The sequence below is a fragment of the Streptomyces sp. NPDC003027 genome (genome assembly GCF_053591435.1).
In genome coordinates this window covers 1-57,393 of the sequence record NZ_JBSFTU010000030.1, presented here as the reverse complement: position 1 = coordinate 57,393, position 57,393 = coordinate 1, and the positions used below count along the sequence as shown (strand labels likewise).

At 68.9% G+C, this 57,393-nt stretch carries 46 protein-coding genes and 4 pseudogenes (1 of these 50 only partly in view); 23 read left to right on the top strand and 27 right to left on the bottom strand.

The genetic code is table 11. The annotated features are described in order from the left end of the window. From ACWDX6_RS21385 to ACWDX6_RS21330, 12 genes are all read right to left on the bottom strand, one after another. A protein-coding gene (locus ACWDX6_RS21385) for a hypothetical protein (RefSeq protein ID WP_451486472.1) crosses the window boundary here: on the bottom strand, positions 1–1,112 show its 5' portion. 148 nt of this gene lie to the left of the window's left edge; only the first 1,112 of its 1,260 coding nucleotides appear in the window; its start codon is at positions 1,110–1,112; its stop codon lies off the left edge, out of view. 98 nt (positions 1,113–1,210) lie between these two features. After that, the gene (locus ACWDX6_RS21380; protein ID WP_451486471.1) at positions 1,211–1,663 is read right to left on the bottom strand and encodes a hypothetical protein; all 453 of its coding nucleotides are present in this window, start codon (positions 1,661–1,663) and stop codon (positions 1,211–1,213) included. A gap of 1,206 nt (positions 1,664–2,869) precedes the next feature. Continuing rightward, positions 2,870–3,313, bottom strand: coding sequence for a large conductance mechanosensitive channel protein MscL (gene mscL / locus ACWDX6_RS21375; protein WP_451486470.1), 444 nt, complete (start codon positions 3,311–3,313; stop codon positions 2,870–2,872). Between the two features lie 48 nt (positions 3,314–3,361). After that, the gene (locus tag ACWDX6_RS21370) at positions 3,362–3,862 is read right to left on the bottom strand and encodes a hypothetical protein (RefSeq protein ID WP_451486469.1); all 501 of its coding nucleotides are present in this window, start codon (positions 3,860–3,862) and stop codon (positions 3,362–3,364) included. Positions 3,863–3,984: 122 nt separating this feature from the next. Continuing rightward, positions 3,985–4,314: a hypothetical protein gene (locus ACWDX6_RS21365; RefSeq protein ID WP_451486468.1), complete on the bottom strand. Its 330-nt coding sequence runs from the start codon at positions 4,312–4,314 to the stop codon at positions 3,985–3,987. Between the two features lie 59 nt (positions 4,315–4,373). Then, positions 4,374–4,640 (bottom strand): DUF4235 domain-containing protein, encoded by a 267-nt coding sequence (locus tag ACWDX6_RS21360; protein WP_451486467.1) that lies wholly within the window; start codon positions 4,638–4,640, stop codon positions 4,374–4,376. After that, positions 4,637–5,137: a DUF3618 domain-containing protein gene (locus ACWDX6_RS21355; RefSeq protein ID WP_451486466.1), complete on the bottom strand. Its 501-nt coding sequence runs from the start codon at positions 5,135–5,137 to the stop codon at positions 4,637–4,639. The genes ACWDX6_RS21360 and ACWDX6_RS21355 overlap by 4 nt, the downstream gene beginning before the upstream one ends. Further along, complete coding sequence (locus ACWDX6_RS21350; RefSeq protein WP_451486465.1) at positions 5,134–5,553, bottom strand: phage holin family protein; 420 nt, start codon at positions 5,551–5,553, stop codon at positions 5,134–5,136. The genes ACWDX6_RS21355 and ACWDX6_RS21350 overlap by 4 nt, the downstream gene beginning before the upstream one ends. A gap of 91 nt (positions 5,554–5,644) precedes the next feature. Beyond that, complete coding sequence (locus tag ACWDX6_RS21345) at positions 5,645–5,782, bottom strand: hypothetical protein (protein WP_451486464.1); 138 nt, start codon at positions 5,780–5,782, stop codon at positions 5,645–5,647. Positions 5,783–5,905: 123 nt separating this feature from the next. Next, positions 5,906–6,475 carry a phosphatase PAP2 family protein gene (locus ACWDX6_RS21340; RefSeq protein WP_451486463.1) on the bottom strand — a complete coding sequence of 190 codons (570 nt, stop codon included), beginning with the start codon at positions 6,473–6,475 and terminating at the stop codon, positions 5,906–5,908. A 40-nt stretch (positions 6,476–6,515) separates the two neighbouring features. Further along, the gene (locus tag ACWDX6_RS21335) at positions 6,516–7,556 is read right to left on the bottom strand and encodes a YihY/virulence factor BrkB family protein (RefSeq protein WP_451486493.1); all 1,041 of its coding nucleotides are present in this window, start codon (positions 7,554–7,556) and stop codon (positions 6,516–6,518) included. Positions 7,557–8,515: 959 nt separating this feature from the next. Further along, positions 8,516–9,385, bottom strand: coding sequence for an alpha/beta fold hydrolase (locus ACWDX6_RS21330; protein WP_451486462.1), 870 nt, complete (start codon positions 9,383–9,385; stop codon positions 8,516–8,518). A gap of 334 nt (positions 9,386–9,719) precedes the next feature. Here ACWDX6_RS21330 and ACWDX6_RS21325 point away from each other — a divergent pair, with 334 nt between their 5' ends. From ACWDX6_RS21325 to ACWDX6_RS21315, 3 genes are all read left to right on the top strand, one after another. Continuing rightward, positions 9,720–9,971, top strand: a complete 252-nt coding sequence (locus ACWDX6_RS21325; protein ID WP_451486461.1) for a transposase family protein — start codon at positions 9,720–9,722, stop codon at positions 9,969–9,971. A gap of 91 nt (positions 9,972–10,062) precedes the next feature. Further along, positions 10,063–11,214 carry a hypothetical protein gene (locus ACWDX6_RS21320; RefSeq protein ID WP_451486460.1) on the top strand — a complete coding sequence of 384 codons (1,152 nt, stop codon included), beginning with the start codon at positions 10,063–10,065 and terminating at the stop codon, positions 11,212–11,214. Between the two features lie 933 nt (positions 11,215–12,147). Continuing rightward, positions 12,148–12,270, top strand: a complete 123-nt coding sequence (locus tag ACWDX6_RS21315; protein ID WP_451486459.1) for a hypothetical protein — start codon at positions 12,148–12,150, stop codon at positions 12,268–12,270. Between the two features lie 150 nt (positions 12,271–12,420). Here the strand turns inward: ACWDX6_RS21315 and ACWDX6_RS21310 are convergent, their stop codons facing one another. Further along, positions 12,421–12,669 (bottom strand): hypothetical protein, encoded by a 249-nt coding sequence (locus ACWDX6_RS21310; protein WP_451486458.1) that lies wholly within the window; start codon positions 12,667–12,669, stop codon positions 12,421–12,423. A 197-nt stretch (positions 12,670–12,866) separates the two neighbouring features. Here ACWDX6_RS21310 and ACWDX6_RS21305 point away from each other — a divergent pair, with 197 nt between their 5' ends. Further along, positions 12,867–13,205, top strand: coding sequence for a hypothetical protein (locus ACWDX6_RS21305; RefSeq protein WP_451486457.1), 339 nt, complete (start codon positions 12,867–12,869; stop codon positions 13,203–13,205). 37 nt (positions 13,206–13,242) lie between these two features. Here the strand turns inward: ACWDX6_RS21305 and ACWDX6_RS21300 are convergent. From ACWDX6_RS21300 to ACWDX6_RS21285, 4 genes and pseudogenes are all read right to left on the bottom strand, one after another. Next, positions 13,243–13,999, bottom strand: a pseudogene (locus tag ACWDX6_RS21300) (transposase family protein). A 122-nt stretch (positions 14,000–14,121) separates the two neighbouring features. Then, the gene (locus ACWDX6_RS21295; protein ID WP_451486456.1) at positions 14,122–14,544 is read right to left on the bottom strand and encodes a hypothetical protein; all 423 of its coding nucleotides are present in this window, start codon (positions 14,542–14,544) and stop codon (positions 14,122–14,124) included. A 387-nt stretch (positions 14,545–14,931) separates the two neighbouring features. Next, a pseudogene (locus ACWDX6_RS21290) lies at positions 14,932–15,101 on the bottom strand (IS982 family transposase); the annotation flags it as partial. 279 nt (positions 15,102–15,380) lie between these two features. Then, positions 15,381–15,875, bottom strand: coding sequence for a hypothetical protein (locus tag ACWDX6_RS21285; protein ID WP_451486455.1), 495 nt, complete (start codon positions 15,873–15,875; stop codon positions 15,381–15,383). Between the two features lie 498 nt (positions 15,876–16,373). Here ACWDX6_RS21285 and ACWDX6_RS21280 point away from each other — a divergent pair, with 498 nt between their 5' ends. Next, entirely contained in the window at positions 16,374–16,712 is a 339-nt protein-coding gene (locus ACWDX6_RS21280) for a thioredoxin family protein (protein ID WP_451486454.1), read from the top strand. A 294-nt stretch (positions 16,713–17,006) separates the two neighbouring features. Here the strand turns inward: ACWDX6_RS21280 and ACWDX6_RS21275 are convergent, their stop codons facing one another. After that, complete coding sequence (locus tag ACWDX6_RS21275; protein WP_451486492.1) at positions 17,007–18,734, bottom strand: BCCT family transporter; 1,728 nt, start codon at positions 18,732–18,734, stop codon at positions 17,007–17,009. Positions 18,735–19,411: 677 nt separating this feature from the next. Next, positions 19,412–19,597 (bottom strand): hypothetical protein, encoded by a 186-nt coding sequence (locus tag ACWDX6_RS21270; RefSeq protein ID WP_451486453.1) that lies wholly within the window; start codon positions 19,595–19,597, stop codon positions 19,412–19,414. Between the two features lie 391 nt (positions 19,598–19,988). Between ACWDX6_RS21270 and ACWDX6_RS21265 the strand changes: the two genes are divergently transcribed. Then, positions 19,989–20,810 carry an FAD binding domain-containing protein gene (locus ACWDX6_RS21265; RefSeq protein WP_451486452.1) on the top strand — a complete coding sequence of 274 codons (822 nt, stop codon included), beginning with the start codon at positions 19,989–19,991 and terminating at the stop codon, positions 20,808–20,810. 3 nt (positions 20,811–20,813) lie between these two features. Beyond that, on the top strand, positions 20,814–23,567 hold the full coding sequence (locus tag ACWDX6_RS21260; RefSeq protein WP_451486451.1) for a molybdopterin-dependent oxidoreductase: 2,754 nt from the start codon (positions 20,814–20,816) through the stop codon (positions 23,565–23,567). 218 nt (positions 23,568–23,785) lie between these two features. Here the strand turns inward: ACWDX6_RS21260 and ACWDX6_RS21255 are convergent, their stop codons facing one another. Further along, entirely contained in the window at positions 23,786–25,003 is a 1,218-nt protein-coding gene (locus ACWDX6_RS21255) for a histidine decarboxylase (RefSeq protein WP_451486450.1), read from the bottom strand. A gap of 155 nt (positions 25,004–25,158) precedes the next feature. On the opposite strand from ACWDX6_RS21255, the gene ACWDX6_RS21250 reads away from it, so the two are divergent. Both ACWDX6_RS21250 and ACWDX6_RS21245 read left to right on the top strand, forming a co-directional pair. Further along, positions 25,159–26,526: a glutamine synthetase family protein gene (locus ACWDX6_RS21250; protein WP_451486449.1), complete on the top strand. Its 1,368-nt coding sequence runs from the start codon at positions 25,159–25,161 to the stop codon at positions 26,524–26,526. Between the two features lie 197 nt (positions 26,527–26,723). Then, complete coding sequence (locus tag ACWDX6_RS21245) at positions 26,724–27,041, top strand: DUF6207 family protein (protein ID WP_451486448.1); 318 nt, start codon at positions 26,724–26,726, stop codon at positions 27,039–27,041. Positions 27,042–27,354: 313 nt separating this feature from the next. Here the strand turns inward: ACWDX6_RS21245 and ACWDX6_RS21240 are convergent, their stop codons facing one another. Both ACWDX6_RS21240 and ACWDX6_RS21235 read right to left on the bottom strand, forming a co-directional pair. After that, positions 27,355–27,663: a hypothetical protein gene (locus tag ACWDX6_RS21240; RefSeq protein WP_451486447.1), complete on the bottom strand. Its 309-nt coding sequence runs from the start codon at positions 27,661–27,663 to the stop codon at positions 27,355–27,357. Positions 27,664–27,866: 203 nt separating this feature from the next. After that, a complete protein-coding gene (locus tag ACWDX6_RS21235) occupies positions 27,867–29,033 on the bottom strand; it encodes a PP2C family protein-serine/threonine phosphatase (protein WP_451486491.1) in 1,167 nt (388 codons plus the stop codon). Between the two features lie 100 nt (positions 29,034–29,133). Here ACWDX6_RS21235 and ACWDX6_RS21230 point away from each other — a divergent pair, with 100 nt between their 5' ends. Further along, positions 29,134–29,634: a MarR family transcriptional regulator gene (locus tag ACWDX6_RS21230; RefSeq protein ID WP_451486446.1), complete on the top strand. Its 501-nt coding sequence runs from the start codon at positions 29,134–29,136 to the stop codon at positions 29,632–29,634. A gap of 179 nt (positions 29,635–29,813) precedes the next feature. On the opposite strand, the gene ACWDX6_RS21225 is transcribed toward ACWDX6_RS21230, so the two are convergent. Next, positions 29,814–30,260, bottom strand: a complete 447-nt coding sequence (locus ACWDX6_RS21225; protein ID WP_451486445.1) for a MarR family winged helix-turn-helix transcriptional regulator — start codon at positions 30,258–30,260, stop codon at positions 29,814–29,816. 492 nt (positions 30,261–30,752) lie between these two features. On the opposite strand from ACWDX6_RS21225, the gene ACWDX6_RS21220 reads away from it, so the two are divergent. The 6 genes from ACWDX6_RS21220 (at position 30,753) to ACWDX6_RS21195 (ending at position 39,625) form a co-directional block, all read left to right on the top strand. After that, positions 30,753–31,631: an STAS domain-containing protein gene (locus tag ACWDX6_RS21220; RefSeq protein ID WP_451486444.1), complete on the top strand. Its 879-nt coding sequence runs from the start codon at positions 30,753–30,755 to the stop codon at positions 31,629–31,631. A gap of 44 nt (positions 31,632–31,675) precedes the next feature. Next, entirely contained in the window at positions 31,676–32,038 is a 363-nt protein-coding gene (locus ACWDX6_RS21215; RefSeq protein ID WP_451486443.1) for an STAS domain-containing protein, read from the top strand. Continuing rightward, a complete protein-coding gene (locus ACWDX6_RS21210) occupies positions 32,022–32,510 on the top strand; it encodes an anti-sigma regulatory factor (RefSeq protein ID WP_451486442.1) in 489 nt (162 codons plus the stop codon). The genes ACWDX6_RS21215 and ACWDX6_RS21210 overlap by 17 nt, the downstream gene beginning before the upstream one ends. Then, on the top strand, positions 32,507–33,523 hold the full coding sequence (locus tag ACWDX6_RS21205; RefSeq protein WP_451486441.1) for a SpoIIE family protein phosphatase: 1,017 nt from the start codon (positions 32,507–32,509) through the stop codon (positions 33,521–33,523). Before ACWDX6_RS21210 ends, ACWDX6_RS21205 begins: the two co-directional genes overlap by 4 nt. Continuing rightward, positions 33,513–34,814 carry a PP2C family protein-serine/threonine phosphatase gene (locus ACWDX6_RS21200; RefSeq protein ID WP_451486440.1) on the top strand — a complete coding sequence of 434 codons (1,302 nt, stop codon included), beginning with the start codon at positions 33,513–33,515 and terminating at the stop codon, positions 34,812–34,814. Before ACWDX6_RS21205 ends, ACWDX6_RS21200 begins: the two co-directional genes overlap by 11 nt. Before the next feature lie 1,454 nt (positions 34,815–36,268). Next, entirely contained in the window at positions 36,269–39,625 is a 3,357-nt protein-coding gene (locus ACWDX6_RS21195) for a hypothetical protein (protein WP_451486439.1), read from the top strand. Positions 39,626–39,896: 271 nt separating this feature from the next. Here the strand turns inward: ACWDX6_RS21195 and ACWDX6_RS21190 are convergent, their stop codons facing one another. Beyond that, complete coding sequence (locus ACWDX6_RS21190; protein ID WP_451486438.1) at positions 39,897–40,253, bottom strand: STAS domain-containing protein; 357 nt, start codon at positions 40,251–40,253, stop codon at positions 39,897–39,899. 917 nt (positions 40,254–41,170) lie between these two features. Between ACWDX6_RS21190 and ACWDX6_RS21185 the strand changes: the two genes are divergently transcribed. After that, complete coding sequence (locus tag ACWDX6_RS21185; protein ID WP_451486437.1) at positions 41,171–42,151, top strand: GNAT family N-acetyltransferase; 981 nt, start codon at positions 41,171–41,173, stop codon at positions 42,149–42,151. Positions 42,152–42,283: 132 nt separating this feature from the next. Beyond that, positions 42,284–42,982 (top strand): CPBP family intramembrane glutamic endopeptidase, encoded by a 699-nt coding sequence (locus tag ACWDX6_RS21180; RefSeq protein ID WP_451486436.1) that lies wholly within the window; start codon positions 42,284–42,286, stop codon positions 42,980–42,982. Between the two features lie 78 nt (positions 42,983–43,060). Here the strand turns inward: ACWDX6_RS21180 and ACWDX6_RS21175 are convergent. Then, a pseudogene (locus ACWDX6_RS21175) lies at positions 43,061–43,222 on the bottom strand (FMN-dependent NADH-azoreductase); the annotation flags it as partial. A 274-nt stretch (positions 43,223–43,496) separates the two neighbouring features. On the opposite strand from ACWDX6_RS21175, the gene ACWDX6_RS21170 reads away from it, so the two are divergent. The 5 genes and pseudogenes from ACWDX6_RS21170 (at position 43,497) to ACWDX6_RS21150 (ending at position 48,250) form a co-directional block, all read left to right on the top strand. Then, positions 43,497–43,949, top strand: coding sequence for an SRPBCC family protein (locus ACWDX6_RS21170; RefSeq protein WP_451486435.1), 453 nt, complete (start codon positions 43,497–43,499; stop codon positions 43,947–43,949). Positions 43,950–44,471: 522 nt separating this feature from the next. Beyond that, a complete protein-coding gene (locus ACWDX6_RS21165) occupies positions 44,472–46,202 on the top strand; it encodes a hypothetical protein (protein WP_451486434.1) in 1,731 nt (576 codons plus the stop codon). A 77-nt stretch (positions 46,203–46,279) separates the two neighbouring features. After that, positions 46,280–46,523, top strand: a pseudogene (locus tag ACWDX6_RS21160) (hypothetical protein); the annotation flags it as partial. A 244-nt stretch (positions 46,524–46,767) separates the two neighbouring features. Further along, a complete protein-coding gene (locus ACWDX6_RS21155; protein WP_451486433.1) occupies positions 46,768–47,706 on the top strand; it encodes a MerR family transcriptional regulator in 939 nt (312 codons plus the stop codon). 211 nt (positions 47,707–47,917) lie between these two features. Then, complete coding sequence (locus tag ACWDX6_RS21150; RefSeq protein WP_451486432.1) at positions 47,918–48,250, top strand: GNAT family N-acetyltransferase; 333 nt, start codon at positions 47,918–47,920, stop codon at positions 48,248–48,250. 194 nt (positions 48,251–48,444) lie between these two features. Here ACWDX6_RS21150 and ACWDX6_RS21145 read toward each other — a convergent pair whose 3' ends face one another. Together ACWDX6_RS21145 and ACWDX6_RS21140 are read right to left on the bottom strand one after the other, a co-directional pair. Next, a complete protein-coding gene (locus tag ACWDX6_RS21145; RefSeq protein ID WP_451486431.1) occupies positions 48,445–48,792 on the bottom strand; it encodes a hypothetical protein in 348 nt (115 codons plus the stop codon). Continuing rightward, positions 48,792–56,717 carry a ricin-type beta-trefoil lectin domain protein gene (locus tag ACWDX6_RS21140; protein ID WP_451486430.1) on the bottom strand — a complete coding sequence of 2,642 codons (7,926 nt, stop codon included), beginning with the start codon at positions 56,715–56,717 and terminating at the stop codon, positions 48,792–48,794. Before ACWDX6_RS21140 ends, ACWDX6_RS21145 begins: the two co-directional genes overlap by 1 nt. Positions 56,718–57,393 lie beyond the last annotated feature (676 nt).

Sequence of the window (57,393 nt, the reverse complement as noted above, 5' to 3'; positions counted from 1 at the left end):
CGTACCTGCGTCCCGCCCCTGACGGTGGTGACCACGGAGCTTGCGGTGGTGGTGTTCTGGCGAACGTTGATCACGTCGCCCCATGTGGTGAACGTGGCCCCTGAGCCGGGTTGTGTGCCGGAGCAGGTGGGGACGCCTGGCATCCAGGCGGGGCCCTGGAGGTAGATGTTGGTGATCCACCCCCCGTAGTCCGGGAGGTAGGACCAGGCATCGTTGGTGATGCCGTCCGCGGTGATCCGCTGGCCATGGGCTTGGCAGCTGACCCGTACGCGGGTTCCGCCACGGATGGTGGTGACCGGTGCGCCACTGGTCGAGGGCCCCGGGCGGACGTTGAGAACGTCGCCCCATGTGGTGAAGAACCCGTCGTTGTCGCTTCCGCCGCTGATCTCGACGAGCGGCAGCCGGTAATCGGTGTTCCTGACCATGGAGGCGCTGACGCCGACGGGGAGAGCGGTGTTGGGCTCCTGGTAGAAGACGGTGTTGTCCCCCGGGTCGTCGACGGTCTTGAGGTAGCGATAGGGGGTGTACCAGCCTGTCCAGGTCTCCTTTCGATGCTTGACGGGGTATGCGCCGAAGTCGTAGGCCCAGTAGGTGGTCTTGCCGGCGTCGACCCACCGGTCGAACAGCTGGGTGTGCCGTTCGGCATGAACGTCGCTGAAGTGCATGAGGACATCTCCCGGCTTCAGCTCGCTCTTGCTGATCTTGCGGGAGACGTCGGACCGGGTGAGGCCCTCGCCCGGGGGCAGGGCGGAGAAGCTGTTCGTGGCGTTGAGTGCCATGGAGACGAAGCCCGCACAGTCCATGCGGTAGTAGGAGGGGAAGCAGCCGCCCGTGATGGCGCTCCACCTGACGCCGACGCTGCCGACTCCAGTCAGGTAACAGTCGTTCTGGCTGTAGGGAATGCGCTCTCTCAGCTGGTACCAGGCATGAGCACGGGTGATGACCTCGCTGCGTGATATCGCGCCTCCGACGACCGCACCTGGCTCCTCCGGAGTCGAAAGCGCGGAGGCGGGCATGGACCCGAGGCCCAGCAGCGCGATGACGAGGGCCATGAGCAGCGGGATGAGGGACAGCGGTCTTCGCCTGGTCTTCACGAGCGGTGCGGTGCGCACGAACCATTTCCTGTCGCGTGAGTTCTTCGGGGCATGGGACATGGGGCAGGTCCGCGCCGTGTGCGGACGCGCCCGGCCAGGTGTTACGCGTAGGGCCGTCATCGGCCGCCGATCCCGATGCCGCACATCGGAACGCCGGGTATCGGCTCCCAGTCGCCGCCGTAACTCACCGCGTTGGCGGGGAGCCATCCCCACCCCTTGTTGACGAAGCCGACATCGGCTTGCGTGTACAGCCAGTAGTTGTTGACGCCCGTGCCGTTCTTCGGATTCGTCGCGCCCGGGCGCTGGCAGACGACCCAGTTGTGACCGGCGTACAGGACGCCGGCGCTCGCCGTGCCGCCGTTGGGGTCCTGACGGACGTGCGAGGTGATCCACGTCGGGCAGACCGAAGTGGGAAACCGCCCGCCCAGGAAGTCGGTGACCGTCGGCCCCTGCCAGCAGGAACCGCCGCTCGCCTGTGCGGAGCCGGCCGTGCCCAGGGCGAGCACGGCAGTGGACGCGAACAACGCCACCAGTGCGGCGCCGCGTTGGAATCTGTGACGTCTGACCATGTGAAGTCCTCTTCGTTCCCACCGGCCTACGGATATGGCCGGTGTCCACCGCGCTTGGCCGCGATGGGTGTACGAAGGCTTCAGGAGACGGTTCAGGCGGACAACGCGGTTAGCTCGTCACTTAAAGGGCCTGGTCATGAGCGGCACGACAGAGGCAGTCGGGCCGGCGTCAGGGCCGCCCGCACAGCGCGGTGGTGAGGCTTCAGGAGGAGCCCGTGCCCTGGACTGAGATGGATGCCGCGTCGTCGACGAAGCCCTTATCCATGTGGGAGCTCCACCGCGGGTCCCTCGCGATCGTGTAGAGCTGACGGGTCGTGAGGGGCGGTGAGGGGGCTGGCGGGGCCCAGTGCCCCGCCGGGGCCGTTGCAGGCGACCGCTCGGATCCGCACGCCGTCCGGGCGCAGGATGCTGACCGCATTCTGGCTCTTGTCAGGGTCATTGGGATCGGCGCCGTTGCCGGTGAAGTAGAGGGAAGTGATGTGGGCCCAGCCGCCACCCGGGAGCGGGTGGTCGGCCGGGTGATGACTCGGATCGATGTCATCGGGGAGAGGCCGGCCCAATGCTGCGGCGCTGTACCAGGGCGGGCTGGGGCGACGTTGACGACGACGCTCGCCGGGCCATGGCCGTCATCGAGGGTCAACCGGGCCTGCACGCGGCCGCCCGTGTTGTACCCCTCGTACCGTGACGTCTTCACGGTGTCCGGGACGAGGGCGAGCAGCGGAGCCACCGCCGACTCGGCGGTCGTGGGCACGGGGTTGGACATCCGCAGAGACGGGCAGAGGGCCGGGCGACCATACGGGGACCGTCATCCGGCGCGTACGAAGCTGCTCCCGCCCATCCGGACCGCTCCCCGTCGGCGCCGGTCCAGGCGCGCTGCCCTGCGGCGCCGGAACAGTGCGCGTGGCGAACACGCAGGGGGGTGAGAGAAGCCCACTGGGGAGAGCCGATCGGCGGTCTGACCGGGCACCGCCAACGTGGCCCCCACGCCGATCACTCCTGCTGCCAGCGCGGCGATGCCCACGGAGAGGAGCGAAGCCTTCGGGCTGCGGCTCCCCCGGACGGAACCGGAATCCACCTGCCCCCTCCGCCGCGCCGGGAGGGCGCCGCACCGCACGCTCTCCGCGTGAGCGTAGGTGAACCGATGGTGGACCTTTCAGGTCTTCACCCCTGCGGTCCGCCCCTCGGCGGGCGATCAGTGGAGGCCTGTCACCCGGCGCGCTGGGTGGTCTCCCCCGCCTGGGCGGGTACAGCGGGCAGGGGGACAGTGCAGGAAGCGCAGCGTCGGGCCTGGGCGGGGACGGGGCTGAGGCATTCGGGGCAGTCCCGCTTGGGGGCCTGGACGTCGTGGTGCGGGGCGAGCCGCTCGTGCAATTTGTTGATCGGGAGCACGACCAGGAAGTACAGGGCGGAGGCGAGGAGGAGGAAACTGATCGCCGCGTTGATGAAGGCGCCATACGGGAACTCGGTGGCACCCACGGTGAAGGTCTTGCGGCTCATGTCTCCGGTGACGCCGGTTGCCAGCCCGACCAGCGGGGTCAGGAAAGCGCCGACGAAGCCGTTCACCACCGCGGTGAACGCCGCCCCGATGACGATGCCGACGGCCAAGTCGACCACGTTGCCTCGCAGAATGAAGCTGCGGAAGCCGTTCACCTTCTCACTCCTTGAGGATTTCGACGTCTACGGGCGGCGAGGATCCTGTCAGCGCTGACGAGCGTCGCGTGAGACGGCGGCCGACGCGTGGGGACAGCGCGGGTCATCGGTGACAGTGGGAATGCGCATCCGGCGCAGGAGATCACGTGTGGTGCGCATGTGCAGCGTGCTGCGCCACGCAAGACCCGGGTGGCGGGACCGCAGGTGGGAAAGCGCCCGGGTGCCCAGCCCGGTGCTGTGGAAACGCTCGTCGATAGCGATGCCGGTGATGACACCCTGGGCGCAGTCGGAGCAGATCCGGTACTGGACCTGGCCGACGACCTGGCGGATGTGAATGAGGAGGAGGCATTCCTCGCCTGGCCCGGAGTGGTCCGGAATATGCGTGGATAGGAAGTCGATCGCCCGGTATGCGAGGATCCGGCGGCGCAGGCGGCCGGTGATCCGGCCGCGCCGTGAGTGCTTGGCTCCGGCTTGGCCAGGCGGCGGGTTCTGGGCTGTGGGGGTCGGTCCGAACAGAGTGCTCGTGGGACGCGCATGTTGTCCGTGCATGGGCTTCGTGTGCCCGGAGCAGCGAGCGATACCCGCCCCGGATGTCAGTACGCTGCTCGTGGCCGGTCCGCGACGCGGTCAGGTGTGCCGGCCGGTGCGACCCGGTGACGGGCTGGGGCGCCCTACCTGTGCCCGCACTCGCCGTCGCGGTGCGGGTATAGGGACGTGAGGTTGTTCCAGTACTGCTCGAGGTGGGTGTCGGTTTCCCGCAGGGCTGGATCCAGGAACGAGGCATGCAGCTCGGCGACGCGGTCGGGGGCAGAGTCCTCGCCCGCCGGGGAGGGCGCTGAGTGTCGCCAGGGCGCCTTGGCGGCGCTGGCACCGTGTGCGTCGCGGGCCGCGCGGGTCGCCCACCAGCGGGTGAGCAGCACGGCGGTGGTGAGAGCGGCGGTGGTGAGAGCGGCGACTGCGAGGGTGTGCGGCCCGGGGTGCGCGGCCACGACTTCCTCCATGTTTTCTGGTCTGGCGGCGCCGGTCCTCAGGGCGAGGCCGGCGCCGCCCTTGGATGATTTCAGCCGGGCCACGTTCCGGTGAGGCGACGGATGGTGGCGGCTCCGGACCGGTCGACAGCGGCCTTGACCACCGCGAAGATAGCGCCTTGCAGGGCTGCCGCGACCAGGACTTCCTGCCAGGTGCGGTGCTCGTCGGTGGCGTCGGGGGCGTCGTCGTCGTGGCCGATCATCTTCCAGGCCTGCTTGAACGCCGCGCCGGCGATCATGCCGCTCGCGGCGCCGAGCGCCAGGCCGATCGGCTTGTAGGCGATCTTGGACGCTTTCATCGGCACCTCCGGCTGCTACGCAGGAGCAGGAAGACGACGAACGCGACGGCCGCGGCGATCAGGGGCGTGCGGTTGGCCTTTGCCATGGTCGCGGCCGACTCAGCCTTCTCGCGGACCGGGTCCGGGGTCTTCTCGGCGGCGAGCTGTCCGGCGTGGGTCGCGGTGTCGCGTACCTGGGACGCTGCGTGTGCGGCCTTGTCCAGGACCGGATCGGGGGTCTTGTCCTTGACCAACTGAGCGGCGTGCGCTGCCTTCTCCCGGAGCTGGTCGCCGACCAGGGTGGCCTTCTCGGCCGCCTGCTCCTTGAGCTCGGCTGCCTTCTCGGCGGCCTGCTCCTTGAACTCGGCCGCCTTCTCCTTGGCCTGCTCCTTGACGTCGGCCTTGGCCGCCAGCGCCTCCACGGTCATGCCGAGCTCCTCGCGGGTGTGCTCGACCTGCTCGCGCAGCTCCTCGGGTGTGGGTGCGGCGTCCTTGTCGCCCTGGGAAGGGGTACTCATCGGTGTGCTGCCTCCTTGATCTCGGCCACGTCGGCCTTGACGCCGGCGATGGCTTGCTCGGGTGCGGGGGTGCCGGCCCTGGTGATCTGCTTCTTCCCTGCCGCGGCCATCCCGGCTGCGACGGCCGCCAGCAGGGCGGCGATGATCAGAGCCGAGGCCCAGACCGGGAGGAGCAGGGCGAGGGCTGCGATCACACCGGCGACCAGCGCCTGCGCGGCCAGGAAACCGACCAGGCCGGCCCCACCGAACAGGCCGCCGCCCATACCGAAGCGTTTGCCCTTCTGGGTCATCTCCGCCACGGCCAACCGCATCTCTTCGCGAACCAGCTCCGAAATCTGCTGCGACGCCCGTGAAAAGAGGTCGCTCACCGATTCCTCTGAGCTGCTCTGGCCAGGGTGCCGCCCAATGGCACTCATCTACTCTCACCTTCTCCGCATGCTCGGTGCTTTTACGGCGCGATGGCTGCACGAAGGCCGCCATTCGTGTCGCCTGTGCGTTCCGGGCCGGTCAGCGGCCCGAGTTGGTACCGGTGGTGTCCTGGATGGGGGCCTCGGTATTGCGCTTGACGGAGTCGATGCCGTCCAGGCAGGCGCGATGGCGCTCGGAGCGCTCGCTGGTCGCGTTGGCCTGCCTGTTCGTTGCCATCAAAACGCGGTGACAGCCCTTGGCCGGCTGGTGCCGGACTTGGAAGCGAGCCACCATGACCGTCCCTCCCTGATTGAAATGTGCACGCTGCTGTCACGGCGCGCTTACCCCGCAAAGAACCGGTCACCCGCCTGCGCTTCGTGGCCATCCCCCAGGGCGGATCAGGATGCGGGGCGTTGTCCGGACGAGGGCGGCCGCCGTCAGACCGATGGCGGCGCCGGCTGCGACGTCGGAGGGGTAGTGCGCGCCGCTGTGGACCCGCTCGATCGCCACCAGAGCCGTCGGGACGGCGCAGACGGCAGCAGCCCACGGCCATGACGGCGCGACGGCCGCCGTGAACGCGACGGCAGCGGCGGTGTGTCCGGAGGGGAAGGAGGAGCTGTCGGGCCGGTCCTCGACGTCGTCGTGCGGAATCCACTCCTTCGGCGGCCGACGCCGCTCCACCAACTGCTTCGCGACCCCGTTGGAGAGCAGTTCCGCTGCTGCCATGCTCATGATTCCGGCGGCCGCGGCTTTGCGGCCCTTCCACCCGCCGCCGGCCGCCATGGCCACGGCGGCAGCCCACCACAGCTTCGTGTGCTCGGCTGCTTCCCCGACCGGAGGCAGGACCCGGCGGGCCCAGTCCGAGTCCCAGGCAGCCATCCGCCGGGTCAGCCGATGATCGCCGTCGCGCACCGCCATCAGGATTCCCATGCCGTGACCCTTGCCCGCCCGCGGCGCCTCCACACAGTGATCACCCCAGGCGGCGCCGATCTTCATCACTCCACTTACGGGTGTCGCGGGGCTCGACGTAGGGCTCCTCGTTCTCCGGGTGGCCGCCGGCGACCGCACGCTGGCGGGCCATCTCGGCGTCGAACTCCAGGCCGAGGAGGATGGCCAGATTCGTGATCCACAACCACACCAGGAAGATGATCACTCCGGCGAGGGTGCCGTACGTCTTGTTGTACGAGCCGAAGTTCGCGACGTAGAACGCGAAGCCGGCCGAGGCCAGCATCCAGATCACCAGCGCCAGGAAACTCCCCGGCGTCACCCACTTGAACCCGCGGCCCTTGGCGTTCGGGGCGGCCCAGTACAGGATCGCGATCATGATCGTCACGAGCAGGACGAGGACCGGCCACTTCGCGATCGACCACACCGTCAGCGCCGTATCGCCGACGCCGAGTGCAGCGCCCGCCTGCCGAGCCAGCCCGCCGGTGAAGACGACGATCAGCGCGCTGACCACAGCCAGGATCATCAACGTGACCGTCAGTGCCAGCCTCAGCGGCAGCACCTTCCACACCGGACGTCCCTCCGGCATGTCGTAGACGGCATTCGAGGTCCGGATGAACGCCGCGACGTATCCGGAGGCCGACCAGATCGCGACGGCGAGGCCCACGATCGCCAGGAGCGAGCCGATGCCCGCGTTGCCCTGGAGTTGCTGGACCGCGTCGCTGATCACGTCGCGGGCCGCGCCGGGTGTCATTTTCCGCAGGTTGTCCAGCACCTGTTTCGTCGCCGACTCGCCCGCGATGCCGAGCAGCGACACCAGGACCAGCAGGGCGGGGAAGAGGGCCAGCACGCCGTAGTAGGTGAGAGCCGCGGCCCGGTCGGTGAGCTCGTCGTCCTTGAACTCCTTCAGCGTTCCGCGCAGCACCGCCATCCACGACCGTTTCGGCATCTCCGAGAGCTGATCCGGAGCCCGCTCCTCGACTTGCTCATCGGGACCCACGCTCCCGGACCCACCTGCAGGGGGCTCGCGATCGTCAGCGTGCTCGGGTTTCGGTGTACGTGTCATATCCGGCGGCTTTCCCATCACGCCCGCCCCATGCACCGCCACAGTCAGCGGAATGGGCCGGTTGCGTGCGACTCACAGGCAAAAAGAGGCCAAAGGGAAGATATCTGCTCAACGGGAGTGAGCATGATCACCCCAGGTCCAGATTCCCTCTGTACTCGACCACCCGGTCTACGACTCCGACGGGAACAAGCTCGGCGAGGCCCAAGCATGTCTTCCTCGACGACGCCGACGTCCTCCAGGGCTCCTGCGCAACACAGCGACCTGCAACTACGACGTGAGCCGGCGAACCCTGATGTTCGGGGTCACCGCCGTCGGCACCTGAACAAGCAACGCCCGCCTCCGGCAGCGCGGGCTTTGGGGCTCAGGCCGGTGGTGGGCATGCGCAGGCTTACCGCTTCGCCCCGGAAGACCTCGACAGACTCGACAGACTCGACAGAACTGATCGGCCGCCTTTCGGCGGCCTGGGCCGCGCTGCCCGGGGGCCGTGGCCGCTGAGGATGGGAACGAAACCCTGACAGCGCTTCGCCCCGCCGTACAGCAACGGGGTGAAGCAACCAGGCCCGGATTGACCAACTGCGTCGCTCGGGGAGATCGCCTTCGTATGCCCTGGGGAAATACTGACGCGGCCCCGACGCCAGAGCGCGGAATCGGGGCCGCGGACTGCACCGGCTCGACGTGGAGCCAAAGACCGGTGCACTCGTCGCCCCACCCATGGAGACGATGATCGGAAGGACACGGCCAGCCTCTCTGAACCAGCCTTCAGAGGTCGTGATCAATCTTCTGATGCCACGGTTCGTTTGATCCCCGACGCACACCGGCCCCGGCCTCACGGCACAGGCGGTGCGGCGTACGGTGGCGACGTAGCACATGGCGTGCTCGGGGCATCTTGTCGGGAAGATCGCGAGCTCGATCCAGTCCGCGGATCCCGTTCGTCCGACGCGTGGCAGCCCAGAAACTCCCTACTCATGGCGCCCGGCGAAGAAGCCCGCAAGGGAAGACGCGAGCGCTTCTGGAGCCTCTTCGGCCACGTGATGCCCGGCATCGATGCCGTGGCCGCGTACGTTCGGGGCCCACTGACGCCAGATCTTCACCGGGTCCCCGTACAGCTCCTCGAGGTCGTCTCGGAGTGACCAGAGGATCAGCGCCGGGCACTGGATCCGTGTCCCGGCGGCGCGGTCGTCCTCCTCGTGTCGCCGGTCGACGGTGAGGCCCGCCCGGTAGTCCTCCAACATCGCCCGCACCACCTCCGGATTTCTCATGGCCGAACGCCACTCGTCGTAGTTCTCCTGCCCCATGCTCTGGGGATCGCCGCGGTACCAGCTGTCCGGATCGGCGTTGATAACCCGCTCGGGGATGTCCGGCTGGGCGAAGAAGAACCAGTGCCACCACTGCGTGGCGAATTCGGTCGTGATGCGGGACAGGTGCTCGCTGAGGGGCAGACAGTCGATCAGCGCCACCCGCAAGACCGCGTGGGGATGATCGAGCGCGAGACGCAGCGCGACACTGCCTCCTCGGTCGTGCCCGGCGAGCGCGAACCGGGCATGACCGAGGGAGCGCATCACCTCGACCACGTCAGCAGCGACGGCCCGCTTGGAGTATCCCGCGTGGTCTGCGGTAGGCGCGGGGCCGGTGGACCGGCCGTAACCCCGGAGATCGGGACAAACCACGGTGAAACCGCTCCTGACCAGGAGCGGGGCGACACGATGCCAGGTCGCAGATGTCCGGGGGTGGCCGTGCAGCAGCACCACCGGCGGCCCTTCCCCGCCGTAGCGAACGAAAATCGATGCTTCATCGACCTGAACCCGCCTGGTCTCAAAGCCCTCGAACAAGGCTCGATCCTCCCGCCCTCGTGGTACACCGTCCACGGCACCTACCGGTCCAGGACAACCCTCACTCGCCACGAGGACCCGCCGGGTCAGCACGCTGCGCAAGCAGTCCCGTCGTTAGCGAGTGCCCACCGATACAGCCTTCCTCTTCCCCCGTGGGTGCCATGAACACAACTACCTGATCGCCAGCAGTGGGCCGGCTGCGTAGGTGACAGCGGACTCTGATCCACTTCACTGTGGTCGCGCACGCAGTGTGACTGTTGATCTCCGATTGATGGCGCGCGATGTCGCCCGCAAATCGCCTGTGGTGGATCAGGGTTGATCGACGGTGCTTCGCGTGGACGAAGTAGTGATCCAGCTCGAAGAGGTGCTGCTCGAAGAGGTGCTGCTCGCAGCGGTTGAGGGCATCGACCTGGTGGCGGTCGGCGTGACTGAGGAAGGCATCCGGCTGGATGCCCAATCCACGACGGGCGGGGCGTCCTGCCCGGGCTGCGGGCAGTGGTCAACACGAGTGCACGGCTCGTACCTGCGGTTTCCTCACGACCTGCCGACTGCGGGCCAACGTATGGTGCTGCCCTTCCGGAGGTGAGCGTGCGCACATAGCTGTCCAGTGCCGCGATTTGCGCCGCTCGACCACGGACCATACTGGTCGGGCCCTGATCACCCCACTGGACGGTTCCATGGCCAAGAGCAGCTCTTCATCGACCACTGTCCCCGACACCGTGTGGCTCGGGCGTGGGCGTCACCTCGGTCCCGAGGCCGAGCAGGACGTCCGGCGCAACTTGATCGCCCTCGAGGCGGCCGGGGTGATCGACGACTCCCTGGAGCTCGACCCGATCGAGGCGGCCCGCTCGACCGATCTGTTCCCTCGGGATGAGTCCGCCGACGCCGGCCCGTCTGCCCGCCGACTCTTCGAGGCACGCTGGCGCGTGGCCGACGGTGTCACAGTGCGCGCTCAACTGACCACGTACGGGCCGGAGTCCCGCCGGGTCGAGAGCGAGGGCGTCACATGGGTGCTCGCCGCCGAGGCGGAGCGGGCATGGGAAGCGAGCTGGCCCTCACCTGCCACCGTGTTCTGGCCCGACAGCGACCAGGTCGCCTGGGATCACGAGGGGGTGCCGGGCGTGCGTCTGCGGACGGCGAACCACCTGCCGAAGGACGACGGCGAGCTGCGGCGCCTGCTGCGGAGCTGCACCCGGCAGAGCTGGTTCATCCATGTCGTGGTGCACGAGGCGATGACACCGGACGCGCGGGGGCGGCGACCGATCACGGCGTTCCTGCCACCGAGCCTGCGGCACCGGGTGGTCGAGCACCGGGCTACGCCGGAGCAGGCGCTGATCGCCGACTTCGCGATGAAGCGTGAGCTGGGCGTGGGGCTACCGCGCGGCGGGGCCGTCGTCCTGCCCCCGACGCCGCAGGTCCCCGGCTACGAAGTGGAGCGCTTCACCGTACGCGATGTCTTCCTGGACGCCACGGAACCGACCGAACTCCTCCAGAAGATCGCGGAGTTCGCCTCACTGCCCCGACCGCTGCCGGCCGACGCCGAACAGGTCCTGGCACGACTGCGCCAAAGCTGGCACCTGCTCACCCCGGACGAGGAGCTTGTCCACGCACGGGCCATGGTCACCAAGTACGCCAAGGCGCTCGAGGCCATGACGGCATCCTGTGACCTGTACCGCGAGGCGGCCGAGTCGGCGCTCGCCGCGCTCGCCGAGGCGACCACCGGTGACGGCGCGTCCCGGGCGCCCTCTCCGGCTGCGGACGAGCAGGGCAGCTCACCGCTGAGGACTTTCACGAAGACGCTCGCCCTCTTCCGCAACCCGAACCGATAGGGGGCCGGATGCGAGATCCAGTGCCGTCCGCACCGGTGCGCGCGAGTCCTGCCCTGACGCGGCCCGGCCCCCGCTGCCGAGAAGGACCACGCACATGACCAGCCCCGCCCCCGTCCCCCGCGACTTTCCGCCGTAGACGCGCCCGCCGGAGTTCCTCGGGAAGTGCGCCATCTGCCGGAGCGACCTGCCACAGATTCGGCCCGGGGAAATGCTCCCTGTCCGGCCTGCGCTGCCCCTGCCCCGGCGCTCCAGAAGAACCCCACCGCTGCGGCACCCGGCCCCCGCCTCGCTCGCCCCTCGTGAGCGGGCCATGCTCGACCTGGCGGGCGGCCTTGGACGGCTGCGGATCCTGGAGCGGCTGGCAGAGTGCCGGGGCCGTCCGTTGTCTCCTCGCGGCGTGCCAGGCCCCGTGTCAGGTAGGGCTCGGACAGGTCCCGCACGGTCGTGGGCACCGGGAAGCCGGCGGCTGTGAGCATGAGGCCCGGTCTGGTGCCGCCGGCGGCCATCCTGTCCTGCGTGATGGCGGGCTGGACGTGGTGGGAGCCGTGGCGGCACAGACTCGTTCCCGCTGCGGGAGCGGCGGATCGTCGTGTCGCTCGTGTTCGTCGCCGCCTTCGCGGCGTTCTGCGCGATGGCCTCGGTCGACGACCCGTCGTTCTCGGTGGGCCTGCTGAGCGCCGCCGTGGCCGGCCCCGGCATGATCGGGTTGTTCTTACCAGCCCCGCGGGTGCACCCATCTGTCCTACCCGCGAGCGACAACGCCCTCGGAGGCATCGACTCGAGGCCGGCCGCCCTCCAGGCCCTTATCACCCAGCGCGATGACGCTCCGGCCACGAGCATCCCGACAAGCGCCCCGATGGTGTTGAAGAGGACATCGTCGACGTCAACGACCCGACCAGCGTTCATGATGAGCGCAACGCCGAGCCCCGGCTCGTGGTCCTCGACATCGCCGCTGCGGACGAGGACACCATCCGCGCGGTGATGGAGGTCCTTCAGAAGCAGTGGCGCCCTCCGGCATCACGCCGGTGTGGCGTACGCCGGGTGAGCCCGGCGTGAGGGCGCGGGTGTACGCCGAGGTACGTCGTTCCGGCACCGCGCGTCGGCGGGCCAGCTCCGCCCGTACAACCCCGACCTGCGGGGTTCCCGCGCCAGGAGGCGGGGGTGACCGCCCAGTTGAGGCGCCCGGCCCTCCCACGGCCGGGTGCCTCAGCCACCGAGCTTGCCGACCGCATCGTTCAGCGAGGCCGCCACGAGGGTCACCTCCTGCGGGGCGGGGTCCGTGGTGCCCAACCGATCCACGAGTTCCGCCCGTGTCAGCACCACCGCCGCGCCACGGAGGTCGTCGCTGTCGAGGGCGTCCCGTCCGGCCACCCGGGCACGGCCCTCCAGTAGGACCAGGGCGGAGTCGTCGTCTGCCGCGTCCAGCAGCTCGCGGATCAGAGCCTCGTCGATCATCACGTGTTCCCTTCCCTCTTCTCGGTTCTTTGCCTTCATGTGGACGGCCCGGCCTGCGGGGCCGGGCCCCCGTTACTACACGGTTCAGCCATCCTGCACCTGACCCCGAGTGATCCGCTCGACATGTACGCGCATTTCGGTCGTGCCGATACCGCCACCGGCAGCTGGACGGCTTCTTCGCCGACTACGCCGAACCCGTGACCACGTGCCAGGAGGCGGCCGCAGGAGGGATCACCGGGCTGATGCCCGTCCGAGTCCTCAATCACGCGCTGAAGCATGCCATCAGGGCCAGTGAACAGGAGACCCGAGCATGGCCGGCAGCGCGTGGCTACGGCGACGACCTCTACGAGTACGCCAACGACCTCTACTGCCGAAACCGGCTGCACGAGGCGTGGCTCCTGCTGGACGAACACGTCGTCCAGCTCTGGATCCCGCAGATCAAAGCCTTGGACGCGCGGATACAAGGCCGCGACCATCGACGACGGCCAAGCACTCAGCACTCTAACCCGGTGGGCTCGAATCGAATTCAGCCCTGACCACCGAGGCGTTCATCCCACTGAGTCTTTTCCAACCTCACATTGATGCGTGATGAAGGACGAGGACGGCCTTCACGAAGTCGGTGTTGCGGTTCGTGCTGCAGCGGAGCTTCCGGAGGAGCCGCCAGCTCTTCAGCGTGGCCATGGCTCTGTTCGCCGAGGCAACGGACTTGGCATGGGTGCTGTTGTGGCGGCGCTTCCATCGCTTGAGGCGGCGGCCCCCGAAAGGGCACCCGGACCGGCCCGTCGGCTCCTTGATACGCCTTGTCCCCCAGCATGAGGTCCGCGTCGGTGGGTCCTGCGATGATCCCGTGCTGACGCGCCGCGGTGAGGTCGTCAGTCGATCCGGGCAGGGCTGGTGAAGGCCCAGAGCAGCCGGCCGGCCGGATCGGTGAGGACCTGGACGTTCATGCCGTGACGTATGCGCTTGGCGGAGTAGTACGGGTGTCGGCAGCGATGCGGTCGATCGGCAGCAGGGGTGCCGTCGAGGACGACGAACGCCTTCTCCTTGATCGTCATCACCGTCTCGGCCAGGGACGGAGCGAGAGCGGCCAGGATGCCGACGGCTTCGCGTATGGAGCGGAAACGCGGTCGCTATCCCGATGCTGAACCCGGCCGCGAGCTGGGCATAGGTGTCACCGCACCGCAGGTGAGCCAGTGCGAGGAGAGCTGGCGACCCGCTGACAGGCGCCCCGCCACGGCCTCCCGATCTCCGCCTGCCGGACCGACAGTTGTCCGGCCGGGAACCGCAAGGTTCGGCTCGACAGATCGATCGAGGACGGGTGGACAAGCATGCGAAGCTCCTGGCGGACATGGGTGATCTTGGTCGTGAACCCGTCCACCAGGAGTTTCATCGTTGCGCAGGTGTGTCCAACTAGCGATCAATACCGCCAGGCCGGAAGAGGCTCATTGGACATTACGACCAAGCGCTTGTCCAATCATAGGTAACAGCAACCAATTCTCCAGCATCATAAAGCGCGGCCCGAAACTGTATATGGTGCCCCTCGGGGAAGTTCTTGTTGCAACTTCCGTCCGATCCCGCACCCAACTTGTTTACACAGGTACCCGTTCTACCCGAGGCGCCGTCGTACCATTGGACAGCCGCCGCCCTTCCATCGCTCTTGGTGTCAGCCACCCTGAAATAGTCGCCGTTCGGCGCGAAGCTGGCCTTAACACCTGCGAGAGCCAATGCCGGTTCCCAGCCCTTGTCTTCCGGAACGTAGTTGACCGTATAGTCCGTTTCGTCTCCGTAGTAGGCTGCGGACGCGACGGAGGGATTCAGCATCGGAAAGAATGCCGCGATCCCCACAGCGATCAGCGCCTTCTGAGAAATGCGCATAGTTCGACCTCCTGGTGGTCCCCCGTGGCGCTCATGCGCCACGCTCCGACCCTAAGACCAACGATCCTCGCCTTCCGAAGCGGGGGCCCAGGGGTGCTGTCGGGCCGGAGGTGCCCAATGAAGCACGAACAACTGATGGAGCGTCAAAGCACGTGCGCGAACGCGCCATCGCCACGTTGAAGACCAGGCGGCTCCCGTGGAAGCTGCGGTGCAGCACCGAGCGCATCACCGCCGTGGTGCAAGCCGTGATGACGCTGCAACACGCCAGCATGGACGTAGCAATGTGGAGTGATCGTCAGACAGTGGCCTCAGCCCATCCCGGAAGCGCTGCGCCTCAGCAAGCCGGTGCAGCCGTCCCCCGCGCGACCGTGCCGATGACGAAACCGCGTCCGTCGCGAGGAACCGTATCGCCTGCTTGATCAGCGGGAGCGCGGCCCGCAGCCGCTTGTTCCAGCCGGCTACTTCGGTACGTACGGAAGCATCACGCCCAGGCGGGAGCGGACGAACCGCAGCCATCGGCACTCCGAAGCGAAGCGCAGCAGTTCCTGGGCAACGGCACGGGGTCGGCCACGACGGTGGCGGGGGTGTGGCGCACCAGGGTCTCGCACAGAGCGCGCAGGTACTCGGCCGCTGTGGCTGACGAGACCGGCGCGCCTGGCCGGGGGTGACACCAGCAACTTGGGAGGATCGCCGGCCTCACCCCTGTCGATGAACGCCGCAGAGCGTTCCGGCTGGTCGACCACTACCGCGACTCGTGGAGCTCTTCGCCGAGCGGACGGTGGCGCGCTCGCCCGGCTCGGCGAAGCCCCGGGGATGCCCCCGGGGCCGTCGGACCGTCAGAAGCGGGAGGCTCGTGAGACCTCGCACTTGGTGTACTCGGAGCCGTCGCCGGTCCCGGGATACGGGGTGGTCAGCTCGGCCTTGACGGACGCACCCGGCGCCACGGCGATGGCGGTCTTGATGGCGGTCGCCGGGACGACACTGCCGCCAGCGGCGCCGGTGAACTTCATGGTGACGTTGTAGTCGTAGTCCGTCGCGCTGTCGTTCTTGACGGTAACCCGGGCGACGAGGTTCTTGTTCGCCGGGTCGTACTTGCACTCGTTGATGGTCACGTCGCGGGCTGCCTTGTCGGCGCTGCTGGAGCCGCCGGGCAGGGAGCCGCCGGACGTGCCGCCGGAGGTGCTGTCGTTGTCGCTGCCGTGGTTGTTGCTGCTGGAGCTGCCGCTGCTGCTGTTGTTGTCGCAGCCGCCGCCACCCGAGCCGCGCGCACCGGTCAGGGCGATGACAGCGATGCCGAAGACAGCGATCGCGCGGACGTGACGCAGGTTCATGTTTCAATCCCCGTTGTAAGTGGTAGTACAAGTGGCTCCTTGACGAGCGCACGACACCCTAGCAGCGGTCGAAGGGCCGCCGGTTCTGGCGGACGAGCCTCCTTACCGTCCCTCCGGTTAGTCGTAGACGGTCGTCGGAATGCCGCCTGGCCGGCGATGCGCTGCGCGGCACTTCAGGTGTCGGAGAACCCTTCGCGATGCAGTCGCCGGACCAGTGCGCTCATGGTCGCGATGGGGGGCGCCTGGGTGCTGGAGCGCTGCGCCGCGAAAGAGTCGATGGCTGACCGGACTGCACGATCGGTGCAGCCACGCAGCGTCTCGAAGCCCAGGTGGTAGCGGAACCACTCCTCCTCGTTCTGGCCCTCGCCGCCCAGGGTGACGCAGGACCACCGTCGAAGCGCGCCGACTGCTCGCCGCACCCGTAGGGAGGGAGGCCGGTGTCACCGGGCGCGGGGGATGATGAGGATGGAATGACGGAACGCAAGGTCAGGAGCTTCGATGGCGAAGCGGATTCATCAACCCCGTGAGGACGCGGAGTTCGATTTCATCCTCGGGATGAGCGGAGTCCCGGTTCTCGCATACTTCACCGGGACATGGCCCAAGGCGATCGAGCCCTGCCGGGCGATGGACCTCATCGTGGGCGGCATCGCCGACGAGTACACGGGCCGCCTTACGGTCGTCCGCACCGACATCACGCGCTGTCCGGCCACAACCGAGCGATACGGGGTCACCGCAGCCCCGTCCTACGTCCTGCTGAAGGAGGGAGAGGCGGTGGCCCACGGTACGGGGCCCATGACCACCGCCGAGGTACGGGAGTTCCTGGACGGCTGCCTCTGAGCGCCGCCGCGACGCCCGTCACGCACCCCGTGGAGGTGGAGCGGCCGGGATCTCTCTGCCGGGCCGTCAAGGGATGCACATGCCCATGTTCTTTCTGGTCAGCATGATGGTGGCGCTGACTTTTGGTCTGGCCGGGGCGCCGGCCCTCGTCGCTGGTCGCGTCCCAGTCCCCCGGCCGCGCAACAGCGTGACTCGCCCGTGTGCGGGGTGCTGGCACGATCGCCCCGGAGGTACGTGTCGACGAAGCCGCCCGCGCCGCCGTTGCCGCCGGTGAAGGCGAGGGAGACCTCTCCGTCAGGAGGCCGGAGGCGGGGGTCCCGGGTCTTTGTGGTCGCGGCCGTCCTGCGTTCCCCCTGGAGGGGCCTCGTCCTGCGCCGGGCCGATGCGGATCTCGAAGTCGCCCGCGTACTTCTCGTGGCCCGCGATCACGGCTTCCTCCACTGCCTCTTCGGCGAGTTCGTGGCGGACGATCAGCGGGTCCTGGCGGAGGTCCCGCAAGAGGGCCCAGCACATGCCGATCATCACCAGGACGAACGGGGCCGCGACGAGGATCGTCAAGTGTTGCAGGCCCGCGAGGGCGTCGCCCTTGCCCTCGCCGACGAGCAGCATCACGGCCGCCACGCCACCGGTCACCACGCCCCAGAAGACGACGATGAACCGGGCGGGTTCGAAAGTGCCCTTCTGGGAGAGCGTGCCCATCACGATCGACGCCGCGTCGGCGCCGGAGACGAAGAAGATGCCGACCAGAATCATCACGAGCAGGCTCATCACGCCGGCGATCGGGAATTCCTGGAGCACGCCGAAGAGCTGCGCCTCGGGCGTGGTCGCCCCGCCGAGACTTCCCTGTTCCTTCAGGCGCATGGCCGTACCGCCGAAGACGGCGAACCAGACCAGGCTTACGGTGCTGGGCACCAGGATGACGCCGCCGACGAACTGGCGGATCGTGCGCCCCCGGCTGATGCGGGCGATGAACATGCCGACGAACGGCGTCCAGGAGATCCACCAGGCCCAGTAGAAGACCGTCCAGCTGCTCAGCCAGTCGGCCACGTCACCGCCGCCGGTGGACGCCTCGGTGCGGCCGATCAGCTGCGGCAGCTCGTCGAAGTACGCGGCGAGGGAGGTGGGGATCAGGTCGAGGACCAGAATGGTGGGGCCGACGATGAACACGAAGGCGGCGAGGATCACGGCCAGCACCATGTTGGTGTTGGAGAGCCACTGGATGCCCTTCTCCACGCCGGAGACGGCGGAGAAGACGAAGCAGACCGTCAGCACGCCGATGACGGCGACGAGCAGCCCCGTCCCGGCCTTGCTCAGCCAGCCCACCTCATTCATGCCGCTGCCGATCTGGAGCGCGCCGAGCCCCAGGGACGTCGCGGAGCCGAACAGCGTGGCGAAGATCGCCAGGATGTCGATCACCCGGCCGGGTGCCCCCTCGGCGCGCTTCCTCCCGATCAGCGGGACGAAGACGGCGCTGATCGTCTGTCGCCTGCGGCGCCGGAACGTGCTGTACGCGATGGCCAGGCCGACCACCGCGTAGATGGCCCACGGGTGCAGCGTCCAGTGGAAGAGCGTGGTGGCGAGCGCCGTCTGCATGGCCTCCGCCGAGTCGGCGGGGTCGGTGCCCGGCGGCGGAGTGGTGTAGTGCGCGAGGGGTTCGCTGACGCCGTAGAACATCAGGCCGATGCCCATGCCGGCGCTGAACATCATGGCGACCCAGGAGACGGTGCTGAACTCCGGCTTCTCGTGCTCCTGGCCCAGCTCGATCCGTCCGTACCGGCTGATGGCGAGCCAGAGCGCGAAGACGACGAATGCGGAGGCGGCCAGGACGAACGCCCAGCCGCCGTTGTGCATCAGGGCGTTCAGCAGGGTGTCGGAGACGCGCTCCAGGGCGCCGGTGGCCGTGGCACCCCAGATCACGAAACCCAAGGTCAGCACGGCCGTCACCCCGAAGACCACCCGGTCTGTGACAGGTGGCTGGTCCTCGTGCGGATGGCGGCCGGGCAGGGCCGCCTTCACCGGCAGCCGCAACCTTTGGCCCCGTTTGCGTTGCTCCTGAGACACAGGCGGCACCCTTCGCGATCATGGCCCGAATTGGCTCCTGCTATCCCGTACCACGGTGCGCACACCTGTCCCGGCATCAACAGGCGGCGTGCGCACCGTTTTATGAGGTGATGGGCCACACGGGTGGCGAGGAGGAGCGGCACGAGAGCCCGCCACGACTACCGCCGCCGTAGGAAGGCCCCGTCACGGCCGGCCCGGAAGCTCAGGCGTGGAACCTCTCGCCGCGGACACCGACACGATCAGGTCCCGCTCGCCGGCGTCGCTACCCCCGCCTTGATGCTCGCCGGCACGGGCCATCAGCCGCCGGCGGGCTCGGCGCCCACGCCGAAGGGCGGTACGTCCGTGACGCGACGTCCAGCCGGAGCCGGGCGAAGCGCACCGGGTGCCGCCATGATCCGAGCTCCAGCGCCGTGTGCACCATGATCTCGGCGACCAGCTCCGGTTCGACCAGCACGACGTCGAGCGGCGTCCGCGACCGTCCCCGCGGAGACCGTCCTCCCATGGGTGCCGGGGCCCTGCCGCCGTCAGCCGCCCGGCCAGGTCGCGCGCCGTGTCCGGCCGCAGCGGCGTACGACGCCCGACCGGACGGAGCACTTCGTCCTCATCGAGGCGGCCCGACACGAGCGTCTGCGCGGCGCTCACCCGCGGCCGGTGAACATCTGCTCCAGCTTGCGCGCGCCGCTCGCCGGGCGGGACGCGCAGCGCTCCTGGCCGTCGAGCTGGGGGAAGTCGAAGGCGATGAGGTGCGCCGGCATCTCCTGGGCGAGCCGCACGGCGGTCCGGCCGTCGGAGACGGCTCGTCGCTGGAGCGCCTCGAACGACATCTGGCCCATCGTCGAGTGGTGAGCGCGGCCACAAGTCACGCGTGGCGGCGCGGTGTATGAGACGACCTGCGACACCACCGGCAACGACATCAAGTGCAACAAGCCCTGGATCCAGCTCAGGCCACCGGCCTGAGGCAGCGGCCGGGAGGGTGGAAGGCGCGAATGAAATGGACCTGCTCGCCTGCGTGACCGCTGGGATCAGCGTCAAGGGGGCTGCGGGTGATCCTCTTGCAGAGCAATGGCCCCGGCGTGACGCGGGATGCTACGCCGTTCGCCCGACTTCGGCGCCCGTATCGAGCGAGGGTGGCATCACCCCGCGCGTCATCGGTGAAGGCCTCCGGTGTTGCCTGACAGCATTGGCCAGGTCGGGACCATGGCGAGGGAGGGTCCTGTGGATCTGACGTCGGTGCGCGAGGTGGTTGATGCCCGGTGTGCTGTTCCGTGGCAGCCGGGGGATGCCTGGCTGGCCGGAGGCACCGCCCTGTTCGCCGAGCCGCGGCCGGAGGTGACGCGGCTGCGGGATCTGGCGGCGATGGGCTGGCCGCCGTGGGAGATCACGGACGACGGCCTGGTGATCGCGGCGACCTGCACGGTGGCAGAGCTGCTGGCCTTCGCGCAGGCTTCGGAAGGGCGGTGGCCGCAGGCCCGCGCGTTGATTGCCGCCTGCTGCCGAGCGTTCTCCTCGTCGTTCAAGGTGTGGAACACCGCCACGGTCGGGGGCAATCTGTGTCTGGCGCTCCCGGCCGGCCCGATGATCTCCATGGCCGTGGCGCTGGAGGGCGTATGCCGGGTGCTGGCAGAAGACGGGCGAGAACGCCTGCTGCCGGCGGCCGAGTTCGTGACCGGAGTGGGGCGCACGGTGCTGCTGCCGGGCGAGGTGTTGCGCTCCATCACCCTGCCGGCCGACGCGCTGACGAAGCGCACGGCCCTACGCCGGCTGTGCCTGCGCCCACGAGGCCGCAGCGCCGCCCTGGTGACGGGTACCTACGACTCCCACAGGGGCCGCCTGGACCTCGGGGTGACGGCAGCCACCACCCGCCCGCTGACCGTGCGCTTCGCGCAGCCGCCATCGGCGACCCTTCTGCGTGCGAGGCTCCGCGAACTGCTGGATCCCGCCCTTATGGTCGATGACGTGCACGGTCACCCGGTGTGGCGCCGCCATGTGACCCAGCGTCTGTCCGAAGCGGTACACCACGACCTGATGCGGGAATAGCCGATGCCCTTCAAAACTCGTATCAACGGCCGGGACAGTGACGAGCCGCCGCTGCCCGGGCAGTGCTTGCGTACGTACCTGCGTGCGCGGGGCTGGACGGGAGTGAAGAAGGGGTGTGACACGGGAGACTGCGGTGCCTGCACCGTGCACGTCGACGGTCTGCCGGTGCACAGCTGCCTGTATCCGGCCCACCGCGCCGACGGACGTACCGTGACCACCGTGGAGGGGCTGGCCGCCGACGGCCGACTGCACCCCGCTCAGGAGGCCTTCCTGCGTGCCCGGGCCTTTCAGTGCGGATACTGCACCCCGGGATTCGTGATGACCACCGCGGCCCTGGACGAGGAGTCTCTGGCCGACCTGCCGGAGGCACTGAAAGGGAACCTCTGCCGGTGCACCGGCTACCGCAGCATCGGCGAAGCGATCCAGGACACGCATCGCGGCCAGGGCCACCTCTCTGCTGACCACCTGTCCGATCCGCCCTCGTCGGGAGCCGACCCCCGCGAAGCCGCCCCGGCCACCGGGGATGAATTCGCTCGTGAGGTGGTCACCGGTACCGTCGGATTCACCTTGGACGAGCAGCCGCCCCCGGGGATGCTGCACATCGCCCTCCTGCGCTCGCCCCACCGTCACGCCCGCATCCTGGACATCGACACGGCCGCCGCCCGGGCAGTGCCCGGAGTGCACGCCGTCCTGACCCACCACGACGCCCCGCTGACGCGGTTCTCCACCGCTCTGAGCGAACCCGCACAGCAGTCCCCGGCCGACGCGCGCGTCTTGGACGACGTGGTACGCCATGTCGGCCAGCGCGTCGCTGCCGTCGTCGCCGACAGCCCTGCCATCGCCGAGCGGGCCCGCCGGATGATCCAAGTCAGCTATGAAGTCCTGCCGGCTGTCACCGACCCGGAACAGGCACTGCGCGAAGAAGCCGTGCGTGTGCATCCCGACGGCAACCTGGTGGAGGAGGTCCACCTGCGTACCGGTGACCTCGACCAAGGCCTGGCCGAGGCGGACACCGTCTACGAGGCCACCTTCCACACCCACCGAGTGCACCACACCGCTCTCGAATGCCACGCCAGCCGCGCCTGGACCACCGACGACGGGCGCCTGCACGTACACACCGCCACCCAGGCCCCCCACCTGGCGCGCCGCCACCTGTGTGCCGTCTTCGGCCTGCCTGCCGAACGTGTACAGGTGACCGCCGCTCGTCTGGGTGGCGCCTTCGGCGGCAAGCAGGAACTGCTGACCGAAGACATCACCGTCCTGGCAGCGCTGCGCACCGGCCGCCCGGTGCAACTGGAGTACACCCGCGCCGAGGAGCTCACCGCAACCACCACCCGCCACCCCTTCCGGGTGCGTGTCACCCTGGGCGCCCGGCGCGACGGCACCCTGACCGCCATCCGGCTCAACCTCCTCGCGGACACCGGCGCCTACGGCAATCACGGCCCCGGCGTTTTGAAAGAAGCCTGCACAGCGGGGGCCGGCCTCTACCGCTGCCCGAACATCACCGTCGACGGCTACAGTGTCCGCACCAACAACGTGCCCGCCGGAGCCTTCCGCGGCTACGGCGCCGGCCAGGCCGCGTTCGCCATGGAATCCGCCCTGGACGAACTCGCCCGCGCCCTCGGCATCGAGCCGCCGGCCCTGCGCCGCACGGCCTGTCTGCGCCCGGGCGAGCCCACGGTGTTCCCCGGTGTCGGCGGACAGCACCCCGTCATGGACACCGGCCTCGACCAGTGCCTGGACGCGCTGCGCACGGCGCGTGCCCACCGCCTGCGTCGCCGCCCCTCACCGGCGGAGCCCGGCCACCTGATCGGAGAGGGCCTGGCCGTCACCGCGCTGCACACCGAACCCATGGACGGACACATCGCCCACGCGCGCGTCACGCTGCGGGCGGACGGCCACTACGACCTCGCGGTGGGCGCCCCCGAGTTCGGCAGCGGCGCCGGCGCCGTCCTGCGCCGCATGGCCGCGGACGCACTGGGCACCGACGCCGACCGCATCCACCTGCGGCAGGGCGACACCGACCTGCTCGACCACGACAGCGGCGGATTCGCCTCCACAGGTGTCCGTATCACCGGGCGGGCCGTCAGCCGGGCCTGCCAGGCACTGCTCGGGCAGATGAGGGAACTGGCCGCCGCCCACGGCGACACCGCACCGCCAGCAGTCCGCCCGGGAACCGACCCGCCGCACGCCGAGTCCACCGGCCCGGACGCTGCCCTCTCGGTCTCGCGCGCATACGCCCGGGCGGGCGGACAGCACCTGACGGCCACCGGACGCGCCCGCTCCGGAGAAGAACCGCCTTCCCTTGCCATCAGCGCCCAGTGGTTCCGTCTCAGCGTCGACCCCGAGACGGGACTGGTGCGCATCCTGGACAGCGTGCACGCCGCCGATGCCGGCGTCGTCCTCGACGAAACCCAGTGCCGCGGCCAGATCGAGGGCGCCGTCACCCAGGGAGTCGGCACCGCCCTGTGGGAGGCGCTGCTCATGGATTCCGACGGCCGCATCACCACGGCGGACCTGAGGACCTACTGCGTCCCCCACTACGGAGACCTGCCCGCCACCGAGGTCCACTTCGCCCACCCGAACGGGAACCCGGCCCCGAAACCCATGAGCGAACTCCCCTTCACCCCCGTAGCCGCCGCACTGGCCAACGCCCTACGCGACGCCACCGGCATCCGCTACACCGCCCTGCCCCTGCGCCCCGACACCGTATGGGCTGCGCTCGACACGTCCCGCAGCACCACCTCTCCCCCATGACCACGGCCGCGGCCGCTTCCTGCCGCGGCCCAAAGTAGGCCCGCGGCCGGCATGCCAGGACCGGTCGTCGGAGGGGGTTCCCGCTGGCGCTGTGGACCGCTCCACGCTGCGGCCGGCGGGCGGTCAGAGCTGGTCGCCCAGTCTTGTGCTCCCGCCCGCGGCGCCCGGCACGGATACGGTGATCAGCGCGGTCTCGCACCTCATGATCGCCTGGCATGTCAGACATTCCATGATGCGGGAAATGGGTGGCTCGGCAGCGGTCCGCGGTGGTGCGCCAGTTCGGCGCACATGGTGTCGATGGTTTCGGGCGTCACGTGGGGCATGGCGAGCAGGTGGGCGCGGTGGTCCTGGGTGGCGAGGTGCCAGCGACTGCACACTTCGATCGGGGGCCGGTCGAAGGTGACGGTGATCGAGTGCGGCACGTGCCGGGGGTTGGCGCCGACGCGCGCCAAGGCGTCGACGGCGTGTGCGGCGGTGTCGCGACATCGGTGGGCCTGACTCCGGAGGCCTGCGGTGCCCAGTTCGTGCAGGCGTTTCCACAGCAGCACGGCGGCCAGACCGCTGCGTGAGCAGTCGAGCGTGTGGTCGCTGGAGCCCAAGTACTCGTCCGCGCTGAGAGGGGGCAGGAGGTGCCGGGGGGTGATCACGACGCCGCAGGGCACGGGGCAGCCGATGAATTTGTGACCGCTGACGGAGACGGAGTCGGCGCCGTGCCGCAGATTCCAGGGAAGCTCGACTGGGGCGAACGCGGCGAGGAGGCCGCCCAAGGCGGCGTCGGAGTGCACGTGGGTGTCGCCCGCAGCGCGGGCCGCGCGACGTAGTGCGGCTACGTCGTCGAAGGCTCCGGTCATGGTGGTGCCCACGGTGGCCACGACCACTGCTCCGCTCGGGGGACGGCCGGCTCGTGCGTCGTGTGCCCTTCGTTCCTCGCAGGCCACGCGCAGGGAGTCGGGGTCCATGGCGCCGTCGGCGTCGCTGGGTACCACGACGAGTTCCATCCGCAGCAGCCCGGCGGCTTTGCGGACGCTGTAGTGGGCCTGGTCCGAGGCGTAGACGGGGGCGCTGGGGAGTCGATGGCGTCCTAGGCGCAGGCCGAAGAGCAGCCCTTCGCTGCCTCCGCTGGTCACGTACCCGTACGTGTTGGCGGGGTCGCCTTCCGCCAATTGGGTGAACCAGGCGATGACCGCGTTCTCGAACGACTTGGCGTGAAGGCCTGCCGGGTCCCCGCCGCGCGGGTCGCCCGCGTTGTTGATGAGGACCGACAGCAGGGGGCCGCAGGCGGTGTGATCGAAATCCAGGTTGGCGGGATACCCGAGGAAGCGGGTCGAGGTTCGGCGAAGCTGTTCTGTGAGGGAGAGGAGGACGTTCTCGGCGTGACCGCCGGGCGAGGGTTGCTCGCCGATGGTCAGCGCGTGGGTACCGCTCAGCTCTGGCATGCCTTTCGCCCTCTCCCACTCTCTTTACGCCTCGCCAGAAAACGCCGTTATGGGTTTATTGGGATATAACGGCGTTATTGCAGGATGGCACAGGCGGGTGCCGCTGTCGGTTCGGGGCAAGGCACGGGCGTGGCTGCGGCGGAGCGGAGTTCGGCTTGACGCAAGCAAAGCCACCAGGTCGGGCGGACGTACGCGCCCACATCGACCGGCTCACTGCCCAGGGCATCGACACCGTTCGCGTTTCCTACCCCGATCTGCGGTCCACCGATCGCGGTCGGGACATTCTCGTAGGTCACCTCGAAGCGGCCTGCGCGCGGGGGCTGACCTTCAGCCGCGCCATCTACCGGGCCACCTCCGAGGGTGCGGTCGTGGATGTTCCCGGTGACTCGTTGGCCGGCTGGCCCGACATGCACGTCCATCCCGATCTGGACACTCTGGTCCCTCTGCCGTGGGAGCCCGGGGTCGCGTGGTGCCTGGGCGATCCCCGCGAGCCCGTAGAGGGCGGCGCCCCGCTGCCGGAATCGCCGCGCGAGGTCCTTCGCCGAGTGATCGCGCCGGACGCCCGGGCCGGGGTGCGGACCGTGGTCGGCCCAGAGTTCGAATACTTCCTGCTCGATCCCGCTCCCGAAACGCCAGGGGGATGGCGGCGCTACGGCGGCGCGAGAGGAAACGTCTACAGCAGCGGGCGCAGAGGAGACCCGGACTGCCACCTTCTGACCACCATGCGCCACCTGCACCACATGGGCCTCGGTGTCACGGCCGGCAATCAGGAGGCCGACGAAGGACAGTTCGAGATCAATCTGCACCACGACGAGGCCCTTCGATCGGCGGACCGCGCCTATCTGTTCAAGGTGGCGGTACGAGAACTGGCCCGCAAGGAAGGCCGGCTCGCCACCTTCATGGCCAAGCCCTTCAACGACGGTGGAACCTCCGGCTTCCATCTGCACGTCTCCTGCACCGACGCGGCCGGCCGCAATCTCTTCGACGACCCCCAGGGCCCCTACGGACTGTCGGCCGGAGCCCGCTACGCGGTGACAGGACTCCTGCGGCACGCGCCCGCCCTCACGGCCCTGCTGAACCCCACGGTCAACTCCTACCGACGCCTGGGGCAGGACCCGACCGCACCCCGCGCCGCCGACTGGGGGCTGGACCGACGCGACGCCATGATCCGCGTTCCCCCGAGCCGCGGAGACGCCAGCCGCCTGGAACTGCGACTGGGAGACGCCTCGGCCAACCCCTACCTGGCCATAGCCGGCCTGGTCGCCGCCCTGCGCCTGGGCATCGAGGCCGAAGAGGAACCGCCGCCACCCGGACAAGCCTCGGATCCTGACGCCAACACGTTCCTGCCGCTGCCCAGGGACCTCGCAGCGGCGCTCGACGCGCTGGAGGCCGACAGCGAACTCACGGATCTCCTCGGTAAGAAGTTCACCGGCATCTACATCGCCAGCAAGCGTCACGAGTACCAGAAATTCCAGGAACACGTCACAGACTGGGAGTTCGCCGAGTACAGCGAGCGCGCGTGACGTCTCGAGCAGCCGGGGCTACCCACCCCGGGGCAGGCGGGCGCCGGTCGGCCGCACCGGCACTACCCCCTGCGCGACGTGGGCGCCGTCTTCGGCCTCTGGCTCACGACCGGTCCTACGCCGCTGCCTCAAGGAGCCACCCTCCCTCCGCGAGTTCGGCCCCGGCGCTGGCTCCTGTCCGGGGCGTCGCCCCAGGCATGCGCATCGATGAGCGGCACATCGCCGAATCGGGGGTGGTGGTGCTGGACGTCACCGCAGCCGACCAGGACACGATCCGGACGGTGTGGGAGGGCGTGCAGCAGCTGTGGGCCACTTCCGGCATCACCTCGGTCTTGCGTACGCCGGGCGAGGCCGGGGTGCGGGCGCGGGTGTACGCGGGCATCCGACGCCCCGGCACCACTGACGAGCCAGGGTGGGCACCGCCATGCGCCTCTGCGGCCGCGAACGAGCCGGAGTGGTCGGCGGCCAGGCGTGCCGGACCCACACGAAGCGCGTACCAGCCGCCGTCGCCCTAGACCAACTCGCTCGCGAAGTGCGACGGAAATGGGCTGCACCGACCACCTCGACGGCGCGGCACGATTCGACGTCCGGCAGGCTGGACCCGAGTCCGAGCCTCTCGACGGAACCTCGCCGCTGCCGTCCGCCGGCTCGAGTCGAGCAGCTCGTGGCGACCGAGGAGGTCCGACAGACCTGGCCCGCTCCGTTCTCCGCACCGCGCATCGTCAAGCGATGGGCCCCACCGGAAATAGCCTCAGCCGCGGCGCGGCTCTTCGTGTCCACCATGTCGTCGCACACCAAGTACAGGCCTCAGGGGGCTCGCGGTACCCGCTAGGAAATCGTGGGGGGCTCGCCGCCCCACCGCGCCCTCAGAACCTCGGCCCAGTCGCCGGCCTCCGGACCCGGATCCTCCAGCTGTGGCACCGGGCCGGGAGCCGTCTCGATCACGTGCACGAGCGTCCAGGCGACGCCGTAGCAGTCGTCCGGGCCGAAGCAGGTGGCCAGGGCAGCGGCCTCTTCGCGGGTGACCGGGCGGGAGATCGCCATCAGCCGGCGTTCACGCCGGTCGATCTCCTCCTCGTTCGCGTCCCAGTCGGGAAGCGGTCCGTCGGCGACGAACGTCCGCACTTCGGGTCTCATGACCGAATGATCGTCTCCCCTGACGCCCTGAACAAGCCGCCCCATCCCCTTCACGCGGTAGCTGTCCTCTCCTGGCTGGAGCTCTGCGGGGAAGGCGATCTCTCCATCGAATGGAATGCGCGCCAGGAGGCAGTGGTGGAGCCGGCCGAGCATCTGGTTGGACAGGTGCCGCAGAGCCCGCATGTGCAGGCCGAAAGCGATCGTCAGGAGCGGCCGTGCCAGTCGAGGCAGACCACCATGGCGTCGTCGTCCGCGTCGATGGGTCCGCGATGGCCGGAAAGCTCCTGCAGCACCGCGCGGGGTACCTGGGACGGCGGGAGGAGACGGGTGTTGGCCATGGCACGGATCAAAGCCCGTTCGCTGTACCGCTCTCCTGCCGGGGAGGCCACGTTGTAGACGCCGTCGCTCACGAAGAGCAGTCGGTCTCCCGGCTCCGTCCGGAAGCGCTGCACCGTGTAGATGCTGTCCTCGAACATGCCCAGCGGAAGTTGAGCTTCGAGTTCGATCGGCTCTGCCTTGCCCTGCCTCAGACGCCACATCTTGGGAGATCCGGCGTCGATGATTTCCGTTTCTCCGGTTTCCAGGTCGAAGCGCAGGTGGAGTACGGACAGGTGCGCAGCCCCGTGATAGTGACCGTAGACCGCCTGATCGGCCAGGCACACCTGGTCTGCGAGGGACAGGCCGGCGCGGCGGGCGTTGCGCAGAGCGTTGATGGCGAGGTTCGTGAGCAGGGCGGCCTCGATGCCTTCGCCCATGCCGTTGGTCACGGTGAGGGTCAGGTGGTCGGCAGAGGTCGACCAGTCGAAATTGTCACCGTAGATCGCGTAGGCCGGTTCGAGCTGCGCCCCGAGTTCGTATTCGGGGCGAGAGCAGGAGCGACCGGGAAGAAGTTGCCACTGCATCTCGGCGGCGAGGGTGAGTCGGTCCGCGCGGCGGGCTTGGAGGTAGAGGTCGGTGTCCCGCTCGGCGACGACGATCCCGTAGCCGAGTACTTCCGCGACGTCCTCCAGTTCCTGGGCGGTTTCCGGGTCGTAGGAGTCGGCCGGAAGCCGGACGCTGAGGATGCCGATGCGGTCGCCTCGGACGCTGACGGGCAGGTACGCGGTGACCCGGTCGGTGCCTTTGACGGCCTCCACGTATGGTTCCTGGGCACCGAAGGCTCGTCCGGGCGCGCTGGTGTGGACGGGGATCGGCTCGGCGGTGTAGGGGAGGGCGCTGACGGGTTGCAGTATGGTCATCGCGTAGTCGGCCATGAGCAGGTCGACGGATTCGGCGGCGTAGTGCGCAGTGAGCGCGTCCTGTACCGCTTCGAGGAGGGCGTGAGGCGCGGCTCTGCGGAGGGAGCGTTCCACGGCTGCGTATCTGTCCACCGTTCGGTTACCACCTGTTCGGAATTGCGGGAAAAGGAGCGGATGGTCTTTCATGCTTCAGCGACTGACAGGGCCATTTCGAAGTGTCACAGTTGGGGGCATGCATTCCACACCTTCCCCGGGCGGCGATCGGGATGCTGCCGCGCAGGCGACTCGCGAGGTCATCGAGCTGCTGGAAGTGCTCTGGAGCCAAGGCCGGGACATGACGCCGACGGCCCCGGTGTCGCCTTCGCAGCTCCGGGTGCTGTACACGTTGGACCGTCATCATGGGATCAATCTGCGCACGCTGGGAGAGGCACTCAGCTCGACGCCTTCGTCGGTGAGCCGGATGTGTGATCGCTTGCATGCCCTGGGGTTCATCAAGCGGTCCCTGAGCTCTGCCAGTCGCCGCGAGCTCGAGCTGCGCTTGTCGAGCCGGGGCGAAAGGTACCTCAGGGACCTGAGGGCTCGCCGGGAACGCGCGCTTCTTGAGATCATCACCGACATGACGGCTGAGGAACGGGCCGCTCTCGCGAGGGGGCTGGCCGGCTTCAGCCGGGCCGCTGGGGGTACCCAGCCGACGAGCGAAGAGCCTGGGGACAGTGCTGTGGAATCGGCCTGAGCCCCTGTGCGGCCTGACGCGTCGAGCGGATCACCGTACTCCTGCCCTCTCACTCTTCGCGCCCGTCCGCGCGGTGTACGTCCTGCTCATAGGCGGATTGCCCCGGAGCTCCACACTTTCTGACGGAAAATATTGCCGTGGGGCAAGGTTACTGGATCTCTACGCCGCCCGGATCCCGGTCAACGAGTCTCAAGGCCTCGTGGCGGAGGGTGCCCAGCGCCGCGGGTCGCCGTAGCGCGGCGCAGGTGATCGCGCACAGTCTCCAAGGCGTGCCGGAAATCTTCGCTTCCCCAGGGAAGGGGCAGCGCTGCCGCAAGGGCTTGCGTATGCCGGTCCCGCAGACATCGGGCGGCCCTGTCTCCGGCGAGGGTCAGAGCCAGGAGAGTCCTGCGATGATCTGCGACGTCGCAAGCGCGGGCGAGTAGGCCCGCCTGCTCAAGGCGGCCGCACACGTGACTCATCGAAGCCGGCGTGATGCCCAGGACCCGCGAGAGTTCGCCGACCGAAAGTGGCGCCCTCGTGGCCAGTGCGGTCAGTGCGCGCGCGGCGCGAGGCGCCGACGATGCCGGCGTATGCACAGCGGCGTCCTCCCCCAGCGCCACCAGGGCCGCCGCTGCGGCGGACATGGCTCGGCTCGAAGCCGCGGGGTCGAGTCCACCGGCTCGAGTGGGGGCCGCGCTGTCATTCATGACCGTTCGGGAGGGGCTGCCAGCATCTCTGCTCTCGTGCCCGTTCGGCGGGGGAGCATGCCCGCGCGGCCTCCCTCTTCCACCGGCCGCGGGAATGATCTTTGTCATGCGCGAACCCCGCGCCGCCCCGGCCGTGTTCGCCCGCGGCGTCGGGCGGATGCTCCACGCAGATCAGGGCAGAAGCTTGCGAGGTGAGCGAGGACTCAGCCGCCGGCAGGGCTGCGCCTGCCGCTCACTTCCTCGCACAGAGCCCGCCCTTGGGGCCGACGGGCGGCGTGACCCAGGCGCTCTGTCGCCAGTGGCGGTGAGGACGGACCACTCCGTCCACGCCGGGGCCGACGGCAGGCCCCGACGCCCGGCGGCCTTTCCGCGAACACCACCGCTCGGCTAACATTTGTCGCGCAACAACAATTGCGAAGGCGGGTAGCGATGAACACCCCAGAACTTGAGGGCCGGCTCCGAGTAGGTGAGGCTCTGCGCAAGCGGAGCGAAGAGGTGGCCGACCGGTGGGTGCAACTGCAGCTGGAACAGGCAGTCCTGGGAACCGGCATCACCGAGGCCGAACTGCGTGAAGAAGCGGACCTGCTCGTCGAAGCGCTGCATGCCGCGCTGGAGAGCGACCAGCCTGCGGAGCGCGTCGTCAGCACGCACGCGGGGCTGCGTCAAGCGATCACCGACCTCTCCCTGCGCCGTGCTCGCGGCGGAGCGAACCCCACATCCACCTCGCTGGCCGTCCTCACCCTGAAAGAGGCGCTGCTCGAAGCGGTGCAACGGGAAACCCGCGATGGCACCACCTTGTTCGAGGTGGCGCTGTTGGTCAACAAGCTGCTCGACGCAGCGGGAGCCCTGTCCTTCTCCACATACGTCGAGGGCCGCGAGGAGATCATCCGGCGTCAGAGCCGACAGCTCCTGGAGATCTCCACTCCGGTGGTCCGCCTCTGGGACAGGGTGTTGGCCGTTCCCCTGATCGGAACACTCGACACCGCGCGCACCCAGGTCGTCATGGAGAACCTGCTGGAGGCCATCCAACGGGACGAAGCACAGGTGGCCATCATCGACATCACCGGAGTGCCCACCGTGGACACCGCTGTCGCGCATCACCTGATGCAGACGGTCAACGCCGTCCGGCTCATGGGCGCGGACTGCGTGATCAGCGGCATCCGGCCACCGATCGCCCAGATCATCGCCCAGCTCGGCATCGACCTGTCCGCCATCCTGACCCGCGCGACGCTTGCCGACGCCCTGGCCGCGGCCATCCCCATGACCAACCGGCCGACCCCACAGTCCACCTACGCGGCCGCCCTGTGACGGGCTCACCCAGCGGAGGTGTACCGATCCTGCGCCTGGGCGATGTGCTGGTCACCGGCCTTCTCGACGAACTCGACGACAAGAGTGCCATCGCCTTCACCGAAGAACTCACCGAGCGCATCGTCGCCGACCGAGCGCGAGGGGTGCTCATCGACGTCTCACGCCTCCAACTCGTCGACTCTTTCGTGGCACGTACCCTGATGGAACTGGCCACGACAGCCCGGCTCCTGGGCGCGCGGGTCGTGGTGGCCGGCATGCGCCCGGCGGTGGCCATCACCCTGGTGGAACTCGGTCTGCGCCTCCCCGGTGTCGAGACCACCCTGAACGCAGAGCAAGGGCTCATCGCACTCGGATGGCGGCAAGCCCCGTATCCCCCAAAGGGGGCGCCCGATGTCGCTCTACGGTGAGTCCCGCACGACACACCTCGTCTCCCCCCGCGCATCCACCGCCTGGGACACGGGCGACGCGGGCGACGACGGGAGGGTGACGCACGAGATCCGTGCTGAGGAGGACTTGCTCACCGCTCGCCATGCCGTACGCGAGGCCACCTTGCGCGTCGGCTTCGGACTGGTGGACCAGACACGTATCGTGACGGCCGCCAGTGAGCTGGCCCGCAACGCCTACGTCCACGGAGGCGGCGGCACGCTCACCGTCGAAATCGTCCACCAGCCGGGGCGTCAAGGGCTGAAGCTGTCCATCACGGACCAGGGACCCGGCATCGCCGACGTCGAAACCGCGTTCGTCGACGGCTACACCACCGGTGCCGGCCTGGGCCACGGCCTCGGCGGGGCCCGCCGCCTCATGGACGAATTCCACATCAACACCGTCCCGGGCCAGGGCACGACGGTGACCGCGCTGCGCTGGACCGACCGCCCATGAGCGACAGCACCCGTCCAGGGACGCTCCACGTCCGCATCGACCACCACAGCGCCGTCCAGGCAGCCGCCGACCAGGCCCGCGCCCTCGCCCGGCACATCCGCATGCCGGGAGCGCAACCCGACCAGGCAGCCGTCCTCGCAAGCGAACTCGCCAGCAACATCAGCAAGCACGCGTACAACGGAGCGATCTTCCTCCAGCCGGCACCACTGGGGGCCGGCCTGGACGTCATCGCGGTGGACCACGGCCCCGGCATCGACGACATCAGCCTCAGCCTCACCGACGGCTACAGCACGACCAAGACACTAGGAGCCGGTCTGGGGGCAGTACGCCGCATCGCCAGCGGCTTCGCCATCCGCTCACACCCCCGCCACGGCACCCTCGCGCACGCCCGACTCGGATTTCCCCACAGCACGCAGCCGGCACTCGACATCGGCGCCCTGTGTCTGCCCGCCGAGGGCCAGTCCATCTGCGGCGACGGGTACGCACTCGCCCGCCACGGTGAGGAGTGGACAGCACTTGTCGTCGACGGACTGGGTCACGGACCGGACGCGGCAGCGGCCACCCAGCGCGCCCTGCGGACGTTCACGTCGTACTCCGACGCCCCTCTTCCAGTCATCATCAGCGCCCTCCACAAAGCGCTGCGGCACACCAGAGGCGCCGCAGCGGCAGCCGTCAGGACGGGAGCAGGACGCTCCGAGTACTGCTGCGTCGGCAACATCCGCGCTGCGGTCCTCTCACCCCAGGGCGTCCACCAGCAGCTCGCCGGACAGGCCGGCATCGTCGGATATCACCATCCCCCGCCGCAGAACCGGCCCCTCGAGCTGACCCCCCACACCTCCGTGGCCCTGTACACCGACGGCATCGACCACCGGTGGACACACACTCCCTCCCCCGCCCAGCTGAGCCTGCCCCCCACCTTGCTCGCAGCCTCACTGGCCCACACACGCCGCCGAAGCCGGGACGACGCCACGATCCTTGTCCTCGGCGCACCCTGGGGATCACATGACCAGTGACACCTTCCGCACCCTGGCCGCCCTGCGGCGCACCGTCCGAAGCATCGCGCTCACCCACGGGCTGCCCGCCGACGACAGAGCCCGCCTCGTCCTCTCGGTGAGCGAAGCGGCCACCCCCCAGCTGAGCGCCGGATACTTCGTCACCCTGATGCACACCCACGAGGCAGCAGCGGACGAGGGCTACGGCCGGCTCACCCTCACCCTTCGCCTGCCCTACCAGGGTCGGGCCCCTGCCGAGTCGATGAACCACCTTCCGCTGCCGGCCGAGACCACGTCCGACGGCAACATGCTCTGGCGTGTGCCGACCCCTGCCCTTGCGGTTTCTCCCGGCCGGCCTCCCTCCCGGGGCGACCATCTGCCAAGGCCGTCGCCGGCACCCACCGGGTGCCTGACGAACGGCGACACCGACACCGTCCTCATCGAAGAGGAACTGCGCGCGGCACTCGCCAAAGCCGATCGCCTCGCCGTCGAACACCGCATGCTCAAACACGAACTGGCCGAGACGAACAGCGGGGTCCTGGCCCTCTATGTACAACTCGAAGAACGGGACGAAGAGCTACGCCAAGCACACGGTCGCACCCTGCGCGCCCTGGAAGACGCCCTGCGCCCCCGCCCTCTCCACGTGGACGGGCTCGAACTGGCCGTGCACTACGCTCCCGCCGGTCAGCACGACCCGACCGGCGGAGACCTCTACGACTGGTTCACGCTCCCCGACGGCACCATCCACGTCACCATCGTCGACGCCCTCGGGCACGGGATCACCAGCACCCGCACCGCCCTCGCCGTCACACACGCGGTACGCACCCTTGCTCTCGAAGGCCACCCCCTTGACAGCATCGTGGCCCGCACCGACCGCATCCTCGCGCCCCTGGACCACAGCGTCATGGCCACGCTCCTGCTGACCCGGGTGAACCCCTCGACCGGCGAAGTCAGCCTCGCCAACGGAAGCCACCCACCGGCGCTCCTCGTACGCGCTGACGGCACCGCCACCTACCTCGAGGCTCGCGGCCGCGGCATCGGCTACCCCCTGCCCGGCAGCGAACGCATCATCACCGCCACGCTTGATCCCGAAGACCTGCTCATCCTCTACACCGACGGCCTCACGGAAAGCCGCAGAGACTCCTACGAGGGCGAGCAGCGCCTCCTCCAAGCCACTCGCCTTCACCGAGGGCGGCCCACTGATGAAATTCCCGCCGCCATCGCCCGCGACATGCTCACCGACGTCCTCCACAAGGACGACACCCTCGCCATCGCCGTTCGCTTCCCCGCTCACCCCTCTCCGGAACGCTGAGCCGGACAGGGCCCCTGACCGGCAAGCATGCCGCCGAGCCTCAGACACATAGGCCGGACCCAGGCCAGGCGTGCTTGGTCCGCACCCCAGGGGCAGGTCTCCGCATCCCGAGCAGGGCTGTGGACAGAGTCGGCCACTTGGCCGCGGCGCGGGCAGGAGGCGACTGAAGGCCACTTCCGGCGGAGCGGCGTCTTCCACTGTCGATGAGTACCCCGCCCGCACCGGCCTGCGGTCATTCAGCCGAAGCTTCGCCTGCGGTCCCCGGTCGACTGTGGTGGGACGCGGTGCAGCCGACGGGAGGGACGCCTGGTCGGGCCGGTCCTGCGCGCGCCTTCATCACCGGACCGGACTGCGGGTCGGTCGGATTCCGCGGAGCCCGTCACGGCCGGTGCGAGCGCGATCGCAGCGATGACCGCTACCACCATGACGAGGATGATTCCGATACTCACGGACATGAGTCCCGCCTTTCGCCTTGACCCTTTCATCTGACGACTACTCAGCGTTTCCCATATAGCGCACAGTAAACACGGGGAGTGCTCGTGGCGGCAGGGGCACATGGGCCGCCCTGGCCCGTCCCGCAGGACACGGTCACCTGGTGGGCAGCGATCGGCGCCCTCGTCACGACTCCCGGCGTGCTGCCGGCAGGGCTGTCGGCGAGTCGGCTTCCCGGCCGGGGGTGGCGGACCGGTCGAAACAGCGCGGGAGGGCCGGACGCGGGTCGTAGATCGCCCCCGCCGGCTCCGCCCTGAAGGCGCCGCCGGTGTCAATTCCGTGGCCCCAGGTCACACAGGCAGCCTGACTGGCCGCTGAGCTCGTACGCCTGTCCCGCGTGCCCGTCCTCGGTCACGGCGGTGACGGCGACGGTGGCGATGTCCTCGGCGTCGAATGAACGCCTCCTCGCCCTCTCCGGCCGGGCAGCCGCACGTCACCGGGGCGGACCCCCACACGGAGCTGGACCGTGCCGTACGCCGCCGCCCGCGCTGCGGGCCGAGATCCGCGAGCCGGCGTCACCGCAGCTGAAGGTTTCCTCGAACTCGCCTTCCGCCACGCCGTCCTCAGCGAGCGAGACAAGGTCCGCACCGTCATCGATCGGCTACGCGAGCTCGCAACGGACCGGCGACTACGCCGACATCACCCACCGCGAGCAGATTCGCTCCGAGGTGCCGGACGCCGCGTACGTCATGCGGCTGGGCCGGGGCTGAGTCCCGCAGAAAAATGCCCGGCTGTTCGTGGAACCGAACGAGCCCGGCCCGGCGTCCTCGCTGAGGACTTCCCTAGGACGGCGCACGCGCCCGCCGGTCGAGGAGAACTCCAGGAGCGGTACAAATTGAACAGGTTCGAAAACGCCTGTTACGATCACCGCTCCGGGCGGAGGGCCCGGCAGGGGGCGGCCTCTCAAGGCCGCGCCGGTCACCCTCGACACGCCCGCTCTCGACCTTTGGGAGGGGAACCCCATGCAACGCCACGCACGCGTACACGCCCGCAACGCGGTCGCCGCCACGACCGCCCTTGGCATCGCGATCGGCCTCTGCGCCGCCATCACCAACCCGGCCGCCGCCGTACCGGCCGGGGCCACCGCCGACGACGAGGTCGTCGTCCCGAACCCCGGCCGCTTCCAGCCACGGGGCGAGGAGCTCTTCCAGGCGGGCGCCACGGGCTACGCCCACAAGCAGGAGGGCACGACCGGCTACCTCTGGACGGACGCGGCCACCGGCGCGACCAAGCCGATCACCGAGGAGCAGGCCAAGGGTCACTCCGGCCTGCACGCTTTCTCCGACGCCGACCCCGTCGTGGCGGACCTGGACCGCGTCTCGGTCACCGACCTCGCCACCGGGCAGCCGAGCCTCCAGGTGACGCTGCCGCAGGGACGGTCGTGGACCGGCGCCTACAACGCCGACACGGTCGTCTCATCGACCCGGCGCGCCGACGGCCTCTATCTCGACGCGATCCAGCTGTACGGGGTCGTGGACGGCAAGCCGGTCGAGCGGGCGGCGGTGAAGATGCCCGAGATGTTCGCCGAGGTGATCGTCCTCGCCCAGGACAGCAAGGGTGCCCACCTGCGCTTCAACCGCGAACCGGGGCAGTCGAACAGCGACTACCTGCTCGACTTCCGGACCGGCTCGTTCAAGCACGTGTCGGGTGGCGAGGGCATCGGACTCACCATGGGCTCGGAGCAGGTCCTCGTCTCCAGCCACTGGGACAAGACGCTGTCCATGGCGCCGCGCACCGACCCCATGGCGGATGTCGACCTGCCCGCGCCGAAGTACGAGGAAGGCACCGCGTACACGGTCGTCGGCGACTGGGTCGTCTTCACCAAGCGCACCGTTGACGGTTTCGGCGGCAAGCTCCAGGCCGTGCGCAAGGGCACCACGGCGGTCAAGGACCTCCTCCCCCACGCCACGGCGCACTTCGCCGCCGCCCCCGACGGCAGCCTCCTCGTCACCGGCGGCAGCGATGCGAAGGACTGGTCCGTCCAGCGCGTCGCCGTCGGCCCCGACGGCGACCTCCAGGTCAGCAAGGTGCGCGCGGTCCCGCAGGTCCCCGCCGCCTTCACGGGCCTCGCGCTCGGCGGCGGACGGCTCAGCTTCCGCGGCGCCTCGCTTCCCGCCAACACCTCGGGCCTCTACGACGTCGACACCAGCGTGTCGGGCACGCCCACGGCGAGTGAGGCGACCCTGCGCCACGACACGGGCACGGCGCCCGCCGGCCTCGCGTCGCTCGGCGACGGCGAGTCGGTGTACTCGACCGGGAGCCGGCTGCGGACGACGACCGGCACGGGCACGTACCGCTCGGCCGACGTTCCCGCGAGCGCCTCCGGCCACCGCATCCTGGACACCTCGGGCGGCTCCGCCCTGGTGGCCGCCGGCGACACCACGTACGCCGTCGACCTGGAGGGCACCGCCCAGGACCAGCCGGGTGTGAGGCTCACGCTGCGGAACTCCGCCGCCGCCCTCTGGAAGGACCGGGTCTGGAAGCCCGCCGACACCACCGGCAAGGTGAACTCGGTCAGCATCCGGGGGACGGAACCGTCCCCCGCCGTCGACCTCGGCTCCGGCTGCGAGCCCACCGAACTCCAGGCCGTCGGCAACTGGCTGTACTGGGCCTGCGGCGCCGACAAGGCCGGCGTCTACGACCACTCGCTGAAGAAGAGCGTCCCCGTTCCCACCGGTGAGGCTCTGCTCGGCGACGGTTTCGTCGTCCGGCACGAGGGCGACAAGCTGCGGCTGACCGACGCGGCCAGCGGCCGGACCACCGACTTCGCCGACCTGCCCGCCTCGGCCTCCGGTTCGGGCCGCCGCTCGACCTGGACCGTGGACCGCTTCGGTGGCGGTGTGGCGTACGTCGACGCCAAGCACGACATCCGCGTCAAGCAGGTCGGCATCGCCCGCCAGCCGTTCCAGGCGCTGGGTGAGTCCGTCCCGCCGGTGACCTTCGAGGGCTCCGCCATGGAGCCGACGGCCACCTGGTCCCCGTCGTGGCGGTTCTCCAAGCCTGTGGGCTCCTGGAAGCTGTCCCTGCTGAAGTCCGACGGCGAGGCCGTGCGCGTCTTCGAGGGAACCCAGGGCACCGGCGCCGCCGTTCGCGTGAACTGGGACGGCAAGGACGCACGGGGCCGCACTCTCGAATCCGGCAGTTACCGCTGGGAGCTGATCGCCCGCCCGCAGGACGGGGCGGGCTCCACGCAGACGCCCTACGGAAACTTCTGGATCAAGGGCAGCACGCTGACCACGGTCCCCGGCACCTACACGCCGGTGACCCCGGCGCGTCTCATGGACACGCGTGAGGGCCTCGGCGTCCCTAAGGCGAAGGTCACTCCGGGCAGCACGGTGAAGCTGAAGGTCGGCGGCGTCGCCGGCGTCCCCGCCGAGAACCTCACCGCCGTCGTCCTCAACGTGACCGCGACCAACCCCACCGCGACGAGCTTCGTCTCCGTCTACCCCTACGGGACGCAGCGCACCTCCGCCTCGAACCTCAACTTCAAGGCCGGGCAGACCGTCCCGAACCTCGTCACCGTCCCCGTGGTCAACGGCTGGGTCGAGTTCTACAACCGCAGCGGCACGGTCGACCTGCTCGCCGACGTCGCCGGGTACTACACCGAGGGCACCTCCGGCGCCGAGTACCAGCCCGTCACGCCGAGCCGTCTCATGGACACCCGCACCGGCACCGGCGTGCCGAAGGCCAAGGTCGGTGCCGGCAAGACGGTGACGCTGACCATCAGGGAGCCGGGCGTCACCGCCGTCGCCATGAACGTGACCGCGACAAACGCGACCTCGTCGAGCTTCGTGTCCGTCTACCCGTACGGGACGACCCGTACGGCCGCGTCCAACCTCAACTTCACCGCCGGCCAGACCGTGCCGAACGTGGTCATCGTCCCCGTCAAGGACGGCAAGATCACCTTCTACAACAAGAACGGCTCCGTCGACCTCATCGCCGACGTCGCCGGGTACTTCAAGGACAGCACCGGCTCGGTCTTCACCGGCATGCAGCCCAAGCGCCTCATGGACACTCGTGACGGCACCGGCGTGCCGAAGGCCAAGGTCGGCGAGGGCAGGACGGTGTCCCTCACCGTCGGCACGAAGTACAAGGCCCTCGTCCTGAACGTGACGGCCACCAACGCCACCGAGTCGAGCTTCGTGTCCGTCTACCCGTACGGAACGACCCGTACGGCCGCGTCCAACCTCAACTTCACCGCCGGCCAGACCGTGCCGAACCTGGTCGTCGTCCCCGTCAACGACGGCAAGATCACCTTCTACAACAAGAACGGCTCCGTCGACCTCATCGCCGACGTCGCCGGGTACTACACCGACTGACCGGCAAGGGAACACCGCAGCATCCCGCAGGGCCTCATGACGGGCGACATGACCGATGTCGAGTCGCGCTTCATCGAGGCCCGCGGGTTCTGTTCCCAACGTCGACCGGGCCGCTGCGGCGGGCGGCGGCGCCGTCCAGCACCTCCTCCAGCGGCGGCCCGCTCGCGGGGCAGCCCTGCCTTGTTCATCACCGTTGACACTGCCGCTGATGCCCCGAAACCCCTGGGGCTCCCCCCTGTCGGTGGGGACGGTTCGGTTCGGTGACAGGCCCTTACCTGCGGGCCGGTGTCTGCCGCGTCGAGTGGCTCGTCGTACTGACGTCACGGCTGGTGAGCAGTTCATAGGTCTCGGTCAGGTGGAGCAGGCTGGCCGGTTGGTTCTGGAGGTCGGTGACGACGAGTCGGCCGCCTTCGGCGAGGAGACGCCGACGCAGCCACAGCAGGTGGCTCAGGCCGCTTGAGTCCATGAAGGACACGCCGGACAGCTCCAGGTGCAGCGTTTTTCCGCCGAGCGGGATCACGAAGGTCGCTTCTTCGAGAGTGGGAAGCGTGTGCAGGTCGAGTTCCCCGGCCACGCTGACCACGGTGCGCTGGGGTTGTTGTTCGACGGTTACGGTGAAGGCGTTCATGGTGCTCCCCTCATCCAGGGGTCGAGCCCATCACGCCCCGGCAGAGCCGGGGTCGTCAAGCGCGCGGCATGGGGCCACGCACAGCCGAGCGAGACCAACCCGTACCGCGCCCCGGCCACCGTGATGACCTTCCAAGGGCGGCGCGGGGTCTCCCACCAGACCAGGCCGGCTGTCCTGGCAGCGTTGCATACACCGGCCGCTTCCCACCAGCCTGATCCCGCTGTTCCTGGTCGTTCAATGGTCGTTCACCTCTGTAGGCGAGCTGCCGCACACGCGTACGTTCCTCTGGCGAATCGATCACGGGGGCGGGACTTTCAAACGACCCGTTCTTCGTCTGCACCGACCACTACTGGCGGTGGAAGACGACGCGAGTCCTACAGCCGACGACGCGCGCGCTCATCCCCACCGGGCAACTGAGGCTCAGCGGTCATTCACCGGGTTGCCGCCCACCGCCCCCTCCGCCTCGACGAGCATCACTTCCGGGTGCCACCCGCAGGCGACCGGTTGTCGCCACAACGACCGCGCGGTGATTCCAGTGGTGATGCCGGGGACGCCTTGGGCGCGACGATTTCGGCGCTGGTCCTTGCCTCGACTCCTCACCCCTGGACTCGCCTCCGGGCCGTGGCCGACGGCGCCGGGAGGAAGTCCCGAAACCCGGAGGGTCCCGTAGCCAGAATCCGACTCCTGGAGGTCCGGCCGTCGCGCGACCTTCAGCAGTCGGCGCGAGGACGCCGGCCTAGGGCCTCTCGTTCGGATCATGCCGGGCTCGCGTGCCCTGGCACCGGCAGCTCCAGTGCCCGGCGGGCACACAGCGCAGACCGGCCGGGTCCTCCGTCCCTGTGTATCGGTGGACCTCTCGCCTCGCCTGCGGCGCAGGCACGTGGTGCGATGAAAAGGGGGTCGGGAAGGAGAGAGCGATGATCCCACCGGCAGGGGAGCGCAGGAGTGGCACGGGTCCGGTGTCGGTCCGCCCGCTGAGTGAGGCGGACCTGGATCGGGCCGACGAGATCTTCAGGATCGCCTTCGGGACGTTCCTCGGCGCTCCCGAGCCGAAGACGTTCTTCGGGACCGCCGACTACGTCCGCACTCGCTGGGCGACCGATCCACACGCGGCCTTCGCAGCGACGGTCGACGGCGAAGTCGTTGCATCGAACTTCGCCGTCAACTGGGGCAGCGTCGGGTACTTCGGTCCGCTGACCGTGCGTCCGGACCTGTGGGACCAGGGCGTCGGCAGGCGTCTCATGGAGCCGGTCATGGACTGTTTCGACACCTGGGAGAACCGCCACCTGGGCCTGTTCACCTTCTCGCACAGTCCCAAGCACCTTGAGCTCTACCGGCGTTACGGCTTCTGGCCCCGATTCCTCACAGCCATCATGAAGAAGCAGGTGGCAGGCAGTGCCGCAGCCCCCGGCCGAGTGCTGTACGGCCAACTGCCCTCCGCCGAGCAGCCCCATGCCCTGAGCCTTTGTCGCGCCCTGACCGGGGCCGTGTACGAGGGCCTGAGCCTGGAACGCGAGATCGTGGCCACGCATGCGCAGGGGCTCGGTGACACCATTCTGCTCCAGGGTGCCGGCTCCGAGCTCGATGGCTTGGCCGTCTGCCATTGCGGAGCCGGGTCGGAGGCCGGCGAGGACGTGTGCTTCGTCAAGTTCGGAGCCGTACGCCCTGGCCAGGAGGCCGCCAACCGGTTCGAACGACTGCTTGACGCCTGTGAGCAGCTGGCCGCCGAGCGCGGACTGGGGCAACTGGACGCCGGGATGAACCTGGGTCGTCCGGATGCCTACCGTCGAATGATCGACCGCGGTTTCCGCACCTGGTTGCAAGGCGTGGCCATGCACAGACCCAACGAACCGGGCTACAGCCACCCCGACGCCTACGTGATCGACGACTGGCGCTGAGACCCCGCCACGCTCGGCGTGGGCTGGGCATACAGGTGGCGTCTCCACCTGAAACAACAGGCCCGGAAGACCCCGCGGGGCAGGGCGCGTTGCGGGGCCTGTGCCGGGACCCTTCGGCGATTCTGGGGAACCATGCGGACGCTGCTCTCGGTCGTCTTGGTACTCGCCGCCGTAAACGCGGTCAACAACCGGTTGGCGCCCGGCCTCTACGTGCCGGTCTCCGTCACCACGGCGGCCCTGCTCGCGCTGGCCGCGCGGCTCTCCGGACTGACGGCGGACGATCTGGGGCTCGGCAGGGACTCGGTCCGCCGTGGACTGCGATGGGGGCTGATCCTGGCCTCGGCCGTGGTCACGGTGTATCTGGCGGGGTTCGCCGTGCCGTTCACCCGCGATGTCTTCCAGGACCAGCGTGCCGCAGGTCTGGCAGTCGGCGAGCTGGTGTACCGCGTCCTGATCCGCGTGCCGCTCGGCACGGTGCTGCTGGAGGAGATCGCCTTCCGTGGTGTGCTGTGGGCCATGCTGGAACGACGGTGGGGTCACCTCTGGGCCACGGCCCTCTCCTCCTTCCTCTTCGGCCTCTGGCACGTCCTGCCGTCACGCGGGTTGACTCACGCCAACGCGGCGGCCGAGGCCGTCTTCGGCGCCGGCCCCGCCGGCGTGGCCCTGTCGGTGGTGACGGCTGTCGGCGGCACGGCCCTTGCCGGGGTTCTGCTCTGCGAACTCCGCCGCCGATCGGGGAGCCTGATTCCGCCCATGGCACTGCATTGCGCGCTGAACAGCACGGGGTACGTGCTGGCCTGGGCGGCCGGACGCGGGTGGGATTCCCCGTAGCCCCCTCACGGCCCGAGCCCACGGCACCGGACGCCGCGGCTGCCGCTACGGCTGGAGGGTGCGCGGGACGCCGTGCGGCTATGCGGCCAGACACATCACCAGTTCCTTGGCGTGGGACTCGGCGGCCGCCAGGGCTTCCGCGCGGGACGCCTCGACGAGCGGGACCAGGTCGGCCATGGCGGGAACGGTCGGGGCCATGGTCAGCTCGGGAACGATGAAGGTGACTTCCAAGAGGAGTCCCTGCGCCACGGGGTCCGCGAGGGAGTCCAGCTCGGACTGACCGCGACCGGCGGGGTCATCGAACAAGGTAAGGGGCCTTCGCGGGCGGCAGGGGATCACCTCTACCGCTCTGAGATGGCCGGGCGCGGGCCGATGCGGAATTCTCCTCAACACGGCGGGTCGACGGGCGCTGGCGCAGAAGTACGGCATGTCGCAGGTCTTGAAGAGGTGTGAGTTCGCGCGTGCGGGTTACGCGGATCCCAGTAACCCGTCCCCAACCAGAAGGAAATTCCCCATGTCGAAGGTCGAGGAGTCCGTCGAGGTCGAGGTCCCGGTCCGCGCCGCGTATGACCAGTGGACCCAGTTCGAGACGTTCCCGCGTTTCATGGACGGCGTGGAGCGGATCGAACAGCGTACGGACACGCTCACTCACTGGGTCACCGAGATCGGTGGAGTGCGCCGCGAGTTCGACGCCGTCATCACCGAACAGATCCCGGACGAGCGCGTCGCCTGGACGACCGTCGAGGGCGAGGCGCGCCAGGCCGGTGTCGTCACCTTCCACCGTCTTGACGACACCCGGACGAAGGTCATGCTCCAGATGGACTTCGCCCCCGAGGGGTTGACGGAACAGGTCGGCGACAAGCTCGGATTCGTCAAGCGGAAGGTCACGGGCGATCTCAAGCGGTTCAAGTCGTTCATCGAAGAGCGCGGCGGCCAGGAGACAGGCGCTTGGCGCGGCTCGGTGTGAGGATCCGTCGAGCGGCGCGGCTCCGCGCCCCGGCGTGATCAGGAGCGCCCCTAGGCGCGACGGCATGGTCCGGACGATGGCTCGTCCGGACCATGCCGTCGCGCCTCGTCAGAAGGGTGGGCGGATTCGCAGTCGAGGCGCGGGCCGCGTAGGGGGGCGGGTCGAAGACATCGTCCGGGGGCGGTGGCCCGGTCGCTACGCAGAGAGCAGGAAGAGCGGGGCCGGACGAGGGCCTGGACGATTCCGACGCGCGCGTGCCGAGCGACACGGCGGGCGGTGGCCTGGCCGCGGCCAATGAGCGGTCCAAGCGTGGCGTTGGCCGCTCGACTCGACCGCCTGGTGAGGTGGGCGGCCGTGGCTCTGCTCCGGACTCGATGATGCCCACCCAGGCGTGCCTGGCGCCTTGCACCATGAACGGCCGAACAAGCCCCGTCCACTCTCTCTGTGCGATCGCTCACCTCAGGGGGACGCTGAGTCCGCCCTCCCGGACAGTCAGCTCCCGGCGGCATCCATAATGCGCGGGTGAGCGACTCTCCCTCTCCGGGCCCCCTCCCCCTGGCTGCCGACGCGATACCGCCGGGCACCGCAGCATGGCACTCGGGGGACGCCGAACGCTGGCGCGAGGCCGCGCCGCGGCCCTGGGCCGACCCGCTGTGGGCGTTCCTCGCCCTGCTGGCCACGGCGGTCTGGGCGCTCGTGGACGCGCCCTACCCGGTGTGTTCCACGGCCACGCCCTGTGCCTCGGACTGGCCGGGGCTGGCGGGTGCGGTGGTCCAGGTCCTCACTCTGGTCTGGCTCTGGCGGCGGCCCGGTCTCGCGCTGCTCACCCTGACCGGGTCGATGGTGTCCCTGCTCGTGCACGGCACCCTCATGGAACCCTCCGTGCCGAACACGGCTCTGCTGCTCGCCGTCTTCTATGCCACGGCCACCCTGATCCACCGCGTGGGCGCCGTGCGGCGACAGCGCTCGCTGGCCCTGAAGGCGGCGGGGCCGGCCGGCGTGGCGAGCACGCCGCTGACCGCGGCTTCCAGGCACCCGTTCTCCTCCGTCCTGGCGGCCGCGCTGCTGCTCGCAGTGTCGGCCTTGGCCGTGTGGCAGGGCCTGCGGGTCGCCATCAACCACGACGAGCGGGCCGCGCCGGCGGAGCCGGCCAGCGCTGTAGTCGTGGAGGCCGACGAAGACGAACTCACCCTCAAGGTGCGCTTCGAGGACGACGGTACCCACACCTTCGACGTGCTGTTCCCCGAGCAGTACGAGACCGGCTCACGTGTGGACGTGCTGATGGACGACGACTGGGTGCGGCTGGCGGCCGAGCCGTACGACACGTTCGGTTGGGAGCTCCTCGCCCTGGTCACCACGGTGCCCGGCCTGGCCCTTCTCGCCAACGGCGCGGCGGTCCTGCGCTCCGGGCCGCTGCCGGTTCTGAGGGTTCTGGTCCGCGGGGACCGGGACGACCACCGGACCTGGGTGTACGCGGCGGACGACCGGGCGGGCGCAAGGCCGGTGCTGTACGTCGACGCGCTGCACGAGGACGAAGAGGAGCGGGACGAGGAGCGGGACGAGTACCCGGATCGCCCGCTGAGCGAGGCTCTGCTGTTCGGCACCCCGCACACAGGCGGCTCGAAACTCACCCTCGTCACCGCACGAGCGGAGGGCGAAACCCTCACGAAGTGCATCGTCGCGGCGATCCATCCCACGCCGGCCTGTGGTCCACTGACGGCCACCAAGGGGTCGCCACTGGTCCAGTCGGCCGACCAGACGTCACGTGTGGTGGCGATCGCCCTCCTCGCACTCGAGGCCGCCGCCATATGGGGCATGTTCTCAGAGGGCTTCTCCTGGCAGTGGGTGATCGCGGTCGGCCTTCTCGTCGGACTCATCAGTTCGGCCGCCACCGCTCTGAGCTGGCGCATCACCGCCGACAGCCGAGGCTTGTGGCTGCGGAGTGCCTGGCGCGTCCGGGGTCTTCCCTGGGAGGAGATCACCGCCGTCGACGCCCACCACGACCGCATCCAGATCCGTACCACGGGCGCCCACGACGCGAGCCTGTCGCCCGTCGGCTGGTCCTGGCTGGAACGCCGCCTCGGCCGCCGCCCCACCGCCGCCCGCACCGTGGCCACGCTCCGCCCCCTCCTCCACCACCCGGACCTGCGCCCCACCGCTACGTCCACCGCCGCCCAGCACGGGATGCCCCTGGGGCCCCTGCTCGCCGGTGCCTTCCTGCTCTGGGCGGCAGCGGTCCACTTCACACTCTGAGTGGGCGGTTCGTGAGACTTTGAGTGGCTCTGCTGTCGCCTGATGGTGTGGCGGCGGGGCGGAATCCACCGGTCCGCACCGGCCTCGCCGACCGGCCGCCCACTGCGGTGCCGGACCTACCCGAGCACCCGGACTACCCGCGCATCCTCGCCGCCTTCAACCATGCGCCCGGACCACTACGAGCCAGGGACGTCTGCCAAGCCCTGGGGTCACGAACTGCTGCCGAAGAACGTCGAAGGCACCCGCGCCAAGCTGAAACGCCTGGTCAAGCTCGACATTCTCACCGAGGTCGACACCGGCAACTTCACGAGAAAGTCATAGCCGGACACCTAGGGTCTTTCGTTTGGATCAGGCCGGATCAGGGAGCGGGGTCTGGTGCATGGGGTCTCCCCAGGCCCGCCAGGGCGTCGTCGTCCACCACCGCTGGACGCCCCGCCGGGCGGGGGGACCACCTTCGAGGGCCTTCGCCTGCCAGTCGCCGCACAGCATGGGGTGAGGCGAGTGGTTGCCTGGGGCAGGCGAAGCGACTTGAGTCTCCCGTAGGGGGAGACACAAAGGTGGGGGCATGGACGGTGACACGCTTTACTCGATCGGCGAGCTCGCTCGACGGACCGGTCTCACGGTCAAGACCATCCGGTTCTACTCCGATCGCAAAATCGTGGCGCCGACGGACCGCAGCCCGGCCGGCTACCGCCTGTACGACATCGACGCCGTCGCACGCCTTGGCCTCGTGCGGACCCTGCGCGAGCTGGGTCTGGGCCTCCCGACGATTCGCAAGGTCGTGGACCGCGAGCTCTCGCTTCCCGAGGTCGCCGCGGCGCACGCCGAAGCACTGGCGGTGCAGATCAGCGTCCTGCGCCGGCGGCGCGCGGTGCTGACGGCGGTGGCCGAGCGCGGGTCCACACCTGAGGAGACGGAACTCATGCACCGGCTGGCCCAGCTTTCCGAGGACGAACGCCGACGTCTGATCGGCGATTTCCTCGACGCCGTCTTCGGCGGACTTGACGCCGTCCCCGCATTCGCGGGGGTCATGCGCTCGATGACGCCCGAGTTGCCCGACAATCCGGAGGCGGAGCAGGTTCAGGCGTGGGTTGAGCTGGCCGAAATGTCCCTGGATCCGGGCTTCCGCGCCATGGTGCGGCGGATGGCCGAGGACCAAGCGGCCGAGCAGGCCCGAAGCGACACGATGGGCCCGCGACGCGACATTGCCGCCGCCGTCCGTGACCAGGCCAGCCCGGCCCTGACCGCCGGCATCGACCCGGCCTCGTCCCAGGCCGATCCGATCGTCGCGGCGTTCACGGCGCACTACGCGTACCTTCTCGGCCGCCCCGACGGCGTCGAGCTTCGCCGCCGGCTGGCGACCCGGCTGGAGAGCGTGAACGACCCCCGCAGGGAGCGGTACCTTCAGCTGCTCGCCGTGGTCAACGGCTGGCCGGTCATGGAGAGTCTGGCTCCCGTATTGGACTGGTCCGTCGAGGCTCTGCGCGTCCGGACACAGCAATGACGCCGACGCGAGGCGGCATGGACCGGACGCGGCTGGCGCCGGGTGAAAACGCCGCGACACATGATCGGTCGATGAGTGCCCCCGTTGTACTTCAGGTGGCCTCTACGCCGGTCTCTCCCGCTCTCGTTCTTCGCCCCTGGCGCATGGAGGACGCTGTCGCACTGGTCGAGGTGAGCCGAAATCACGCATTCGGCAGTGGGCGAGCTCTGTCGTGGTCAACGATGCCGAGGCGGCACGGTGGGTGCAGGCCCAGCAGCGGGGCTGGGCAGCGGGGAACCGGTTCGGCTTCGCCGCCCTTGAGGCACAACCCGACTCAGCTCCCGAACAGTTGGTGGGCAACGTGGTCCTCAAGGAAGTCGCCCCCGGCAGACCGGCGGCCGAGGTGGGCTACTGGACCGCGGCGCACGCTCGCGGGCGGGGAGTGGCCCCCCCGAGCTCTGGAAGCACGCACCAGCTGGGCCTTCGACCGGCGCCGCCCTCCCGCCCCCGCGATGGCCACATGCACATACGTAGGCGAACGAGCGCCCCCGCCGGCCCCGCCTGAGATCCCCGCGGGTGGACTGCGGATCGACTGAGGTTGCTCGCGCCGAGAGGGTCTCGGGGCGTTCGGCGAGGTGGCCGCGCTGACTGCTCTGCGGGGCGCCGCGGGAACTCGCCCCGACCGCATGACAGTGGGCGGCGACTCCGAAGAGTCGCCGCCCACGACTTCAGGCAGCAGCAGGGTCACCGACCCGAGTGTCAGTCCGTCCTCTTGAACGGTCCGAATCTGGATGGTGTCAGAGCGCTTCCGTCATCTTCGTGCCACTGGCAATGCGTCCCGTAGAGGTAGCCGGTTCCGCCGTTCAGCAGAAACCACTTGCCTGGGATTCCCTCGACGTCGATCGAGAACTGCGGGCGGAACTCCGGGTCCTCGGAGATCTCGAGCCGATCGCAGGCGGTCGACATGTGAAGGAAGTGCACGTTGGAGAAGAGAACGTCGATCCTGTTCGGTGAGGTCTCCGACAGGCTGCGCAGGAGCAGACGGCGGTAACTGACCGAGTAGTGCCAGATACGGAATGGGCGATCCCATTCAGCCAGAAGCCCCATCAAGAACCGCCTCCCAGGAACTTGGAACCCGAGAGGATCTCACTCGTGATGTCCCGCTCTCCCATGTAGAAGGAGATTCTACTCGAAGTGAGGTTGCCCACCCGGAAGGCTCGCTCCAGGATGGCCATCTCCCGCTGCGTGGTGTACCAGTTGTCACCCTGGCCCTGCGTGACGGCGTCATCGAAGACCTCGGCCGGAGTGCCCTTCTTCCCGCTGGTCATCTTGAAGCCGTCAAGACGGACATGGATATGGGTCTCCGGGTGCTCATTGGCGACATCCCGAACACTGGCGAGAGCGTCTTCGAATGTCTCGTCGCCCATGAAGTGGCTGTAGCCGTTCTCCTCGGCGAAATTCACCAGCCCGTTGTCCTCGGTCCCCAGGGCGACGTTCTTGATCTCCTTGTCGCAGTTGTGTACGAGGACCGACCTGGCCGCCGCGACCACGTAGTACGTGTGGACATCGCTGACGGTCAGGTTGTGGACAGAGGCCTGCTGGGCGGTCCAGCGCTTGATCGAGGCGATCTGGACGTAGGTGCCGGCACTGGTACGGAGCCACTGACCGGACTTCAGGTCGGTGGCCTTGACCCACTTACCCAGTTCGGGGGCCCAGAAGGGGTGGCCGTCGGTCGCGGTGACCTGGGCCGTCTTCGAGCCGTCCTTGCCATCGGTGTCGATCGTGACCTTCACCAGGTGCTTGAGGCCCTGGCCCTTGATCTCGGCGGTGACCACCTCGGTCCGGGTCTCCCCGGTCTCCGGGTCGGTGGCGACGACCTTCTCGCCGGTCCTGACCTTCTCGATCGGCTTGGTGGTGCCATCTGCCATCAACACCCGCGTGCCGGGCACGAAGCTGTTGCAGGTGGCGCCTTCCTCGGCCTTGCCGGAGCCGCCGCTTCCGCTGCTGCCGCCCTTGCTACGGGAGGAGCCGCCGGAGGAGCCGCCGGGCTTGCTCAGGCTGGTCTTGCCGCCGCCTCCCGAGCCCTTGGCCTTCCCGGAGCCGGCCGCGGAGGAGGCCTTCGGAGCCGACTTGGCCTGCGCCCGCTTCTGAACCGGGTTACCGGTCTTCTTCTTCTGGGCCAGCGCCCTGTCAGCGATTCTCTTGGCCTGTTCGGCGGCTTTCTTCTTCTTTTGCGCGGCCTCCTTCTTGGCCTTCTCGATGGCGGCCTTCTTCGCCTTGAGCGCTGCCTCCTCAGCCGCCTTGGCCGCCTTCAGGACGGCCTCGGCCGCCTTCTTCGCCGCCTTGAACGCCTGGATGGCGTCGATGGTGCGGTTGACGGCCTTGAGGACGGACGGGATCTTGCCGAGCTTGGTCCACGGGATGGCCCCGATGATCAGGCTGCCGCACGACCACATGTCACCGCCGAAGCAGGCCATGGCGTCGTTGATACCGATGAAGTCCTTCAGCGTCTCCCAGGCCACGGCAAGGATCACCGAGGTGAGGGACTTGCCCATGGTGGCCTGTGCCTGCGCCACCTGCGCCGCCGACAGACCGGCGCCCGCCAGGGCCGCGGCCTTCTCCGAGGCGGTCAGACTGATGGACAGACCGGTCGGGTCGGAGTGGGTGACCGGGTTGTTGTGCGCGTAGGTGTACCCGTTGGACTGCAGCGGGTCGTTCATGTCGACGATCGGGTCGGCGGACAGGAAGCGTCCGACCTCCGGGTCGTAGAGACGCGCGCCGAGGGGTGTGTAGCCGGAGGCGTCGTCCCTGGTCTTGCCCAGGAACCCCTTGTGGTTCTGCAGGTTGGCACCGGCTGTGCCGCGCTCGTTGCCGAACGGATCCTGCTTGCGGATGCGCACCGACATGCCGCCGTAGAGGGCGACCTCCGCGTAGGCGCTGCCCTGGTGGTCCGCGGTCTGGGCGACCAGGGTGTCGGAGCCTGTGCCGTAGGCGAATCGCATGACCGCGCCGCCGGGAGCGGCGTAGGTCCGCTGGGTGCTGATCAGGATGCCGCCCTGCTGGACGGTCACCTCGTCGTCACCCAGGTGGAGGGTGGCCTGCTTGCCCTTGATGGTCAGCAGACGCGCGCCGTCAGGGCCGTAGATGTGACGAGTGTCGTTCTGCGGGGCCCACAGCTGAGCGGCCGACGTGCCGGCGCAGGACGCCAGGACGATGGGAGTCGCGTTCGCCGTGAGACCGTCCTTGACAGCGACACACAGACCCGACGCGATGTGCGTCAGCTGCCCTGTCGCGTTCCGCTTCAGCTCCTGCGCGGCGGTGCCGTCGCACTTCTGGACCTGGAGCGCGGACCCGGCCGTGTTCGCGGCCGGCTGGAGGCACCAGGTGTCGTAGACGGACAGCGTGCCTCGGTTGGGGTCGGGCTGCGTACCGGCCACAGGCGCGGGAGTGGGAGTGAAGGTGAAGTTCTGCGCCGCCGTGGCGTTGCAGCCGTACAGCTGGATCGGCTGGCCGGGCGCTCCCGTGCCCGACTTGAGGTCCAGGCACTTGTCCGCGAGACCGACGTACGGGGTCTTGCCGCCGCTGCCCTGACCGGTGATGCGGTCGACCTGGCCGTCAGGCGTCCACGACAGCGACTGCTTGTCGCCGTTCTCGAGGGAAGTGACCGACTTGGTCTCACCGGTGAGCTCGTACAGCCGCTCCGCCTCGTTCTTGACCGCGGCTCCGGCAGGCGTCTTGAACGTCCTGGAGACCTTGGTCAGCGTCTGCGGCTGGGAGCCGTCGGCCTTGCCATAGGTGTAGCCGGTGACGGCGTCCTTGGTGGTATCGCCGCTGAGATCCTTCTCGGTCAGCTTCTTACGGTTGCCGAGCAGGTCGTACTCGTACTCCTGCCAGTAACCGGACGTGTCCTTGCCCGCCGTCACGTTGAGTGTGCCGTCGGTGTTCTTCGGTGTGGTGCAGGCAGTCTGGTCCTTGGAGGTCCAGGCCGACTTCAGCTGCCCGAGCGGGTCGTAGGAGAAGCACTGCCGCTCCTCGATCCCGACCGACTTCTCCTGGATGCCCGTGACATTGCCGGCCGGGTCGTAGGTGTACGACCGGTTGGACACCAGGTTGCCGCCGACGATCGAGTTGTCCGCACCGGTGCCGGACTTCTCGCGGTAGACGAGCTGGTCCTTCAGCTCACCGCTGCCCTCGTCGAACGAGTTCTGCGTCCACACCCGGTAGGGCTGCGCGCCCAGGGTCGAGCGCATGACCTGGCCGTACGGGGAGTAGACGGTCTCGGAGCCGTACCAGTCCTTGCCGGAGAGCGAGAGGGGCAGGCCCTCCTTGTCGTAGCGGACGACCAGCTTCTCCGCGGCCAGCTTGCCGACCGCCGGAAGCTGAGCCTCCTCCAGCAGACCGGTGTCCGTGTAGGTGTAGCCGTAGGTGTAGTCCTTCGTCAGACCCCAGGTGTCGGCGAGGGTCTGCGGAAGGCTCAGCGTGGTCGAGGTCGGCTGGTAGTCCCTGGTGTAGCCGTTGACCTTCTGGGTGTACGCCAGGCCGTCGGTGTAGCGGGTGGCGGTGGCGGGCAGGCCCTTGCCACCGGCGACGGTGTCGTACGTGTAGTCCGCCAGCACCGCGCCCGTGGAGGTGTCAAGCCGCTGCTGCTTGGGCCGCGACAGCTCGTCGTAGCCGTTCCAGACGGTGACGCCCCGGGCGTTGGTGGTGCTCAGCACGCGGTCGCGGTGGTCGTAGGAGATACGTGTGGTGCCCGCGTTGGGGTCGGTGGAGGTCTCCATCCGGCCGCGGTGGTCGTAGGTCCACGTCCAGGGGTGAGTCCCGTCGGCCGACTTGACGGCCTTCTCCAGTCTGCCCTGTGCGTTGTACTTGTAGCTCGTCGACGTGAAGCCACCGGGAGCCGCGGGGTTGAAGGTGTCGACGCGGGACGTGCGGCCCAGCGCGTCGGTGTAGACCCGGTAGGACGAGGCTCCCTGCGGGTTGATGACCTTCGACCAGTCGGTGCCGTACTCGTACGTGGTCGCCCGCTCCGGGTACGCCTTGGAGATGGCTTCCTTGGTCGTGGGGTCGACCCACTTGAGGTACGGGGTCTCCTCGACCACACGGCCGAGGCCGTCGTAGGTGTAGCGGGTGATGTTCGGAATGGCCGTGTCGGCGAGGGGAGTGAAGAGCTCGCCCGGCTTGGCCTCGTACGTCAGGTAGGCGTTGTTGGTCTGGAAGACCTCGCCGGAGCTGTTGTAGAGGGTGTCGGTGACGAGGTGACCGCGACCGCCGGTGGCCTCTTCCTGCGTCTGCCGCTCGCGGCCGAGGCCGTCGTAGAGCGTGACGGAGGTCTCGATCCGGTCCTCGTGGCCACGCGCGTACGTGGTGACGAACGGGGGCTTGCGGATCTCGAGTGTCGGGTCGTCCGGGTCCGACTCCGGCTTCGGGATGGTGTAGACGGCGCGGAAGTCCGGCACGGACGAGCCGGACGGGGTGCGGCCGGGAGCCCACGCCTCGGCGAGACGGCCCAGCGGATCGTACGTCGCCTCACTGACGTGCCCGTTGACGTCGGTCGTCTTGAGGGTGACCGCGCGGCCGGGCTCGATCTCCTGGACCTGGGTGTGGGCCAGCGAGTTGGACTGGGTGACCTTGAAGACCTGCCCCGTGGGCGGGTCGAAGGCGATCGTGGACGACTTCTGGTCCGGGTCGGTCTGCCGGATCACACGGCCGATGGCATCGAAGCCCTTGGTCCCATTGGTCTGGAAACCGGAACCGGCACCGTTCAGCGACCAGGACTCGCTGGCCAGACCACGGGTGGCGGCGGCGAGCGCGGTGCCGTAGGCGGTGCCGTCGTAGGCCGTGCGGGTGGCACCGCTGAGCGTCGTGAGGTCCGCGAAGTTCGCGGCCGCGCAGGAGGTGGACGAACTCAAGACCTGCTTGGTCAGACCGATCAGGTTCTTGTCGGTCTGGTGCAGGTACTCCATCTTGGTGCACGACTCGTCGCCGGCCTTGCCGGTGTCACCGAAGGACTCGACGAGGGTGGGCAGACCGTGGGTCGGCTCGTACGTCGTCAGGGTCCGCACGGTCCGCAGGGTGCGCGGGTCGTCGGTGTTCGTGCCGGAGGACTTCGTGTAGGCGATTTCCTCGGGCTCGGTGACGCGCCAGGCCTTGAGGTCGCTCAGGCCGTCCTCGCGGTCACGCTTGCCCAGCTCGGTGGCTTCGAGCTTGGTGATGGAGCGGGTCAGCCAGTCGGTGTCGGCCTTGTCCGCGCCGGTGTAGGACAGCTCTTCGGCTATTCGGCCGGCGAACGCCTCGCGGTCCTTGGCGATCTCGACGCCGGTGATGTCCTTGACGGGTACGGTGTCGCCCATGCCGCGGAAGTAGCGGGTGACCGCCTTGGTCCGCGGGCTCTCCAGACCGGGCGTGTTCTCGCCCGTCGAGCCCTCACCGTTGTCCGCGTCGGACGGCTTGGGGCCCGTGAGGACCGTGGTCTGCTCGAAGCCCGCGAACTGCGAATACGTCCGCGTGGACTTCTTGCTGAACTCCTGCTCGGCGAGCTTCCAGCCGGCGTTCTTGTACTCGTAGAACGTCTTCGTACCGTACGAGCCGGAGACGTTGGGGAGCTCCTCGATGGAGTTCGCGACGTACTTGTGGAACCAGTCGATGTCCTCCTTCTCCGGGTCCGGGTTCCAGTACGACGGGTAGCACAGGCGGTTGTTGGCCTTCAGAGCGGCTGTGTCCGTCTTGCCGGGCAGATTGTGCCCGTTCGCACAGGCGTCCGACGTTTCTCCCCACGCCGGGATGCTGTAGGTGACAGCTGTCTCGCCACCGTATTCGTTGATGACACGGGCAATACGCAGCCGGGAGAACCCGGGCCGCGGGTCGATCGAATCACCCTTCTTGCCTGTCGCGTCATCCGCCGTCTTGCGCAACATGACGCGGTTGGGCATGTCTTCGGCGTTGGGCTCGAAGCGCACCGGGTTGAGGGCGACGCTGGCGTCGGTGGAGCCGTTGCGGGCGTAGCCGGTGCGCTGGATGGACTCCAGCCACAGGGCGGTGTTCACGCCCGTCTTCAGGGAGGCGAAGCTCTGCTTGAGCTGGTACTCGTCCACGACCTGGCGGGCGGTGGTGTCGGTACGGCGCTGGGCGGAGGTGGTGATCTTGTCCAGGCGCTTGCGGGTCCAGAAGGTCGGACCGGCGTTCCAGCACTTCTTGCCGGCCACGCAGCGAAGGTCCGCGGGGGTGTCGTACCAGATGCGGTACTTGCCCGGGTCCTTGTCGATGAAGTTGGCCTCGGTGCAGGTGAGCGTGGTCTCGGTGTAGCAGCGCTCCTCGACGGAGAAGTTCACCCGCGCCGGAGCGGGGGCGGAGAAGATGCTGTCCTTGCGCTGGCCGTAGTCGATCCGCGCGAGGTAGCCGTCGCGGTGGTACTCGACGGGGGCCTTGAAGTTGAAGTTCCGCGCGTAGTGGTTCAGATCGCGCTTCCACCACAGCGACATCGCGTTGCCGTGGATGTCCTCGACGTAGTCGAGGTTCCAGCGCCAGGCCTGGTCGCAGGCGGAGTTCTTCCAGTCACCGGCCTTGTAGCACGGCTCGCCGGCGTGGTTGCCGTAGACCGGCACCGCGAGCACGGAGTCGGTGTACGGGTCGTCGGCGGCGGTGCCGTTGTCCGACCAGCCCGGCAGCTTGTTCAGGCCGAAGTGGTACTTGGTGCCGTCCTTCGTGGTGACGACCCAGTACTCACCGTCCGCGTCCTTCATCCCCGAGCGGGGGTCCTTGGTGGTGTCCTTGATCCGCTCGATCTTCGAGCCGTCACCGTTGGCCGTGAACCACGTGCCCTTGGCCGCGTCCCACACCAGCTCGGTGGTCATGCCACCCAGCGACAGGGTGGCGTTCTCCGAGCCGTAGCACTGATCCGCCGTCCTGTGGGTGGCGTTGTTGGAGCCGGCCTTCTTGGAGTCCTGACGGCAGTTGGCGTACGTACGGGTGATGGAACCCGCGTTGTAGTCCCAGCCGTCACCGACCCACGAGGCCTGGTTGTTCGACGCGGACGTGCGCCCGTCCACGGACTGCGAGGAGTACCCCAGGCTCACCTTCGGCATCAGACCGCCGGCCGTCTCAGGCACCTGCACCTGATAGCCGTAGGTGAACGCGCCAGAAGAAGAACCCGCCGACCAGGAGCCCGACGACAGCAGCGGGGAGGCGGTGAAGTCACCCGAGGCGGAAGAACCGGTGTCCAGGTAGCCGACGGCCGATCCTCCGGTCGTCTCGGCGGCTGGCAGGATCGCCCTGCGTACAGAAGCACCCGATGTGTGGGCACCGCCGTCGAGCAGCTTGGCGACCGGGATCGTACCGGTCAAAACCTTGCGGGTCTTGGCGTTCTTCGCCGCCGCGCTCTTCGTCGGGGCGTCCTTGGCGGGCACCTCCGACACCGAGCTCTTCAACCGCTCGAAACCGGGCTCGTCCTTACCGCCCGCCATCGTGGTCGTACCGTCGTCGGCGCACTCACCCGCCGTCGGATCCGAGTACACACACTCCGGCAGCAGCATCAGACCGAAACGCTCGGCCGCCTGCGGACCGTAGAGGTCGGCGAAACCGGTCGTGTCGACGCTCAGCTCGACCTGTGCGGCCGGGTCCGCTGTCGCCGGCGGCGTCAGCTTCATGACCAGACCGGACACACCGGCGGTCTGGGACGTCTCCGGCGAAGCAAGGCCGACAGTCCACTGACCGGCGACAGCTGCCGGGTCCGTGCCCGCCGGCACACCCAGGCCGACCCCTGGCAGATTTGTGACCGGGACCGTGGTCCCGGGCGCGGCGGTGGACGGGTCGGCGTTGCCGGTGCCCTGCTGCCACGGCGTGACGGCCTTCGGCGCGTACTCCGTGACCGGCACCTCCGGCGCCGTCGTCAGCGCCTTCTGCGCCGTCGCGTCACCGTCGAGCGTCGTGGACTTCGGCAGATCCGGCAGATCGACCTGCGAGGTCCCCTGCTCGCGGCTCATCCCGTCGCCCGGGATCGCCAACGCCTGCGAGCTCAAGCTGGTCACGGTCAACATCGAGGACAGCAAAAGGACAGTCGCCGTGCGGCTGAGCCGCCGGCGCTGTCGTTGTGACTCCGTCAAGGCTAGGCGTCCCCGCCCAAGCCATGACGGTGGACCTGAACCACGCATACGTGACGACTCCCACCCAGGTAATACGACAACGGAAAAGGTGCGGAAACACCAAAGAGCACGCACCTGGTTCAGGTGCGTGCACGCGCACTCTCTGTCATGTCGGCAGTGCGTTCAAGGTGGGCGACAGGAGGGGAGCCGGCGTGGAAGTGATCTGCCGCACAGCGTATTTCGAGGCAGGACGTCACTAGTGATGATCTTCGCCCCCTACCCGGAAGATCATCATATTCTGGCCTTATGAGCCTTCTTAAAGGTACAAGGGGGACAAATTGGCTATCTCCCCGCGTAGTTCGGGGGCATGGGTAACGCTTTCACAACTCCTTTACCTGTGGACTCCCTGTGTCGCTCGTGTGATCGTGAGCGCGCCTTGTGCCCCGCGGTATGCCGTACGGGGCCGGTCTGTGCTGCCTCATTCCGCCTGGCCCCTACGGGAGTTGCCCCACCGTGTCCTCGCCACCACCTCGTTGTCTCAGCCCCTTCGTGCGCACGCGCACTCGGCTGTCCCTCACCATCGGCCTCGTTCTGGCCGCCCTGACCGCCACGTTGCTGCCCTGGTGGCAAC

Bases quoted from the DNA above. Each gene is read 5' to 3' on its own strand.
- ACWDX6_RS21220 (WP_451486444.1), top strand. From the start codon at position 30,753: ATGAACACCCCAGAACTTGAGGGCCGGCTCCGAGTAGGTGAGGCTCTG.
- ACWDX6_RS21230 (WP_451486446.1), top strand. From the start codon at position 29,134: ATGCATTCCACACCTTCCCCGGGCGGCGATCGGGATGCTGCCGCGCAG.
- ACWDX6_RS21295 (WP_451486456.1), bottom strand. From the start codon at position 14,544: ATGCGCATTTCTCAGAAGGCGCTGATCGCTGTGGGGATCGCGGCATTC.
- ACWDX6_RS21180 (WP_451486436.1), top strand. From the start codon at position 42,284: ATGCGGACGCTGCTCTCGGTCGTCTTGGTACTCGCCGCCGTAAACGCG.
- ACWDX6_RS21345 (WP_451486464.1), bottom strand. From the start codon at position 5,782: ATGGCAACGAACAGGCAGGCCAACGCGACCAGCGAGCGCTCCGAGCGC.
- ACWDX6_RS21380 (WP_451486471.1), bottom strand. From the start codon at position 1,663: ATGGTCAGACGTCACAGATTCCAACGCGGCGCCGCACTGGTGGCGTTG.
- ACWDX6_RS21190 (WP_451486438.1), bottom strand. From the start codon at position 40,253: ATGAACGCCTTCACCGTAACCGTCGAACAACAACCCCAGCGCACCGTG.
- ACWDX6_RS21360 (WP_451486467.1), bottom strand. From the start codon at position 4,640: ATGAAAGCGTCCAAGATCGCCTACAAGCCGATCGGCCTGGCGCTCGGC.
- ACWDX6_RS21195 (WP_451486439.1), top strand. From the start codon at position 36,269: ATGCAACGCCACGCACGCGTACACGCCCGCAACGCGGTCGCCGCCACG.
- ACWDX6_RS21270 (WP_451486453.1), bottom strand. From the start codon at position 19,597: ATGTCGTTCGAGGCGCTCCAGCGACGAGCCGTCTCCGACGGCCGGACC.
- ACWDX6_RS21205 (WP_451486441.1), top strand. From the start codon at position 32,507: ATGAGCGACAGCACCCGTCCAGGGACGCTCCACGTCCGCATCGACCAC.
- ACWDX6_RS21200 (WP_451486440.1), top strand. From the start codon at position 33,513: ATGACCAGTGACACCTTCCGCACCCTGGCCGCCCTGCGGCGCACCGTC.
- ACWDX6_RS21155 (WP_451486433.1), top strand. From the start codon at position 46,768: ATGGACGGTGACACGCTTTACTCGATCGGCGAGCTCGCTCGACGGACC.
- ACWDX6_RS21310 (WP_451486458.1), bottom strand. From the start codon at position 12,669: ATGATCGACGAGGCTCTGATCCGCGAGCTGCTGGACGCGGCAGACGAC.
- ACWDX6_RS21260 (WP_451486451.1), top strand. From the start codon at position 20,814: ATGCCCTTCAAAACTCGTATCAACGGCCGGGACAGTGACGAGCCGCCG.
- ACWDX6_RS21350 (WP_451486465.1), bottom strand. From the start codon at position 5,553: ATGAGTGCCATTGGGCGGCACCCTGGCCAGAGCAGCTCAGAGGAATCG.
- ACWDX6_RS21210 (WP_451486442.1), top strand. From the start codon at position 32,022: ATGTCGCTCTACGGTGAGTCCCGCACGACACACCTCGTCTCCCCCCGC.
- ACWDX6_RS21370 (WP_451486469.1), bottom strand. From the start codon at position 3,862: ATGCACGGACAACATGCGCGTCCCACGAGCACTCTGTTCGGACCGACC.
- ACWDX6_RS21280 (WP_451486454.1), top strand. From the start codon at position 16,374: ATGGCGAAGCGGATTCATCAACCCCGTGAGGACGCGGAGTTCGATTTC.
- ACWDX6_RS21145 (WP_451486431.1), bottom strand. From the start codon at position 48,792: ATGGGGCTTCTGGCTGAATGGGATCGCCCATTCCGTATCTGGCACTAC.
- ACWDX6_RS21140 (WP_451486430.1), bottom strand. From the start codon at position 56,717: ATGTTGACCGTGACCAGCTTGAGCTCGCAGGCGTTGGCGATCCCGGGC.
- ACWDX6_RS21365 (WP_451486468.1), bottom strand. From the start codon at position 4,314: ATGGAGGAAGTCGTGGCCGCGCACCCCGGGCCGCACACCCTCGCAGTC.
- ACWDX6_RS21320 (WP_451486460.1), top strand. From the start codon at position 10,063: ATGGCCAAGAGCAGCTCTTCATCGACCACTGTCCCCGACACCGTGTGG.
- ACWDX6_RS21335 (WP_451486493.1), bottom strand. From the start codon at position 7,556: ATGACACGTACACCGAAACCCGAGCACGCTGACGATCGCGAGCCCCCT.
- ACWDX6_RS21340 (WP_451486463.1), bottom strand. From the start codon at position 6,475: ATGGGAATCCTGATGGCGGTGCGCGACGGCGATCATCGGCTGACCCGG.
- ACWDX6_RS21285 (WP_451486455.1), bottom strand. From the start codon at position 15,875: ATGAACCTGCGTCACGTCCGCGCGATCGCTGTCTTCGGCATCGCTGTC.
- ACWDX6_RS21240 (WP_451486447.1), bottom strand. From the start codon at position 27,663: ATGAGACCCGAAGTGCGGACGTTCGTCGCCGACGGACCGCTTCCCGAC.
- ACWDX6_RS21185 (WP_451486437.1), top strand. From the start codon at position 41,171: ATGATCCCACCGGCAGGGGAGCGCAGGAGTGGCACGGGTCCGGTGTCG.
- ACWDX6_RS21225 (WP_451486445.1), bottom strand. From the start codon at position 30,260: ATGTCCGCCGCAGCGGCGGCCCTGGTGGCGCTGGGGGAGGACGCCGCT.
- ACWDX6_RS21355 (WP_451486466.1), bottom strand. From the start codon at position 5,137: ATGAGTACCCCTTCCCAGGGCGACAAGGACGCCGCACCCACACCCGAG.
- ACWDX6_RS21255 (WP_451486450.1), bottom strand. From the start codon at position 25,003: ATGCCAGAGCTGAGCGGTACCCACGCGCTGACCATCGGCGAGCAACCC.
- ACWDX6_RS21170 (WP_451486435.1), top strand. From the start codon at position 43,497: ATGTCGAAGGTCGAGGAGTCCGTCGAGGTCGAGGTCCCGGTCCGCGCC.
- ACWDX6_RS21245 (WP_451486448.1), top strand. From the start codon at position 26,724: ATGCGCATCGATGAGCGGCACATCGCCGAATCGGGGGTGGTGGTGCTG.